At 55.3% G+C, this 57,671-nt stretch carries 49 protein-coding genes (2 of these 49 running past the window's edge); 23 read left to right on the top strand and 26 right to left on the bottom strand.

What is annotated here, in order from left to right; translation table 11 throughout:
• The 3 genes from AAF463_RS03795 to dgt form a co-directional block, all read right to left on the bottom strand.
• Positions 1–854, bottom strand: the 5' portion of a protein-coding gene (locus AAF463_RS03795) for a CdaR family transcriptional regulator (protein ID WP_110867567.1). Its footprint begins 304 nt before the window's first position; only the first 854 of its 1,158 coding nucleotides appear in the window; it begins with the start codon at positions 852–854; its stop codon lies off the left edge, out of view.
• Between the two features lie 184 nt (positions 855–1,038).
• Positions 1,039–2,481, bottom strand: coding sequence for a serine endoprotease DegP (gene degP, locus AAF463_RS03790; RefSeq protein ID WP_210080840.1), 1,443 nt, complete (start codon positions 2,479–2,481; stop codon positions 1,039–1,041).
• Between the two features lie 136 nt (positions 2,482–2,617).
• On the bottom strand, positions 2,618–4,111 hold the full coding sequence (dgt, locus tag AAF463_RS03785; protein ID WP_101762053.1) for a dGTPase: 1,494 nt from the start codon (positions 4,109–4,111) through the stop codon (positions 2,618–2,620).
• A 97-nt stretch (positions 4,112–4,208) separates the two neighbouring features.
• Between dgt and mtnN the strand changes: the two genes are divergently transcribed.
• The 3 genes from mtnN to AAF463_RS03770 all read left to right on the top strand — a co-directional run bounded on the left by mtnN (position 4,209) and on the right by AAF463_RS03770 (position 6,069).
• A complete protein-coding gene (mtnN, locus tag AAF463_RS03780) occupies positions 4,209–4,907 on the top strand; it encodes a 5'-methylthioadenosine/S-adenosylhomocysteine nucleosidase (protein WP_350261556.1) in 699 nt (232 codons plus the stop codon).
• On the top strand, positions 4,900–5,709 hold the full coding sequence (gene btuF / locus AAF463_RS03775) for a vitamin B12 ABC transporter substrate-binding protein BtuF (protein ID WP_350261555.1): 810 nt from the start codon (positions 4,900–4,902) through the stop codon (positions 5,707–5,709). The genes mtnN and btuF overlap by 8 nt, the downstream gene beginning before the upstream one ends.
• A gap of 108 nt (positions 5,710–5,817) precedes the next feature.
• The gene (locus AAF463_RS03770; RefSeq protein WP_101762055.1) at positions 5,818–6,069 is read left to right on the top strand and encodes a hypothetical protein; all 252 of its coding nucleotides are present in this window, start codon (positions 5,818–5,820) and stop codon (positions 6,067–6,069) included.
• Positions 6,070–6,104: 35 nt separating this feature from the next.
• Here the strand turns inward: AAF463_RS03770 and erpA are convergent, their stop codons facing one another.
• Positions 6,105–6,452, bottom strand: coding sequence for an iron-sulfur cluster insertion protein ErpA (erpA, locus tag AAF463_RS03765; protein ID WP_007893884.1), 348 nt, complete (start codon positions 6,450–6,452; stop codon positions 6,105–6,107).
• 200 nt (positions 6,453–6,652) lie between these two features.
• On the opposite strand from erpA, the gene hemL reads away from it, so the two are divergent.
• Positions 6,653–7,933 carry a glutamate-1-semialdehyde 2,1-aminomutase gene (gene hemL, locus AAF463_RS03760; protein WP_008108498.1) on the top strand — a complete coding sequence of 427 codons (1,281 nt, stop codon included), beginning with the start codon at positions 6,653–6,655 and terminating at the stop codon, positions 7,931–7,933.
• 59 nt (positions 7,934–7,992) lie between these two features.
• Here hemL and fhuB read toward each other — a convergent pair whose 3' ends face one another.
• The 4 genes from fhuB to fhuA are packed head-to-tail and all read right to left on the bottom strand — an operon-like array spanning position 7,993 to position 13,904.
• Positions 7,993–9,969 (bottom strand): Fe(3+)-hydroxamate ABC transporter permease FhuB, encoded by a 1,977-nt coding sequence (gene fhuB / locus AAF463_RS03755; protein WP_350261554.1) that lies wholly within the window; start codon positions 9,967–9,969, stop codon positions 7,993–7,995.
• Positions 9,969–10,847 carry a Fe(3+)-hydroxamate ABC transporter substrate-binding protein FhuD gene (gene fhuD / locus AAF463_RS03750; protein WP_350261553.1) on the bottom strand — a complete coding sequence of 293 codons (879 nt, stop codon included), beginning with the start codon at positions 10,845–10,847 and terminating at the stop codon, positions 9,969–9,971. The genes fhuB and fhuD overlap by 1 nt, the downstream gene beginning before the upstream one ends.
• Before the next feature lie 9 nt (positions 10,848–10,856).
• Positions 10,857–11,651 (bottom strand): Fe3+-hydroxamate ABC transporter ATP-binding protein FhuC, encoded by a 795-nt coding sequence (gene fhuC, locus AAF463_RS03745; protein ID WP_007888799.1) that lies wholly within the window; start codon positions 11,649–11,651, stop codon positions 10,857–10,859.
• Between the two features lie 54 nt (positions 11,652–11,705).
• Entirely contained in the window at positions 11,706–13,904 is a 2,199-nt protein-coding gene (gene fhuA, locus AAF463_RS03740; protein WP_350261552.1) for a ferrichrome porin FhuA, read from the bottom strand.
• A gap of 335 nt (positions 13,905–14,239) precedes the next feature.
• Between fhuA and AAF463_RS03735 the strand changes: the two genes are divergently transcribed.
• On the top strand, positions 14,240–16,066 hold the full coding sequence (locus tag AAF463_RS03735; RefSeq protein WP_350261551.1) for a glycosyltransferase family 25 protein: 1,827 nt from the start codon (positions 14,240–14,242) through the stop codon (positions 16,064–16,066).
• 3 nt (positions 16,067–16,069) lie between these two features.
• Entirely contained in the window at positions 16,070–17,455 is a 1,386-nt protein-coding gene (locus AAF463_RS03730) for a bifunctional cytidylyltransferase/SDR family oxidoreductase (RefSeq protein ID WP_350261550.1), read from the top strand.
• 53 nt (positions 17,456–17,508) lie between these two features.
• Here the strand turns inward: AAF463_RS03730 and mrcB are convergent, their stop codons facing one another.
• Together mrcB and hrpB are read right to left on the bottom strand one after the other, a co-directional pair.
• Positions 17,509–20,049 (bottom strand): bifunctional glycosyl transferase/transpeptidase, encoded by a 2,541-nt coding sequence (gene mrcB / locus AAF463_RS03725; RefSeq protein WP_271460747.1) that lies wholly within the window; start codon positions 20,047–20,049, stop codon positions 17,509–17,511.
• Between the two features lie 98 nt (positions 20,050–20,147).
• Positions 20,148–22,622: an ATP-dependent helicase HrpB gene (gene hrpB, locus AAF463_RS03720; protein ID WP_350261549.1), complete on the bottom strand. Its 2,475-nt coding sequence runs from the start codon at positions 22,620–22,622 to the stop codon at positions 20,148–20,150.
• Positions 22,623–22,658: 36 nt separating this feature from the next.
• Between hrpB and thpR the strand changes: the two genes are divergently transcribed.
• The 9 genes from thpR to panD all read left to right on the top strand — a co-directional run bounded on the left by thpR (position 22,659) and on the right by panD (position 29,666).
• Positions 22,659–23,198 (top strand): RNA 2',3'-cyclic phosphodiesterase, encoded by a 540-nt coding sequence (gene thpR / locus AAF463_RS03715; RefSeq protein WP_350261969.1) that lies wholly within the window; start codon positions 22,659–22,661, stop codon positions 23,196–23,198.
• On the top strand, positions 23,199–23,903 hold the full coding sequence (sfsA, locus tag AAF463_RS03710; protein WP_101762065.1) for a DNA/RNA nuclease SfsA: 705 nt from the start codon (positions 23,199–23,201) through the stop codon (positions 23,901–23,903). It begins immediately after the preceding gene.
• 245 nt (positions 23,904–24,148) lie between these two features.
• Positions 24,149–24,604, top strand: coding sequence for an RNA polymerase-binding protein DksA (dksA, locus tag AAF463_RS03705; RefSeq protein ID WP_007888770.1), 456 nt, complete (start codon positions 24,149–24,151; stop codon positions 24,602–24,604).
• Between the two features lie 70 nt (positions 24,605–24,674).
• The gene (gluQRS, locus tag AAF463_RS03700; protein WP_101762066.1) at positions 24,675–25,604 is read left to right on the top strand and encodes a tRNA glutamyl-Q(34) synthetase GluQRS; all 930 of its coding nucleotides are present in this window, start codon (positions 24,675–24,677) and stop codon (positions 25,602–25,604) included.
• A 38-nt stretch (positions 25,605–25,642) separates the two neighbouring features.
• Positions 25,643–27,055 (top strand): polynucleotide adenylyltransferase PcnB, encoded by a 1,413-nt coding sequence (gene pcnB / locus AAF463_RS03695; protein ID WP_206098210.1) that lies wholly within the window; start codon positions 25,643–25,645, stop codon positions 27,053–27,055.
• On the top strand, positions 27,052–27,537 hold the full coding sequence (folK, locus tag AAF463_RS03690; RefSeq protein WP_271460745.1) for a 2-amino-4-hydroxy-6-hydroxymethyldihydropteridine diphosphokinase: 486 nt from the start codon (positions 27,052–27,054) through the stop codon (positions 27,535–27,537). Before pcnB ends, folK begins: the two co-directional genes overlap by 4 nt.
• A 42-nt stretch (positions 27,538–27,579) precedes the next feature.
• On the top strand, positions 27,580–28,374 hold the full coding sequence (gene panB / locus AAF463_RS03685; RefSeq protein WP_350261548.1) for a 3-methyl-2-oxobutanoate hydroxymethyltransferase: 795 nt from the start codon (positions 27,580–27,582) through the stop codon (positions 28,372–28,374).
• A 15-nt stretch (positions 28,375–28,389) separates the two neighbouring features.
• Positions 28,390–29,244: a pantoate--beta-alanine ligase gene (panC, locus tag AAF463_RS03680; RefSeq protein ID WP_350261546.1), complete on the top strand. Its 855-nt coding sequence runs from the start codon at positions 28,390–28,392 to the stop codon at positions 29,242–29,244.
• Between the two features lie 41 nt (positions 29,245–29,285).
• The gene (gene panD / locus AAF463_RS03675; RefSeq protein ID WP_007888760.1) at positions 29,286–29,666 is read left to right on the top strand and encodes an aspartate 1-decarboxylase; all 381 of its coding nucleotides are present in this window, start codon (positions 29,286–29,288) and stop codon (positions 29,664–29,666) included.
• A 54-nt stretch (positions 29,667–29,720) separates the two neighbouring features.
• On the opposite strand, the gene AAF463_RS03670 is transcribed toward panD, so the two are convergent.
• The 7 genes from AAF463_RS03670 to hpt form a co-directional block, all read right to left on the bottom strand.
• On the bottom strand, positions 29,721–30,806 hold the full coding sequence (locus AAF463_RS03670; protein ID WP_217549071.1) for a CfaE/CblD family pilus tip adhesin: 1,086 nt from the start codon (positions 30,804–30,806) through the stop codon (positions 29,721–29,723).
• Positions 30,807–30,894: 88 nt separating this feature from the next.
• Positions 30,895–33,522, bottom strand: coding sequence for a TcfC E-set like domain-containing protein (locus tag AAF463_RS03665; protein ID WP_350261545.1), 2,628 nt, complete (start codon positions 33,520–33,522; stop codon positions 30,895–30,897).
• 44 nt (positions 33,523–33,566) lie between these two features.
• Positions 33,567–34,058 carry a CS1 type fimbrial major subunit gene (locus AAF463_RS03660; protein ID WP_350261544.1) on the bottom strand — a complete coding sequence of 164 codons (492 nt, stop codon included), beginning with the start codon at positions 34,056–34,058 and terminating at the stop codon, positions 33,567–33,569.
• 59 nt (positions 34,059–34,117) lie between these two features.
• Positions 34,118–34,837: a fimbrial protein gene (locus AAF463_RS03655; RefSeq protein ID WP_350261543.1), complete on the bottom strand. Its 720-nt coding sequence runs from the start codon at positions 34,835–34,837 to the stop codon at positions 34,118–34,120.
• A 347-nt stretch (positions 34,838–35,184) separates the two neighbouring features.
• Complete coding sequence (locus AAF463_RS03650) at positions 35,185–35,955, bottom strand: ABC transporter permease (protein WP_101762076.1); 771 nt, start codon at positions 35,953–35,955, stop codon at positions 35,185–35,187.
• Positions 35,952–36,878: an ABC transporter ATP-binding protein gene (locus AAF463_RS03645; protein WP_101762077.1), complete on the bottom strand. Its 927-nt coding sequence runs from the start codon at positions 36,876–36,878 to the stop codon at positions 35,952–35,954. The genes AAF463_RS03650 and AAF463_RS03645 overlap by 4 nt, the downstream gene beginning before the upstream one ends.
• A 192-nt stretch (positions 36,879–37,070) precedes the next feature.
• Positions 37,071–37,607 carry a hypoxanthine phosphoribosyltransferase gene (hpt, locus tag AAF463_RS03640; RefSeq protein WP_350261542.1) on the bottom strand — a complete coding sequence of 179 codons (537 nt, stop codon included), beginning with the start codon at positions 37,605–37,607 and terminating at the stop codon, positions 37,071–37,073.
• A 165-nt stretch (positions 37,608–37,772) separates the two neighbouring features.
• On the opposite strand from hpt, the gene AAF463_RS03635 reads away from it, so the two are divergent.
• Positions 37,773–39,062: a cystathionine gamma-synthase family protein gene (locus AAF463_RS03635; RefSeq protein ID WP_350261541.1), complete on the top strand. Its 1,290-nt coding sequence runs from the start codon at positions 37,773–37,775 to the stop codon at positions 39,060–39,062.
• Here AAF463_RS03635 and cueO read toward each other — a convergent pair.
• Positions 39,055–40,644: a multicopper oxidase CueO gene (gene cueO, locus AAF463_RS03630; protein WP_350261540.1), complete on the bottom strand. Its 1,590-nt coding sequence runs from the start codon at positions 40,642–40,644 to the stop codon at positions 39,055–39,057. The two genes, AAF463_RS03635 and cueO, sit on opposite strands and share 8 nt — an antisense overlap.
• Before the next feature lie 177 nt (positions 40,645–40,821).
• Between cueO and AAF463_RS03625 the strand changes: the two genes are divergently transcribed.
• Positions 40,822–41,169, top strand: coding sequence for a YacC family pilotin-like protein (locus tag AAF463_RS03625; protein ID WP_007888732.1), 348 nt, complete (start codon positions 40,822–40,824; stop codon positions 41,167–41,169).
• A 171-nt stretch (positions 41,170–41,340) separates the two neighbouring features.
• Here AAF463_RS03625 and AAF463_RS03620 read toward each other — a convergent pair whose 3' ends face one another.
• From AAF463_RS03620 to AAF463_RS03610, 3 genes are read right to left on the bottom strand one after another with little or no spacing between them, the layout of a single operon-like run.
• Positions 41,341–42,102, bottom strand: coding sequence for a DeoR/GlpR family DNA-binding transcription regulator (locus AAF463_RS03620; RefSeq protein ID WP_101762081.1), 762 nt, complete (start codon positions 42,100–42,102; stop codon positions 41,341–41,343).
• Between the two features lie 6 nt (positions 42,103–42,108).
• Positions 42,109–43,089 carry a D-threonate 4-phosphate dehydrogenase gene (locus tag AAF463_RS03615; protein WP_217549079.1) on the bottom strand — a complete coding sequence of 327 codons (981 nt, stop codon included), beginning with the start codon at positions 43,087–43,089 and terminating at the stop codon, positions 42,109–42,111.
• Entirely contained in the window at positions 43,082–44,353 is a 1,272-nt protein-coding gene (locus AAF463_RS03610) for a four-carbon acid sugar kinase family protein (protein ID WP_350261538.1), read from the bottom strand. The genes AAF463_RS03615 and AAF463_RS03610 overlap by 8 nt, the downstream gene beginning before the upstream one ends.
• Before the next feature lie 181 nt (positions 44,354–44,534).
• Between AAF463_RS03610 and AAF463_RS03605 the strand changes: the two genes are divergently transcribed.
• From AAF463_RS03605 to AAF463_RS03590, 4 genes are all read left to right on the top strand, one after another.
• A complete protein-coding gene (locus AAF463_RS03605) occupies positions 44,535–45,683 on the top strand; it encodes an iron-containing alcohol dehydrogenase (protein WP_350261537.1) in 1,149 nt (382 codons plus the stop codon).
• Between the two features lie 17 nt (positions 45,684–45,700).
• Entirely contained in the window at positions 45,701–46,549 is an 849-nt protein-coding gene (locus AAF463_RS03600; protein WP_350261536.1) for a dihydrodipicolinate synthase family protein, read from the top strand.
• A 122-nt stretch (positions 46,550–46,671) separates the two neighbouring features.
• Positions 46,672–47,625 (top strand): phosphoglycerate dehydrogenase, encoded by a 954-nt coding sequence (locus AAF463_RS03595; protein WP_350261535.1) that lies wholly within the window; start codon positions 46,672–46,674, stop codon positions 47,623–47,625.
• Between the two features lie 43 nt (positions 47,626–47,668).
• Entirely contained in the window at positions 47,669–48,994 is a 1,326-nt protein-coding gene (locus AAF463_RS03590) for an MFS transporter (protein ID WP_217549089.1), read from the top strand.
• Between the two features lie 38 nt (positions 48,995–49,032).
• Here AAF463_RS03590 and yacL read toward each other — a convergent pair whose 3' ends face one another.
• From yacL to AAF463_RS03575, 3 genes are all read right to left on the bottom strand, one after another.
• The gene (gene yacL, locus AAF463_RS03585; RefSeq protein ID WP_101762088.1) at positions 49,033–49,395 is read right to left on the bottom strand and encodes a protein YacL; all 363 of its coding nucleotides are present in this window, start codon (positions 49,393–49,395) and stop codon (positions 49,033–49,035) included.
• Between the two features lie 170 nt (positions 49,396–49,565).
• Complete coding sequence (gene acnB / locus AAF463_RS03580; RefSeq protein ID WP_101762089.1) at positions 49,566–52,163, bottom strand: bifunctional aconitate hydratase 2/2-methylisocitrate dehydratase; 2,598 nt, start codon at positions 52,161–52,163, stop codon at positions 49,566–49,568.
• A gap of 238 nt (positions 52,164–52,401) precedes the next feature.
• Complete coding sequence (locus AAF463_RS03575) at positions 52,402–53,397, bottom strand: aldo/keto reductase (RefSeq protein ID WP_217549091.1); 996 nt, start codon at positions 53,395–53,397, stop codon at positions 52,402–52,404.
• 98 nt (positions 53,398–53,495) lie between these two features.
• Here AAF463_RS03575 and AAF463_RS03570 point away from each other — a divergent pair, with 98 nt between their 5' ends.
• Both AAF463_RS03570 and AAF463_RS03565 read left to right on the top strand, forming a co-directional pair.
• Entirely contained in the window at positions 53,496–54,395 is a 900-nt protein-coding gene (locus AAF463_RS03570; RefSeq protein ID WP_110867541.1) for a LysR family transcriptional regulator, read from the top strand.
• Between the two features lie 283 nt (positions 54,396–54,678).
• Complete coding sequence (locus AAF463_RS03565; protein ID WP_137385164.1) at positions 54,679–54,825, top strand: Hok/Gef family protein; 147 nt, start codon at positions 54,679–54,681, stop codon at positions 54,823–54,825.
• 144 nt (positions 54,826–54,969) lie between these two features.
• Here the strand turns inward: AAF463_RS03565 and lpdA are convergent, their stop codons facing one another.
• Together lpdA and aceF are read right to left on the bottom strand one after the other, a co-directional pair.
• Entirely contained in the window at positions 54,970–56,394 is a 1,425-nt protein-coding gene (gene lpdA / locus AAF463_RS03560; RefSeq protein WP_008108560.1) for a dihydrolipoyl dehydrogenase, read from the bottom strand.
• Positions 56,395–56,567: 173 nt separating this feature from the next.
• Positions 56,568–57,671: the 3' portion of a pyruvate dehydrogenase complex dihydrolipoyllysine-residue acetyltransferase gene (gene aceF / locus AAF463_RS03555; RefSeq protein ID WP_350261534.1), read on the bottom strand. Its footprint extends 792 nt past the window's final position; only the last 1,104 of its 1,896 coding nucleotides appear in the window; the start codon falls outside the window, past its right edge; its stop codon occupies positions 56,568–56,570.

The following is a 57,671-nucleotide window of genomic DNA, read 5'->3' as shown; positions in this document are numbered from 1 at the left end:
AAATAGCTGCGCTGTTCCGGCATGCGCTGTTTGCCCACCATCATGGTGGTACGCGCGGTGCGGTACGAACGTGCGATGCTGCCGGGACCGGTAAAGTAGTTGCCGAGCGCGATGCGCATTCGCACCTGGCCGCTCTCCTTCATGCGTTGCAGCAGTTGATCCACGCGACGACGATGATCGTCCTGATCGTAGCGGCCATGTACATTCAGTGCCGGTTTCAGCACCACCATTTCGGTGAGTGAAACAATCGCAATCAGGTTGTCGCGTTCCGGCGTGGTCAGCAGCGTTTGCAGCTGTTGCAGCTCGGACATGGCGCTATCAACGCCGAGCTGGCCGCTGTCCACTTCCACCACCGCCACCACGCGCGGTTGATTGAGATCGATGCCGAGCCGCTGCGCCCATTCGCTGAGCGCTGGCGATAAGGTTTCGCTGCGCACCAGATTCAGCACCAGCTCTTCTCGCAAGCGGCTATCCTGCGCCAGCATGTGTAACAAACGCGCCTGTTCCAGCATCATTTCGGCGGTCATACACACCAATTCGCCGTAGTGACGCAGCGTTGCCGGTTGGCCGGTCAAACCGATCACGCCGACGATATCGCCATCAATGCGCAGCGGCAAATTGATGCCAGGACGCACGCCGTGCAGATGTTTTGCCACCGCTTCGTCGATGTCTACCACGCGCCCTTGTGACAGCACCAAAAGCGCGCCTTCGTGCAATTCGCCAATGCGCTCACGATCGCCACTGCCGATGATGCGACCACGCGCATCCATCACGTTGACATTGCTGTCAATAATTTGCATGGTGCGGGCAACAATATCCTGAGCCAGTCGCGCATCGAGATGATAGGTGGCCATCAAACACTCCGGAGATAAGGACGAACAGACAGAATACGCATCCGTTACGGCGCTGACATTGTGCAACTGCACATAGCCAGCGGGATTATGCGGGATTTGCGGTAAGCGTCACATTCAGTACCGGACATTTGCACAGACACAAAAAAGGCGAGCCAAAGCTCGCCTGTTATCAACAACCTGAAACTTACTGCATCAGCAGATACAGGCTGCTGTCACCGCGCTGCACGTTCAGTGCCAGCACCGAAGGTTTGGTGTCGAGCACTTTACGCAGCTCGCCAAGATTAGCTACGGCTTGCTGGTTGACACCCAGAATCACGTCACCTTTCTTCAAGCCAATTCGCGCCGCTGCGCTGCCAGGCTTGACGCTATCGACGCGCACGCCTTTCTGGCCGTTGGTTTCAATATTGCTGAGATCGGCACCTTCAATACCGGTGTAAATGGTGGCGGACTGCACTTTATCCTGCGAGCTCTGCTGCAGTTCAACGGTGACGTTCACCGGTTTGCCTTCGCGCAGCAGGCCCAGCTGCAGCTTGGTACCGACCGGCAGCGAGCCGACTTCGGCACGCAGCGCTGCAAAGCTGGTCAGCGCTTTACCGTTCATCGACACCACCACGTCACCCGCTTTCACGCCGGCTTTCGCCGCAGCAGAGTTCGGCAATACCTGGCTAACAAAAGCGCCGCGCTGCGCATCGACTTTCATCGCTTTCGCCAGCTCTGAGTTCAGCTCGGTGCCCATAATGCCCAGCTCGCCGCGTTTCACCTGACCGTACTCCACCATCTGCGCGGTAAGGTTTTTCACCATTGAGCTAGGGATCGCAAAGCCGATACCGATGTTGCCGCCGTCCGGCGCCAGAATCGCGGTGTTAATCCCGATCAGCTCGCCGTTAAGGTTTACCAATGCGCCACCGGAGTTACCACGGTTAATCGCCGCATCGGTCTGAATGAAGTTTTCGTAATTTTCAACGTTCAGACCGCTGCGGCCCAGCGCCGAAACAATCCCCGAAGTCACCGTTTCGCCAAGGCCGTACGGGTTACCAATCGCCACGGTGTAATCACCGACGCGCAGGTTGTCGGAGTCGGCAATCTTAATTGCGGTGAGGTTTTTCGCATCCTGCAGCTGAATCAGCGCGATATCTGATTGTGGATCTTTACCGATCACTTTGGCGTCGTAACGACGTCCATCGCTGAGCTGCACCTGGATTTTGGTTGCGTTATCCACCACGTGGTTGTTGGTCACCACATAGCCTTTATCCGCGTTAATTACCACGCCGGAACCCAGCGCACGGAACTGCTGTTTCTGCGCGTTAGCACCGCCATCCGCGCCGCCGTCACCACCGCCGTTTTGACACATGGGTGAGCTTTGGAACGGTGAACCGTCCTGGCAGAACGGAGAATTATCACCAAAGAATTGCTGGAACTGCTGCGGCATACGCGGCGTTTTAACCGTCGTCGAGCCTTCCACACTGATACTCACCACGGAAGGCATGACTTTTTCCAGCATGGGTGCCAGGCTTGGCAACTGCTGGCTGGAAGAAGAAGCGGTCTCTGCGGCAAATACACTCACAGGGCTCAACGTCGCCGCGCCGAAACTCAGCGCCAACGCCAGCATAATTGTGTTTTTTTTCATTTATCTGTGTCTCTCTAAGAATTACGGCCAGACCATTGCTGTGGTCGTGAAGGTGAGATTAAGTTTTTAGCGCGAAGTTCCTAATAAAGTTTTAGGTAAAGGTAAAAAATTGTTCTTCATCTTTACAATTGTGCGCTTATTCAACCGCCATTAAACGACGATATTCGTCCCAGGCATAATTGTCCGTCATCCCACTAATGTAGTCCTGAATCAGGCGCGCACGATAATAACGTTCCCACAACAAGCGCTGATATTTATGCTCAACAATTAATGAGCGCATGTGTTGTTGATAGGCCTTTCGATGTTTGCCGGAAAGCTTATGAAACAAGCGGGTTTCAATCGGATGCTTTGCCAGAAAATCCTCGTTCATCAAGGTGGTAAATTGCTCGTAATCCAGCAACAGCAGTGACTGATATATTTCGAGCAAACCTTTAATTACCCGATAACCCTGCAATTCCAGTTGTTCAACTTCCGGATGATTAAACACCTGCTGACGCGCAACCGTTTTAAATAGTTTTAGCAAGCGACCTTCTTCACCATCATCTTCCAGTAAAGCGTGATTAAAATCACCTTCGAAAATAGCCGGTAAGTTGTCGATGAAACGCTTAACCGCATGGCTAACCAGCACGTTTTGCACGTTAACCCGCAATGACATAAAGAATTGATCGCTGATACTACGGCGTTTTTTCTGATTAGCCTCTTTCCAGGCATCACCGATAGTGCGGCTGAAAACATCGCCGTTTTTTACCGCGCCCCAGGCATCCAATAAATGCTTATACAACGTTTCAACATGGAAGATGTCTTTTTCTACGGCGTCATCCAAATCGGCAATGCAATAAGAGATATCGTCGGCGGCTTCCATTATCCAGGTAAGCGGGAAACGATGGTGCTGTTTAATATTGGTCGCTTCACGCAACTCAGCCACATATTCTCGCTCAGATAAATAGAAGCCCGGCTTTTTCATTAATACGCTAAATTCAGCCGGTTTATCGCCTTGCCACCATGCGGGCGCGGTATATTTCAAAATACAGGCGACTTGCGCATAGCTGAGATTGAGTTGCAGCAGCGTATGCACCAGGCGAATCGCCTGCGCGTTACCCTCGAAATGGCATAAATCTTGACGAATCATGGCATTTAACTGGTCAAAAGCGGCGCGCTCAGCCTCATCGGCAACGCCCGCCACCAGTGGATCGACCAGCTCGGCAGGCAGATTTTCGTCGAACCAGTCATTGATCGCCGCCTCGCCAAAATGACCAAACGGCGGATTGCCGACATCGTGCAGTAAACAGGCCATCTCAATCAGGCTTTCGAAGGCACCTTCAAACTCATCCAGCCCATAATTCGCCAGCCCGCCGCCCTGGGTTTTCAGCGCTTGCAGAATCTCTTTGGTGATATATCGCCCGGTTTGCTGCACTTCCAGCGAGTGCGTTAGACGCGAACGCACCGCCGCATTGCGCTCGAGCGGGAATACCTGGGTTTTCTGTTGCAGACGACGAATGGCGGCGGAGTTAATAATACGTCCGCGATCGCTTTCAAAGTGGCGGGTAATAAAGTATTCCCCTTCGGGATCTTTGCGGCTGGTATAAGGGCGGGTGAAACTGATCTTCTTCCTGAAATTGATCGTCGCCATAATTACCCCTTATTTTTTCGTGAATTCTTCCTCAATCAGCCATGTTAGACTATGCCTCACTTTTGCGGGTTACATCCATTAAATTAGCGAGATTCTTATGAAAGTAGGCATTATTGGCGCGATGGAGCAGGAAGTTACACTGCTGCGTGACAAAATTGAAAACCGCCAGACACTGACGCTGGCCGGCTGCGAAATTTACACCGGTACGCTGAATGGTGTTGAGGTGGCGCTGCTGAAATCAGGCATCGGCAAAGTGGCCGCCGCGCTCGGTACCACCTTGCTGCTTCAGCTGTGCAAGCCGGATGTGGTGATCAACACCGGTTCTGCCGGCGGATTGGCGCCAACGCTGAAAGTGGGCGATGTCGTGGTGTCGGATGAAGTGCGCTATCACGATGCCGACGTCACCGCCTTCGGTTACGAGCCAGGCCAGATGGCCAGCTGCCCCGCCGCTTTCGTGGCGGATGACAAACTGATTGCCGCCGCCGAAAGGGTTATCAAGCAGCTCGACCTCAACGCGGTACGCGGTTTGGTAGTGAGCGGCGATGCGTTTATCAACGGCGCTGCACCGCTGGAACGCATCCGCACCACCTTCCCGCAGGCGATTGCGGTGGAGATGGAAGCAACCGCGATTGGTCACGTTTGCCATCAGTTCGAGGTGCCATTTGTGGTGGTGCGCGCCATTTCTGACGTTGCCGATCAGGAATCACACCTCAGCTTCGATGAGTTCCTCAGTGTTGCGGCAAAACAATCTTCACTGATGGTTGAAAACCTGCTGGTTCAGCTGGCGCGTGGCTAAAATCCTGCTGCTTGGGCTGTTGCTGCTGTGCAACAGCCTGTTCGCTGCCGCGCCGCGCGTCATCACTCTTTCGCCCCATCTGACGGAACTGGCCTTCGCCGCAGGCATTACGCCGCTCGCCGTCAGCGCCTTCTCCGATTATCCCGCGCAGGCCAACGCGCTGGAACAGGTGGCGAACTGGCAAGGCATTAAAGTGGAACGCATTCTGCAACTGAAGCCGGATGTGGTGCTGGCGTGGCGCGGCGGTAATCCACAGCGGCAAATTGAACAGCTGCAGCGTTTTGGGATTAAGGTTGAGTGGATCGACCCGCAAACCATTGACCAAATGATCGATGCGCTGGCGGCGTTACAGCGCTGGAGTCCGCAGCCGCAGCAAGCCATCGATGCGGCGCAGGCATTACGCGCGCAGGAAGCGGCGCTACGCAAGCAGTATCAGCAAAGTACGCCGCTGCCGCTGTTTTTGCAGTTTGGTCAGCAGCCGCTGTTTACGGCTTCGCGTAACACCATGCAAAACCAGGTCATTGAGCTGTGCGGCGGCAGGAATATTTTTGCCGATAGCAGCGTTAGCTGGCCGCAGGTGAGCCGCGAACAGGTGCTGATGCGCCATCCGCAGGCGATTGTCATCGGGGGTGATGCCGCTCGGGCCGCCAGCATCGCGCAATATTGGCAGCCGCAATTGGATGTGCCAGTGATCGCCATCAATGACGACTGGCTGAGCCGTCCGGGGCCTCGCATGCTGCTGGCAGCGAAACAGCTGTGTGCAGATTTACATCCGACGAAAAAAAGCATTAATAAAGATTAAAGATTCGGCATAAATTGTCGTAAATCATAATACAAGGCGCAGCGGCCACGTATGCTCTGTGCCCTTTTTTAGCGCTTAGCGCAATTTTGTCTTCACCAGGAACTATTTATGACCAGAGCATTGCTGCTGGCCATAGGGCTCGTGATCGCTGCACCTCTGAGTGCGGCCACGTCGACCGGCTCTATCGCCGCTACCTTAACGTTATTCTCGCGTTGCGATATCTCACGGCAGAGTGAACACTCTCTGCCCAAAGTGGATTGTGGACGTCATTTCAGCGCGCAGCCGCGCATTACCGAACGAGTATTAAAACGCGATGCTAAACGCCGCGAATCTGCGCGTTTAGTGACTATTGAATGGTAGGAATCTGGCTACCAGAACGGCAGCCAGAAGCAGCATTAGATGCTGAAGGAAGAACCACAACCGCAGGTGGTTTTGGCATTCGGGTTGGTCACGATAAAACGTGAACCTTCCAGGCCTTCGGTGTAATCCACGGAACCGCCCACCAGATATTGCAGGCTCATCGGATCCACCACCAGCGCCACGCCTTGTTTCTCGATGGTCATGTCACCGTCATTCATTTGATCGTCAAACGTGAAGCCGTACTGGAAACCGCTGCAACCGCCGCCGGTAATGTAAACGCGCAATTTCAGCTCGGGATTTTCTTCATCAGAAATCAGGTTTTTCACTTTTTTTGCTGCTGCATCAGTAAATTGCAAAGGCAGCGCTGCTAAGTCGTCACTCATCTTTTACTCCGGGTAAACGTCGAGGTCAGAAAACGACCTTAATCTCGCTATTATCTGCCAGCCGTCCAGTGCAATCAAGTCTCACGCTTGACACTGCGTGCCGCCGCATGCGCAGGAAAGTATATACCCTAAACTTTAGCGCAAGCCGTTATTCCCGTAGAATGGCGCCAGATTTTTTACCGAACAGCAGGAGCAGAACAATGAGTAAGTCAGAAAACCTGTATGCCGCAGCGCAACGCCTGATCCCCGGCGGTGTGAACTCCCCGGTACGTGCATTTACCGGTGTGGGCGGTGTGCCGCTGTTCATCGAACGCGCTGACGGTGCGTATCTGTATGACGCCGACGGCAAAGGCTATATCGATTATGTCGGTTCGTGGGGCCCGATGGTGCTGGGTCATAACAACGCCAACATCCGTAACGCGGTGATTGAAGCGGCTGCGCGCGGTCTGAGCTTCGGCGCGCCAACCGAGATGGAAGTGAAAATGGCCGAGCTGGTGTGCGAGCTGGTGCCCAGCATGGACATGGTGCGCATGGTTAACTCCGGCACCGAAGCCACCATGAGCGCCATTCGCCTGGCGCGCGGCTTCACCCATCGCGACAAAATCATCAAGTTCGAAGGCTGCTATCACGGCCACGCCGACTGCCTGCTGGTGAAAGCCGGCTCCGGCGCGCTGACGCTCGGCCAGCCAAACTCGCCGGGCGTACCGGCCGATTTCGCTAAGCACACGCTGACCTGCACCTATAACGATCTCAGCACCGTGCGTGCGGCTTTCGAGCAGTATCCTGAGGATATTGCCTGCATCATCGTTGAGCCGGTAGCGGGCAACATGAACTGCATTCCACCGCAGCCAGACTTCCTACCAGGCCTGCGTGCGCTGTGTGACGAATTCGGTGCGCTGCTGATTATCGACGAAGTGATGACCGGCTTCCGTGTCGCATTAGGCGGTGCTCAGGCCTATTACGACGTGACGCCAGACCTGACCTGTCTTGGTAAAATCATCGGCGGCGGCATGCCGGTCGGTGCCTTTGGTGGTCGTCGTGATGTGATGGATGCGCTGGCACCAACCGGTCCGGTTTATCAGGCCGGCACCTTGTCCGGTAACCCGATTGCCATGGCGGCGGGCTTCGCGTGTCTGTCGCAAATTGCGCAGCCAGGCACCCACAGCACGTTGACCGATCTGACCACGCAGTTAGCACAAGGCCTGCTGGCCGCAGCGAAAGCCGAAAATATTCCGCTGGTGATCAACCACGTGGGCGGTATGTTCGGGATTTTCTTCACTGATGCCGATGAAGTGACCTGCTATCAGGACGTCACTCAGTGTGACGTTGAGCGCTTTAAGCGTTTCTTCCACCTGATGCTGGAAGAAGGCGTTTACCTTGCGCCATCTGCTTTTGAAGCAGGCTTTATGTCGCTGGCGCACAGTAAAGAAGATATTCAACGCACCATCGATGCGGCACGCCGCAGCTTCGCGAAACTTTAAAACCGTCTGAATGGCGCACTCTACCGTCGTTGTGGAGTCGCCATTCAGGGTTACCCTGATTACGCCCGCCGCAACAGCCAGATAAAATACGGCGCACCAAAGAAGGTCGCCATCAACCCGGCTGGAATTTGATCCGGAAACGCCAGCATCCTGCCGCACCAGTCAGCGAAAATCATCAAGCCGCCGCCCAACAAACCGGCCATCAACACCTGTGGTAACGCACGGCGGAACCCGAGCATGCGCACAATATGCGGCGCCATCAGCCCGATAAAGCTCAGCGGCCCGATAGTTAACGTGGCCGTGGCAGTTAATGCCGCCGCCAGCAGCAGCAGGCTGAGGCGCGAGGTAGTGAGCGCCATGCCCGCTGAACGCGCGGTAGCGCTGCCGAGTGGCAATAGCGTCAACCAGCGACTTGCCAGCGGCGCCAGCGCCATCAGCACCACACCCACCACCGCGCTTTGCACGGCCTGCTGCATATTGATGTTGTAGGTTGAACCGGAAATCCAGCTCAACAAGCCCGCCATGCGCGGATCGCCGCTGGCCAGCAGCACCATCAAAAGTGTGACAAACGCGCTGTTAAGCGCCATGCCCGCCAGCAACATGCGTTCTGGCGAAAAGCCGCCGCGACTCGCCACCAGCATAATAATCAATAGCGTCAATGCCGCACCCAGCGCACCGGCAGGCAACAGCCACGCCACCGCATCGCCCGGCACGAAGAACATCATCACCACCACGCCGCACGCCGCACCCGAGCTAATGCCTAACACTTCCGGGCTTGCCATCGGATTGCCGGTGAGCCGCTGGATCAGCGCTCCCGCCACGCCGAGCATCATGCCCACAATCAGCGCCGCCAATACGCGCGGTGCGCGCCACGGCAGCAACTGCTGCAGCATATCGCCGCCCACCCACGCAAAGCCGTGCGCATCGCGGCCAAAGGTAATACCAACCCAGCTGAATATGCCCAGAACCAGTAATCCAATCAGACACCAGCGTAAGACGTTCTGCCGCTCAGCCGGCACGCTATCGCCCTGATTTAGCGCCGGCGGCACCGATCCGGTACGCAGGCGCGGCAGTAACCACAACAAAATCGGCACGCCGATCAGCGCGGTCGCCGTGCCGGTAGACACTTCGCGCCAGTGGCTGGTAAGCCACTGCACACACTGATCGGCCAGCCACAGCAGCAGCGCACCGATCAGCGGGGCCAAAATCATGCGGCTCATCAGACGACGTCCGCCGAGCATCTTCGCCAGCAGCGGCGCGAACAAGCCGATAAAGCCGATAATGCCCGCAACATTGACCAGCTGCGCGCTAAGCAAAATCGCCAGCGCCAGCGCGGCAATACGTGCCGCCGACAGCGCCAGACCAAGGTTTTTCGCTACGCCATCATCTAGCCCCATCAGCGTCAGTGGACGCAGCAGCGCCAGCGCCACCACAAACGCCAGCAGCAGACGCGGCCACAGCTGGGCCACGTTGTGTCCATCCAGCTGGTTGAGCGCGCCGGTGCTCCACAGGAACATGTTCTGCAGTTGATCGTGATTGAAGATCGCGAAGATTTGGTTCACCGAACCGGCGTACAAACTCAGCACCAGCCCAGCAAGAATCAGCGTCACCGGCGACAGACGTTTACCCCAGGCCACGCCGAACACCAGAATACCGACAATCACCGCGCCGCCCATCGCCGCAAACTGCTGCGTTAGCTCGCCGCCCGGCAAATGCCACAACGTCGCGACGGTAATCCCCAACTGAGCGCCCGACGACACGCCAAGCGTGGTGGGTTCCGCCAGCGGATTGCGCAGCACCTGCTGAAACAGCAAACCGGCGAGGCCAAGGCCCGCGCCAACCAGCAGCGACAGCGCCAGTCGCGACAGCAAACTGTGATGAAACACAACTTGCTGGATGTTGTTGACGTCAGGCGCAAAAAACGCCTGCGACCATTGATCGATAGGCAGCGCCTGGCGCAGATTGATCACGGTTAAGGCCAGCGCCAGCAGAAACACCGTACTCAATAGCGCGACGGGAAAAAGACGATTGCGCATCAGTGCGACTCCAGCGCGTGTTCCAGCACGCGGACAAATTTCAGCGCCGAAGAGGTCGCGCCGTAATACCATACCGCCGGCACGCGCTGGAAACGCTGCGCGCGCACAAACGGCAGCGCCTGCCACAGCGCGGTGGCCATCACCTGCTGCATATCGCGATCGTTATCGTGATCGAAGCAGATCACCTGCACATCACCCACTTCCGCCAGCCGCTCCAGCCCAACGACTGCACTGCCCCAGAAGTTGGTTTCGCCCTGCCAGGCATTGCTCAAGCCAAGGATCTCCATCACCTCAAGGAACAAACTGTTTTTACCGAAGGTAATCGCGTGGCGGCTGTCCATCAGCGACATCAGCAGCACCGGACGATCGGCCCACGGCCTGAGGCGTTCACGCGCCGCCGCCAGCTGTTCATCCACATACTGCAGATGCTGCACGGCCTGCGCTTCACGGCCAAGACGTGCGCCGAGCGCCTGCAATGAGTGACGCGCGGTGCTGAGCGGTTTGCCGTCGCCGCTGTTGAGGTCAAAACCCATGGTTGGCGCGATGCGCCGCAGCTTATCCAGAGCCGGACCATAGCCATTGGAGTGCAGAATGAGCGAGGGTTCGAGCTGCGTCATCAGCTCCAGATTGGGCTCGGTGCGTAAGCCAAGATCGATAACGCTGGACGGCAGCTGCGGATCGCCGACCCAAATGTTGTAGTTGTGCATGTCGGCCACCCCGAGTGGCGTCACGCCGAGCGCCATCAGCAGCTCCACCGGCAGCCACTCCAGCGCCAGAATGCGCTGCGCATCCGGTATGGCGGCACGCAGCGGCAACGCGGACATCAACGGGGAAAGTGCCAGCGCCGTCAGCAGGCGGCGGCGAGAAATGTCGAACATGGCGAAGCCTTAGTAAACGAAACTGACGGGCGCGCCGCCCAGCGGATGCGGCAAAATGCCCATCGGAATACCGTAAATGTTGCCCAGCACATCGGCCTGCATGATCACCTCGGGGCCACCTTCGGCTATCACTTCGCCACCGCGCAGCGCCACCAGACGATCGCAATAGCGTGCTGCCATGTTGAGATCGTGCAGCACCGCAATCACCGTCAGCCCACGTTCGCGGCTGAGACGCTGAATCAGCGCCAGCACATCAACCTGATGGGCGATATCCAGCGCCGAGGTCGGTTCATCCAGCAACAGGCAGCGACTGTTCTGCGCCACCAGCATCGCCAGCCAGGCACGCTGGCGCTCGCCGCCAGAAAGGCTATCCACCAGACGCCCGGCAAAAGGCTTTAATCCCACCAGCGTAATCGCCTCTTCCACCCGATCGCGATCTTCCTGACCATAGCGGCCCAGCGCGCCGTGCCACGGATAGCGGCCAATCGCCACCAGCTCGCGCACCGTCATGCCTTCCGCCGCGGGCAGTTGCTGCGGCAGATACGCCACCTGACGCGCAAAATCTTTGCTGCCCCAGTTATCTACCGCGTCCTCATTCAGCAACACGCGCCCTTCACTCGCCGCATGGTGACGACCGAGCATTTTCAGCAGCGTGGATTTGCCGGAACCATTATGACCAATCAGCGCGGTGACTTTGCCCGGTGCAAAGGTAAGAGACAGCGGATGCAACAGCGTGCGGCCTGGCACACGAAAACTGACGTTATCCAGCCTGAAGGTGGTTTCTGCGTGGTGCGGATGCTGCATGATAATCCCTGGTTAATCTGTAGGTCGCCATTGATGGCGACCTGCGTAACACGATTAGAAACGGAAAGTCGCAGTACCGACAATCTGACGCTCAGCGCCCCAGTAGCAGGCGTAGTCGCGGTAGCAGCTGGCGACGTATTCACGATCAAAGAGGTTATTGACGTTAACGCCGATGGTGGAGCCCGGCATGCCAAAGCGTGCGAGATCGTATTTAAGCGCGGCATCAACGGTGGTGTAACCGGCTACGTCGAAGTTTTGGTTCACATCGTCGCCGCTGGCGTACAACCCTTTGCTCTCGCCCACATAACGCACACCCGCACCCACCGTCACGCCCGACAGCGCCGTTTCATGGAAGGTGTAATCACTCCACAGCGATGCCATATGCTTCGGCACCTGCACCGGCGTTTTGCCTTTCAGGTTAGTGTCTTCGGTGTATTCCGCATCAGTGTAGGTATAAGACGCGGTCATATTGATGTTGGCATTCAGCGCGGCTTTGGCTTCCAGCTCCACGCCACGCGAGCGGATTTCACCACTCTGAATGCTGGCATTTGGGTGGTTAAGGGTATCCGGATCGGCCGTCAGGTTTTTGGTTTTGGTCAGCTGATACACCGCCGCCGTCAACACCACCGGACGATCTTTAGGAACGTATTTCACACCGGCTTCATACTGCTTCGCGCGGGAAGGATCAAAGGCTTGACCATCATAAGTTGAACCTGAGTTCGGAATGAAGGCTTCGCTGTAGCTGAAGTAAGGTGCGATACCGTTATCAAACACATAGTTCAGCCCGCCACGCCAGGTGAAAGCCTGATCGTTCTGGCGATCAACGCTACTGGCTACGCGATCATAGACCGAGTTCATCGCGTAATCATAACGACCGCCGAGGGTTAACACCCAGCGGTTCCACTCCATCTGATCCTGCGCGTATAAACCGGTTTGGCGCTGCTTATTGAGGTGCTGATAAGGATTAGGGAACGGCGTCACGCTGTCGTCGCCATATTGTGGATTAACGGCATTGAGCGGTGATGCGGTACCAAATTGCGCATCAATATCATTACGCGTGCGCTGGAAATCGACACCCAGCAACAGTGTGTGATCAATTTGACTGGTGGTGAATTTGGCCTGCGCCTGGTTATCGACTGCAAACTGGTTGAGCTTTTCATCAGAAACCGCTGAACCGCGGGTGATTTGCTGTGTTGCGGCATTAAAACCATTGCCATAAATGCTGCGATAATCCGTTCTCAGATCCGCATAGCGCAAATTCTGCCGCACCGTCCAGGTGTCGTTGAGGCTGTGCTCGAAGTTGTAGCCCACCATCCTGGTGTTGCGCGAAATCTTGTTGCTGTCTTCGCCTTCATCAAAGTTGGTCGGCAGCTTGTAGCTACTGCCGTCAGGACGCGTGATGCCCACCACGGTGCCCTGACGCGGCAACCAGCCGTAATAGCCGGTTTCCGGTTCGTTCTGGAAGTAGGTCAGCAAATCGAAACGCGTATTCTCATCCGGACGCCAGCTGAATGATGGCGCAATGGTGTAGCGCTTCTCTTTGTTCATATCCTGCTGCGCATCGGCGCTACGCGCGAGACCAGTCAGGCGATAGCTGTAAACGCCGTCATCATCCAGCGAGCCGCCGAAATCGAAACCCGTGGAGAACTGATTGTTTGTGCCCATCTGGAACTGCACTTCACGCAGCGTCTCCTGCGTCGGACGCTTACTCACCAGCGACACCACGCCGCCTGGATTGCTCTTGCCGTACAGCACCGAAACCGGACCGCGCAACAGTTCGGCGCGTTCAAGAAAATAGGGATCGATAGCAAACTCAGAGTAGTTATCACCCTGCAGTTTCAGGCCATCAAGATATTGGTTGGTGTTGGTTTCGCTGAAGCCGCGAATAGAGAGCGCATCGATGACATTGGAGCTACCGCGGTTACCGGTCAACACGCCTGGCGTGTAGTTGAAAGCCCCTTTCACGCTGGTGACGTTTTTCATCGCCATCTCTTCCTGCGTGACTACCGAGATTGACTGCGGGTTCTTCTCAATCGGCGTATCGGTTTTGGTGCCGGTGGCGCTGCGTTTGGCCGCAATGGTTGGCGACGGGCCCCACGCTTTCTCTTGCTCGACTCCGCTGCCGCCATCGGCGCTAACCACCACGGTATCTTCTGCCAACGCCTGCACGCTGAACGTACCCATAGTCAGTGAAATAAACCAAGCCAGCGAACGCGGGCGTAAGAAACAAGGATTGGTGTTTCGCGTATTCATAAGTGAGGTCTCTCGAAAAAAGTCGATGCAGGCGAATACAAACGAGAATGATTATTATGACGCACGGATTTTAGGCGAAATAGCGCCATATTCGCAACGATTAATGCCTGTAAGCGCGGCGTTTACAGCCAGATCGCGCATATTCATGATCGCAAATAATAAATCAGCAATAAAAGGAGCGGAGGCCGCCAATCGGGAAATTGCATTGCCGCACAGAGGAAGTTTATTTCATCCCGACAGAGCATCAAACCTACGATAACCATTAAAATCATAAAGTTAAAAAAATGGCCCGCTAATTGCTTATCTCCTGCATTCTCCTTCCCGCAGACACACTCATGACCGCTATAAACTGGAACATTGTTGATCGCGTTATCTTCATCAATTTGAAGAAACGCAAAGACCGATTAAGCCGCATCACTAAACAACTTAAAAAGCTGGGTTTAACCGCTGAAAAAATCGTTCGCCTGGACGCGATCAAGCATGAAAAGGGCTACATCGGCTGCACGCAATCGCATATCGCCGCGCTGGAGATGGCACGCGATAACGGCTGGGAGCGCGTGCTGATTCTGGAGGATGATTTTAGCTTCAATGAAAGCCAGAAGAACTACGACAATCTCAACCGCTACTTTGCCGCCCTGCCGCAAATCAACTGGCAAGTGGCTTTTCTGGCGGCCAATTATCGCCGAGTCACGCCGTTAAAGAGCGTGGACTATATCGTGCGCGCTAACTTCGCGTGGTGCGCATGCGCCTATATCGTAAATCACCGCTATTACACCACGCTGATTGAAAACTATCACGAGGCGCTGCAGGCGCAATTGCAAGGTGGTGCGCAGGCACAATATGCCCTTGATGTGCACTGGAATAGCCTGATGCAGCAGGATCTTTGGCTGGGCGTATTCCCCAACGCCGGTGTACAACGGCTCGATAAAAGCGATATCGAAAATCGAACGGTAGATTACCGCGCACTCTTCAGAAAACCGTTGAGTCAAATCGTTGCGCCCGCCAAATTCAAACCCTCCACTTCAGGCCCAATTAAAGTCGACTTTTACTTCCAGTGGCCACCGGGTTGGACGAACTTTGAATCGGTGATTGAGGCGATGCAGGCCAATCCCGCGTTCGATTGCCGCATCGTGGTGGTGCCTTACCTGAACTGGAAGGCGAGCGATGTTAACGGCGATATTCAGCGTGAAATTCTGCGTGAAAGAGGGCTGGATTACACAGGATTTGAAGACTATCAGTTGGAGCAGCGTCAGCCCGATGTGGTGTTCTTGCAAAACCCTTACGACGAAGCACGCCCCGAAGCCTTTCGCAGCGACTACCTGCATGAGCGCGGCGTGAAAATCGCTTACATCCCTTATGCGCTCGATACCGGAATTGGCGCAGAGAGCATGGTGTATCAATATAATTTGCTTTGTCAAAATCTGGCGACGTGGATATTTGCCCGCTCGGAAAAACATAAAACTGAGTTTGCGCTGCAGTGTCAGGCAGGAAATCGCCATGTGCACGTTACCGGCCATCCTAAATTTGACCACTATCAGCGTCGTTTCCATCTCACGGATAACCTGCCGGCTCAAACGGTAACCACCTTCCTGTGGACGCCGCATTTCGTACTGCCTGGCGACCAGAAGATGTACACCACGTTCAGCCTTTACTGCTCGGCGTTCTTAAAACTGATTGAGCGTCAGGACATTCATCTGATCATTCGCCCCCATCCGCTGCTGAGCCAATGGATAGGTGAAGCCAACCCAACGGCACAAAGTCTTTATCAGCAGTTACAGCGCGCGTCGCAGCAACACACCAATCTGGAGTGGGATCTCGGGCATGATTACACGCTGACTTTTGCGCGTTCCGATGCACTCATTGCGGACGCCGGTTCCTTCCTGCTGGAATATCTGCCGTCGAAAAAACCCATCCTCTACCTCACTCACGAAACCTGTCACGGTTTGAACCGCACTGCAGAATTCATTTATGACGCCTACGACGTTGCCTGGTGTGAAAAGGATATTTTCACCTTTGTAGACAACATTGTCGCGGGTCACGATGCAATGAAAGTGCGCCGGGAACAAGTCCTGCGTGAGGAACTGCAGATAGAGGAGAAAACAGCGGGCGAGAAAATCGCTGAAATTATTTGTTCATCACTCAGACCGCAAGCGGCGGAATAAAAAATGAAAAATGTAGCCATAATACTTTCTGGCGGTACAGGCACCCGCTTTGGCAGCGACAAGCCAAAACAATTCGCCAAGTTAGCGGGACGTGCCGTGATTGAATACACCATCGAACGTTTTGAAAAATCGGCCGACATTGATGAAATTATTATCGTCTCACAAAATGAGTACATCGATTACATGTGGGAGTTGGTGGCAAAAAATCAGTGGCACAAAGTGAGTAAAGTGGTGAACGGCGGTAAGGAACGTTTTGACTCAACATATTCCGCGCTGAAAACCCTTATCAACTATGACGGTCATTGTAAAATCTTACTGCATGATGCCGTGCGTCCATTAATTAGCGACACTATTATTCGCAAATGCGTAGATGCACTTGAATCCTTTGACGCCGTAGATGTGGTGATCCCCTCAGCAGATACTTTAGTAGAAGTTCACGATGATGGCTGCATTGCCAATATTCCTCATCGTGCCAGCATGCGCCGAGGCCAGACCCCTCAGGCATTTCGTCTGGAAAAAATTCGCCAGGCTTATGAGAAAGCAGCGGCCATGGGTAAGTTTACGTTTACCTGCGACTGCGGAGTATTGCGTAATATGCTGCCTGAAACGCGTGTTATTACCGTAGAGGGCGATGAGAACAATATTAAAATCACCCATCCACTTGATCTCTTTATCGCAGAGAAATTGCTGCAGGAGAAAAGCTCACACGCATTGAATTCTGCAAATCTCGATTTCCTGCGCGATAAGCATATGGTTATTTTTGGTGGAGGTAGCGGAATTGGTCTGGAGATGATGAAAGTTGCCACGCTGTGTGGGGCCAAAGTACATATTGCCAGTCGTTCACATAATGATATCGACATTACTCATCTCGACAGCGTAAAAAACTATTTAACTAACATTGTTGTCGAGCATGGCAATATTGATTTTATCGTCAACACTGCGGGTGTCTTGATTAAGAAACCGCTCGCCACGCTTACTCAGCAGGAAGTGATGGCGCTGATTAACATTAATTATCTGGGAGCCGTAAACGTGGCAATTGCGGCAAAAGAGCGGTTAACCTGCAACTCCGGCATGTTATTGAATTTCACATCCAGTTCTTACACTCGTGGACGGGCTTTTTACGCCCTTTACTCATCGGCAAAAGCTGCGGTAGTCAATCTGACTCAGGCGCTGGCGGAAGAGTGGATTGAGGATAAAGTCAAAGTGAACTGCATCAATCCTGAGCGTACCGCCACACCGATGAGAACCGTTAATTTTGGCGAGGAACCTGCAGATTCACTGCTACATGCACGAGACGTTGCAGTAAAAAGCCTGGAAGTTCTCGTGACGCAAGGTACTGGTATGGTTATTGATATTCGCAAAAGTAACTGTAAGAATCAGCCCAGCTAACCACCTATCCCAATAAAAAAGGGCGCCGCAGCGCCCTGTGTTTTCTCAGCAACTTATTTGCTGCCGAACATATCTTTAATCCAACCCGCCACGCCGTCAGAATCTTTCTGCTCATTCTGTGGCTGCTGTTGTTGCTGCTGTTGCTGTTGCTGCTCTTGTTGCTGCTGCAACTGCTGCTGTTGTTGCTGAACCTGCTCTTGCTGCTGCTGACACAGCGCGTTCGGATCCAGCGACCACACCGGCAACGAACGCCATGTGCTGCTGCCCGTACCGCAGATAAAGTTACCGGCAGAATCGATATTCATCTGCGTGATATCTTCCGGCGGCGTCAGCACCAGCGGCATTGGCGCCTGGTTGTCGAGATAGCGGCGATAAAGCTGCATTGCACCGCTGGCACCGTACAGCTTCGAGGTTTGGTTGTTATCGCGGCCAACCCAGGTAATCGCCACTTCTTTGCCATCAATACCGGCGAACCAGCTATCGATCAGGTCATTGGTGGTACCGGTTTTGCCAGCCAGATGCGCTTTAGGATAACGCGCACCCAGCGCACGCGCGGTACCGTGATCGGCGACCTGCTGCATGGTGTAGAGCGTCAGATACGCCGCCTGCGCCGGTTCAACACGCTGCGCCTGCGGATAGCTCTGATACAGCACCGTGCCATCTTCCGCAATCACCGAACGCACCGCCGACAGCTCAGCGCGGTTACCGCCGCTGGCAATCGACTGGAACGCCTGCGCCACTTCAATCGGCGTCAGGTTCAGCGCACCGAGCAGCATTGACGGCACCGGATGCAGCTGATCTTTCGGCACGCCGAGCTTGTTCCAGGTATCGACCACCGCATCCAGTCCCAGCGTCATACCGAGGTTGACGGTTGGCACGTTCATCGAGTTGGTCAGCGCATCCACCAGCATCACTTTGCCGCTGAAACGACGATCGTCATTCATCGGTTTCCAGATGCTGCCGTTCGGCTGTTTCAGCGCAATCGGTTCATCGGCGATCCAGCTGTTGAGGCGATAGCTGTTCGGCTGGCTCAGCGCGGTGAGATAGGTGGCCGGTTTTGCCAGCGAGCCAATCGAACGACGTGCCTGCAGCGCGCGGTTGTAACCGGCGAACTGCGGATCGGCACCGCCGACCATGGCGCGCACTTCACCGCTGAAGCGGTCCACTACCACCATCGCGGTTTCCAGATCTTTCAGGCCACGCTGTTTTTTCAGCGTTGGAATGCCTTCAATCACCGCTTTCTCTGCGGCATCCTGCGAAATCGCATCCAGCGTGGTGAAAATCTTCACGCCGGAGAGATCTTTCATTTTGTCGCCGAGCTTAGCCTGCAGCTCGTTACGCACCATCTGCATAAATGCCGGCTGAGGCGTGATCACGCCGCCTTTTGGCTGCACGCCAAGCGGACGCGCCGACAGCATGTCATACAGTTCCTGATCGATGACGTTCTGCTGCTGCAACAAACGCAGCACCAGATTACGTCGCTCCAGCGCCAGTTTCGGGTTACGCCACGGATTGTACAGCGACGCACCTTTCACCATGCCGACCAGCATCGCCTGCTGATCGAGGCTCAGCTCATCCACCGGACGACCAAAGTAGTAAAGGCTCGCCAGCGGGAAACCGCGGATCTGGTCATTACCGGTCTGGCCGAGATACACCTCGTTGAGATACAGCTCGAGGATGCGATCTTTGCTGTAGCGCGCATCCATGATCACCGCCATATAGGCTTCACGCGCTTTACGCCACAGCGAACGCTCGTTGGTGAGGAACAGGTTTTTCACCAGCTGCTGCGTCAGCGTACTACCGCCCTGCACCGCTTTACCGGCGGTGATGTTGGCGAGGAACGCACGACCAATCGAATACGGGCTAATGCCGTCGTGCTCGTAGAAGTGGCGATCTTCAGTGGCGATCAAGGTACTCACCAGCAGATCCGGGAAACCGGCGCGCGGCACGAACAGACGCTGTTCACCGTTCGGCGACTGCAACATGGTGATCAGGCGCGGATCGAGGCGGAAGAAGCCAAAATCGCGGCCGGTATCAAGGTTTTTAATCTCGCTCAGCTCATTGTTGCTAAAGGTCAGGCGCGCGTTGATCTGCCCCTCTTTGCTGTCCGGGAAATCAAACGGACGGCGCAGCAGATCAATGGTGTTGCCTTTGACGCTAAACTCGCCCGGACGGGTAATGCGCGACACTTCGCGATACTGCGTGCCTTCCAGCAGCGCAATCATCTCTTTTTTGTCGTACGACATGCCCGGTTCAAGGCTGACCATGCGGCCATAAACGGCGGCAGGCAGTTGCCACACTTTACCGTCGATGCGGCTGCGGATTTCCGAGTCGAGATAGACGCCCCAGGCGGCCATCACCACCACAAAGACCAGGAAGAGTTTAATCAACCAGCCCAACCAGCGACGTTTGCCGCGTGGCGGACGTTTTTTACTTTTTGGTGGCACCGGTCCACTCTCCTCATCTTCTTCGTCAAAATCGTCCTGATCGATATCATCATCAAGTTCCCTGCGGCGACCCCGACGCGCACTGCTGCGCGGCGGCTTTGGCGCTTTTCCTTTGCGCCCAATAGGTTCGCGATCGTTCCCAGACATGCTTTTATTCTCCAGGTATTGCTACGGCGGCGGCCGTTACTCTAACTGCTTTCTCGTGCTGCGCATGGCAGAACCCTCTGAATTCGGTCCACAGCGTTTCACGATGAAAATTTCTTGGTCCGCCTTGTGGGTAAGGCGTTGGCCGGATCGTCCGGCCACGGATGCTTTGGATAGCGCCCTTTCATCTCTTTCTGCACTTCGGGATACGCACCACGCCAGAACGCCGCGAGGTCACGGGTGATCTGCAGCGGACGGTGCGCGGGCGAGAGCAGCTCTAACACCAGCGGTACGCGGCCATCGGCCACCGCCGGATTCTGTGCTTCGCCAAACATCTCCTGAATCCGCACCGCCAGCGCGGGTGGCTTCTCTGCATCGTAGCGGATCGGCAGGCGGCTTCCGGTCGGCACAGTGTAATGAGTTGGCAGCACAGTATCCAGCCGCTGACGTTGTGACCATGTCAGCAAATGTAATAATGCGCTGACAAGGTTGATGCTCTGCAATCCTTTCAGATCGCGTACCGCGCTCATCTCCGGCAGCAGCCAGCTTTCAAGCGTATCGAGCAGGCTTTCATCGTCCAGCGCCGGCCACGCCTCTTCCGGCAGCCACTGCGCGGCACAGTGCACCCGCAAGCGTAGCTGTTCGGCGTCTTCTTTCCAGCCCAGCACCGACAATCCTTTTTCGCGGATCCAGCGCAGCATCGCCGGATGCAATATTTCCGCCTCCGGGCGTGCCTGCGGCTGCGCTTTTAGGACCAGCGCGCCGATCAGTTCGCGTTTCCACGCGCGCAAAGTGCCTTTCTCTTCGTCCCACTCCACGTCGGTACGCTGCTCAATTAAGGTGGGGCATTCGCGGCGCAGCGCGTCGATATCCACCGGCAGCGCCAGTAACATGCGCGCATCGGCGGCGCTGGCGCCCTGCAGCAGTGCCGGTGCAATTAGCCACTCATAGCGGCGCAAATCATCCTGCTCGTTAAGCATCGCGCCAATGCCGTTCGCCAGCTGATAGCGCGCGCTGTCGCCACGACGCTGCGCCAGACGATCGGCAAAACCGGCGGCCAGCAGCTGCGGGAACAGGTCGGGATTAATGGTGCCGCCGCTGGCGTTGAGGCGCTTCTGCCACTGACGCGCGCGGCGCTGCCAGTGCGACTGCGGATGATTTAGCGCATCACGCAGATCTGCGCTGCCGCTGCGTGGCGGATCCTCCAGAATCGCCACCAGCAGCGCGGCGCTGGCGATGGCATCGTTGTTTTGCCCGGCAGCCACCAGAATCGCGCTCAGGCGCGGATCGCTGCCCAACGCGGCCATTTTTCGACCGCGCGCGTTGAGCTGGTGATTCTCCAGCGCGCCTAGCTGGGTTAACCGCTCGCACGCCGCACGCAAGTTGCGCGGCGGCGGCGCGTCAAGCCACATAAGCTGCGACGCATTCTGACATCCCCATTGCAGCAGATCGATCTGCAGCGAGGTCAAATCGCTATTGAGAATTTCCGGTTCACTCTGCGCCGCCGCACGCAGCGCCTGCTCTTGTGGCAGTAAGTGCAGGCAGATGCCAGGTTCCAGACGACCAGCACGACCGGCGCGCTGCGTCATCGACGCCTGGCTGATACGCTGCGTTTGCAGCCGCGTCACGCCGCTGCGCACGTCAAACTGTGCCGAGCGCTCCAGCGCGCTATCGACCACTAAGCGGATACCTTCGATGGTCAAGCTGGTTTCGGCGATGTTGGTCGCCAGCACCACTTTGCGGCGGCCCGCCGGAGACGGCAGGATGGCGCGGCGTTGCGCCTCCAGCGACAGCGCGCCATATAAAGGAGAAAGATCCACCTCGTCACTGACCCGCGCTTCCAGCTCGCGCTTAACCCGTTCGATCTCCGCCACGCCGGGCAGGAACAGCAGCAGCGATCCTGACTCTTCGCGCAGCAATTGCGCCACCTCGCGCGCTACCGCTTCTTCAAAACGTTGCTGACTGTTGAGTGAGGCATAGCGGCGCGTGACCGGAAAGCTGCGGCCCTCAGAGACCACAAAGGGCGCATCCGGCAGCAGCTGACGCAAACGCTGATTATCGAGCGTGGCAGACATCAGCAGAATTTTCAGATCGTCGCGCAATCCTTGCTGCACATCGAGCAGCAGCGCCAGCGCGAGATCGGCCTGCAGGCTGCGTTCATGGAATTCATCGAGGATCACCAGCGAGACGCCTTCCAGCATCGCATCGCGCTGCAACATGCGCGTCAAAATGCCTTCGGTGACCACTTCGAGGCGCGTGTTGGCACCGCAGCAGTTTTCACCGCGCATGCGATAGCCAACGGTGCCGCCCGGCTGCTCGCCAAGCTGTTCTGCCAGACGCTGCGCCACGTTGCGTGCCGCCAGTCGGCGCGGCTCCAGCATGATGATGCGGCCGGGCAATGGGGTGTGTTGCAGCAGTTGTAATGGCAGCCAGGTCGATTTACCTGCGCCGGTCGGCGCCGCCAGCAACACCTGCGGCGACTGCGCCAGCGCGTCCAGCAACGCAGGCAGCACCTCGCTTACCGGTAACTCACTCAAACTCAACTCCCAAAATGCCTGTGCTAAGATGGCGCGCATTGTAGCACTCTGAGGCGCGGATTACCGGAGGCCAACCTGGCAACGCAACGTCTGTTTTTTGCTCTTGAACTGCCCGCTCCGCTCCAGCAACAGTTGGTGCAGTGGCGCGCGGATAATTTTGCTGCCGAAGCCGGGAAACCGGTGGCGGCGGCTAACCTGCACCTGACGCTGGCGTTTCTCGGCGAGGTCAGCGATGAGACGTCACGCAAGCTGCAGCTGCTGGCCTCACGCATCGAACAGCCCGGTTTTGCCCTCGATTTGGATGACGCCGGTCACTGGCCGCGTCCCGGCGTGGTGTGGCTCGGTTGTCAGCGGGCGCCGCGCGGATTACTGCAGCTCGCCAGCCTGCTGCGCGCACAAGCCGCACGTCATGGCTGCGCACAGAGCCCGCAGCCGTTTCATCCGCACGTCACGCTGTTGCGCAAAGCAGCGTCACAGATCGCGCTGCCGCCGCGCGGTTTTCACTGGCGCACCGATATCCGCCATTTTGCGCTGTTCGCTTCGAACGTGACGCGCGGCCGCACACGTTATCAGGCGCTGGCCCGCTGGCCGCTACTATCATCCACAGGAGAGTAAATGGAATTCGATCCGCCGCTTAAACCCGCCCGCTTGATTGCCCGTTACAAACGCTTTTTAGCCGATGTGGTTACGCCAGAAGGTGAAACGCTGACCATTCACTGCGCCAATACCGGTGCGATGACCGGCTGTGCCACGCCGGGCGATACCGTGTGGTATTCGACATCCAGCAGTGCCACGCGGAAATATCCGCACAGTTGGGAACTCACCGAGACCCAACAAGGCCACTGGATCTGCGTGAATACGCTGCGCGCCAATCAGCTGGTGCGCGAGGCGCTGACGCTCGACACGATTCCGGAATTATCCGCTTACAGCCGCTGCCAGCCTGAAGTGAAATACGGCACGGAAAAAAGCCGAATTGACTTCCTGCTGCAAGCGGATGGCCGATCCAACTGCTATATTGAAGTCAAGTCCGTCACCCTTTTACAAGCAGGTAAAGGCTATTTTCCGGATGCGGTGACGGCTCGTGGACAGAAACATCTGCGCGAATTGAGCACCATCGTGGCAGAAGGTCATCGAGCCGTTTTGTTGTTCGCAGTTCTGCATACGGGGATTGAGGACGTTTCCCCGGCACGCCATATCGACGTGCACTACGCAGAACTACTGGAACAGGCGCAGCGTGGTGGTGTGGAAGTTTTGGCGTATCAAGCTCAAATTTCACCGTTAAAGATATTACTTACGCAACCGATTAACGTAGCGTTGTAATATTTAAAGCAATTTGGTGTGATAGGAATGTTCTGGGCGAGGCGCTGAATACGCGATTGTTCAGAGGCTTGTCAAGTAGTGGTCAGGAATAATTGCCAACCTTGATGGCTTCTGCTATTTATAGCGGCCTGTTTTTTTCCCTTTATGGGAATCGATAAGCCCTAAATCGTTTAGGTTGCAGGCACACAGTCAACACATGCAACTTGACGTATCTAGGGAAGTGCGTGTTATCCAGGAGAAACAACATGCAAGAAGGGCAAAACCGTAAAACATCGTCCCTGAGTATCCTCGCCATCGCTGGAGTGGAGCCGTATCAGGTGAAACCGGGCGAAGAGTATATGAACGACGCCCAGCTAGGCCATTTCCGTAAGATTCTGGAAGCCTGGCGCAACCAACTTCGGGATGAAGTAGATCGCACTGTGTCACATATGCAGGACGAAGCTGCCAACTTCCCGGATCCGGTCGACCGTGCTGCGCAGGAAGAAGAGTTCAGCCTGGAATTGCGTAACCGCGATCGTGAGCGCAAACTCATTAAAAAGATTGAGAAAACGCTCAAGAAAGTGGATGACGACGATTTCGGTTACTGCGACTCCTGCGGTGTAGAAATTGGTATTCGCCGCCTTGAAGCGCGTCCGACTGCCGATCTCTGCATTGACTGCAAAACGCTGGCAGAAATCCGCGAGAAGCAGATGGCTGGCTAATGGCCGTAAGCAAATTGCTACCGCACAGCCGGGAAAATCCCTGTTTTCCCGACGTGCGGTACACTTCGTTATGAATCCTTCAAACTGCATTGGGCGTTTCGCTCCCTCCCCTTCTGGTGACCTCCATTTTGGTTCGCTGATTGCTGCGTTAGGCAGCTACCTGAGTGCGCGCGCGCAACAGGGACGCTGGCTGGTGCGCATCGAAGATATCGATCCCCCGCGTGAAGTTCCCGGTGCCGCAACGCGTATTTTGCAGCAGCTGGAACATTATGGTCTTTACTGGGATGGCGACGTTTTATGGCAGTCACAGCGCCACGATGCCTATCGCGCCGCGCTAAGCTGGCTGCAAACGCATCGACAAAGTTACTTCTGCACCTGCACGCGTAGCCGCATCCAGCAGCTGGGCGGTTTTTACGATGGTCACTGCCGCGATTTGCAGCTGCCGCCGGACAACGCCGCGCTGCGCCTGCGTCAGCATGCGCCGGTTAGCGGCTTTGACGATCGCCTGCGTGGCCATTTACAGGCTGAAGCGCAGCTGGCGCAGGAAGATTTTATTATCCATCGCCGTGATGGGCTGTTTGCCTACAATCTCGCGGTGGTGGTTGATGACCATTTTCAGGGCGTAACGGAAATCGTGCGCGGCGCGGATTTGATTGAGCCCACGGTGCGCCAGATTGCGCTGTATCAGCAGTTTGCCTGGCCAGTGCCGGATTATCTGCATTTGCCGCTGGCGGTCAATCGCGATGGCAACAAGCTTTCCAAGCAGAATCATGCGCCCGCGCTGCCCGCTGGCGATGCGCGGCCGCTGCTGGTGCAGGCTTTACGCTTTCTTGGTCAGCCGGTTTCGGCTGGCTGGCAGGATGAATCGCTGGAAAGCCTGTTGAAACAGGCCGTCGCGCAGTGGAATATCCGCCTGATTCCGTTGCAGAACGGTCTTAAAGAGGATGAAACGACATCACCATTCCTAAATGGTTCTCAACAGGCTATGATTAGCCGCTGATTTTATTAACACCCTTTTTCTCACTGTCGAGGTGTCCCATTTTTACCCGAGTCGCTAATTTTTGCCGGAGAGTCCTCAAGCGTGATGAGGAGGCGCCTGAAGAGGTGGAAGCTGAAAGTCCTGGTCAGATGACTGTCATTCCACGAGAAAGCCACAACATCTCACGCAAAGATATCAGCGAAAACGCCCTCAAAGTGCTCTATCGCCTGAACAAAGCCGGATTCGAAGCCTACCTGGTTGGCGGCGGCGTTCGCGATTTGCTGCTCGGCAGCAAGCCGAAAGACTTTGATATCACCACCAACGCCACGCCTGAACAGATGCGCAAGCTGTTCCGCAACTGCCGTTTGGTCGGTCGTCGTTTTCGTCTGGCACATGTGATGTTCGGTCCGGAAGTGATCGAAGTCGCCACCTTCCGTGGTCATCATCATGAAGAGAGCGAAGAAGATCGCAACAGCTCGCAGCGCGGCCAGAACGGCATGCTGCTGCGCGACAACATTTTCGGCAGCATTGAAGACGATGCCCAACGCCGCGATCTCACCATCAACAGCCTCTATTACAGCGTGGCCGATTTCACCGTACGTGATTACGTCGGTGGCTTGCACGATCTGCACGAAGGCATCATTCGCATGATTGGCGATCCGGAAACGCGCTACCGCGAAGATCCGGTGCGCATGCTGCGTGTGGTGCGCTTCGCCGCCAAGCTGCAGATGCGTATCGCGGCAGAAACGGCCGAGCCGATCCCGCGTCTGGCGACGCTGCTGAATGACATTCCGCCGGCGCGCATGTTTGAAGAGTCGCTCAAGCTGCTGCAGGCCGGTTACGGCTACCGCACCTATCAGATGATGCGTGAATATCAGCTGTTCCAGCCGCTGTTCCCGATGCTGACGCGCGGTTTCACCGCCGAAAGCGACAGCCTGATGGAGCGTATGCTGGCGCAGGTTCTGAAAAATACGGATACCCGCTTGCAAAATGATATGCGCGTCAATCCGGCCTTCCTGTTTGCCGCAATGTTCTGGTATCCGCAGCTGGAATCCGCCGAACGCATTGCGCAGGAAAGCGGCCTGACTTATTACGATGCTTTCGCCTTGTCGATGAACGAAACGCTGGATGAAGCCTGCCGCGCGCTGGCGATTCCCAAGCGTATCACCACGCTGATTCGTGATATCTGGCAGCTGCAGCTGCGCATGTCGCGTCGTCACGGCAAACGTGCGTGGAAGCTGATGGAGCATCCTAAGTTCCGTGCCGCTTACGATTTGATGGCGCTGCGTGCCGACGTGGAAAACAATCCTGAGCTGCAAAAGCTGACGCATTGGTGGGGCGAGTTCCAGGCGGCGGCACCGGTGCAGCAGAAAACCATGATGACCACGCTGGGCGACGATCCGGCCCCGCGCCGTAAACCGCGCCGTCCGCGTCGCCGTCCAACCGGGCCTCGCACAAACAGTCCGCAATGACCCGCGTTTACCTCGCTTTAGGCAGTAATCTGGCCGATCCGCTGCATCAGGTTGATGCAGCGTTGGCCGCGCTCGATGCCATTCCGCATACCTCGCGCATCGCCACATCTTCCCTGTATCGCACGCCGCCGTACGGCCCGCCGGATCAGCCTGATTACCTTAATGCGGTAGTGGCGCTGGAAACCGCGCTGGACGCTGAGGCGCTGCTCGATCATTCCCAGCGCATTGAGCTGCAACACGGTCGCGTGCGCAAAGCTGAACGCTGGGGACCGCGCACGCTGGATCTCGATATCATGCTGTTTGGCAACCAGACCATTAACACGCCGCGCCTGACCGTGCCGCACTACGACATGCACAATCGCGCTTTTATGCTGGTGCCGCTGCTGGAAATTGCCCCGCAATTGTCGCTGCCGAATGGACAAGCCTTATCTGTGATTCTTGCCACCCTGGATCGCAGCGCTATCCGTTTGTGGTCTGAGTAAGCCGTAGTACACTGCGCGCATCAGAAAACTCTGGAGCGTGTGATGAAACCAACAACCCTCTCCCATTTACGCCAACTTAAAACCAGCGGGCGCAAATTTGCCACGCTGACGGCGTACGACTTCAGTTTTGCCAGCCTGTTTGCCGATGAAGGCATTCAGGTAATGCTGATTGGCGATTCGCTCGGCATGACCGTGCAGGGCCATGAATCGACCTTGCCGGTCACCGTGGACGATATCGCCTATCACACCGCTGCCGTGCGCCGTGGCGCACCGCTGGCGCTGCTGATGGCCGATCTGCCGTTTATGAGTTACCCCACGCCAGAACAGACGTTTACTAACGCCGCACAGCTGATGCGCGCGGGCGCCAATATGGTGAAGCTGGAAGGCGGCGAGTGGCTGGCGGAAACCGTGCGTATGCTAACCGAGCGCGCCGTCCCGGTGTGCGGCCATTTGGGCCTGACGCCGCAGTCGGTGAACATCTTCGGTGGCTACAAAGTGCAGGGCCGCGATGAAGCCGCCGCTGAACGTCTGCTGGCCGATGCGCTGGCGCTGGAAGCCGCCGGTATGCAGCTGCTGGTGCTGGAGTGCGTACCGGTGGCGCTGGCGGAACGCGTTACGAAAGCGCTGTCGGTGCCGGTGATCGGCATCGGCGCGGGCAACGTCACTGACGGTCAGATTCTGGTGATGCACGACGCCTTTGGCATTACCGGCGGTCACATTCCCAAATTTGCCAAAAATTTCCTCGCAGAAACCGGCGACATTCGTGCAGCGATTCGCCACTATATCGCCGACGTTGAAGCGGGCCTCTATCCAGCCGCTGAACACAGTTTCCAGTAAATCAGGAGATTTGCAGTGCTGATCATTGAAACACTGCCGATGCTGCGTCGTGAGATTCGTCGCTGGCGTCAGGCAGGTAAACGTATTGCGCTGGTGCCCACCATGGGCAACCTGCACGACGGTCATCTGACGTTGGTCGATGAAGCGCGTGAGCGCGCTGACGTTGTAGTGGTCTCGATTTTCGTCAATCCGATGCAGTTTGATCGTCCCGACGATTTAGCGCGCTATCCGCGCACGCTGCAGGACGACTGCGAGAAGCTGAATCGTCATAGCGTGGATCTGGTGTTTGCGCCCGCGCCCGCCGATGTCTATCCCAAAGGCCTGGATAGCCAAACCTTTGTGGAAGTGCCGGGTTTATCATCGCTGCTGGAAGGCGCCAGCCGTCCGGGACACTTCCGCGGCGTCTCCACCATCGTCAGCAAACTGTTTAATCTGGTGCAGCCAGACATCGCCTGCTTCGGCGAGAAGGATTTCCAGCAGCTGGCGATTATCCGCAAGATGGTGGCGGATATGGGCTTCGATATCGAGATTGTGGGCGTGCCAACGGTACGCGCAAAAGATGGCCTGGCGTTGAGTTCGCGCAATGGCTATCTCACCGCCGACGAGCGTAATATTGCAGCCGGTCTTAGCCAGGTGATGAACAGCATGGCCGAACGTCTGAGCAACGGCGAGCGCCATGTTGAAGAGATTATCGAGCAAGCGGAAGTGGTGTTGCGTGAGAAGGGTTTCCGTCCGGATGGACTGGCGATTTGCGATGCCGAAACCTTACAAGCGCTGAACGTGGACAGCCAGCGCGCGGTGATTTTGATGGCCGCATGGCTCGGCAATGCGCGTCTGATTGATAATCAGCAAGTGGATCTGACGGAGTAGTTTTCCGTTGTTTATTGGCAGCTTAACAAGGTTAGACAGTTATGATTCGCACCGTACTTCAAGGCAAACTGCATCGCGTTAAAGTCACTCAGGCAGATTTGCATTACGAAGGTTCCTGCGCCATTGACCAGGATTTCCTCGACGCCTCCGGCATTCTGCAATACGAAGCCATCGACATTTACAACGTCACCAACGGCCAGCGTTTTTCCACCTACGCGATTGCCGCTGAACGTGGCTCGAAGATCATCTCAGTCAACGGTGCCGCCGCACGCTGCGCCTGCGCTGGTGACATCATGATCATCTGCTCTTACGTGCAGGTCGAAGATGAAGTCGCACGCAGCTGGCAGCCGAAAGTTGCCTACTTCGAAGGCGATAACGAAATGAAGCGCCTCGCTAAGGCGTTGCCGGTTCAGGTGGCCTAAATTCAGGGGCGCCCAAAGCGGCGCCCTTTTTTGATTCCCACAACCCGCAGCCTGCTACGGAATGCCGGTTTCGACTTTGAATTCCAGCCTCAGCGTGCCTGAGTACTGACCCGCCGCCTTAGTCGCGTGATCAAAGGCCGGCGTCGATAAGCGTAATCGTCCCAGCGTACAGGCCACCGGAACATTGATTCCCGGCAACATCACTAAGCGGTAGTCACCGTAGTCGTTACGGGGAATGATCAGCGCGGACTGGTTAGTGAATTGACGCGTCATGCCATTCCACTCCACGAATGCCTGAAAATCGATACGCTGGCTTTTATCCGTGTTCAAAGCGCCTTGTTTAATAATCGTGAAATCGGTACTGCTGCGATCGGGCAACATTACGCCATCAGAGAGCGTTAATTGCAGAGATTGACTGTTGGCGCCATAACCATCGTACATGCACATATCCAGATAGCTGTGGCCTGCGCCCGCCATATTTTTTCCCGTATCACGCAAGTTAAGCGCCATACGCGGCGTAGCGGTATGAAACGCGGGAAAATAGAGTTGCGCCGCATTGTCATCGATATTCAATTGGATATTTACGCGCCATTCCGCGGCTTTTTGAAACGGCTCTCCCTGCATCACATTTATTTTTAAATCGGCTTCCCATATGCCGCCGCTGGGCAACAGCGCGAGCTGATCTGCACTGATATAGACGCTCAGGCCCGATCCCTGGCGCAGATAGCCGCCACAGTTGGGCGAGAACTTATCGTTAATGGCATAGTGTTCATGGGTAAAATAGCCTCCGGTGCAGCGTGCAGCCTCGCCACGCCCATAAGGCTGCCGGTAAGCGATCAATTTCAGATTGACGCTATTTTTCGTTTTACGCTCAGTGAAAGTTAATACGATTTCAGATTCCGCTTCGCCGCCAGAATATTTCGCGCTCGTTTCACATGCCCCGTGCTGCGGATCAGTTGATGAGTCGCACAAATAGGTGCCATAGCCCCAGCGCCGGGCATCATCCACCTTCCAGCCAGCAATTTCGCGTACAAAAATATCAATTTTGCTCGGTAGTTTTTGTTTGGATACAGCGGCGGTGACAATTTTATTAATATCACTCGCTTCCTGATCGGCATGGGCCACCGGCGTGATTAACATCGTGCCGCATATTATTATGCCTACCCACTTATATATGCGTGAGCTCAGGGTTAAAAAGTGCATTGTTTGTCACTCGCTTTTGAAGCCATTAAGGGTTATTAAACGCAGCGAGGCTTATATTGTTGCGCATCGCGTCTGGTAGCGCCGCCACATCTATAAGCGGACACATCACTTCACCAACAAACTGCACAGCATTTTTACGCTGCTTCACACGTAGCGCGCAGGCGTATATCTGCATCGACTCCTGCAGATAAAGCGTGGTGATGCGCTGTGCGCTATCAAATAACATGCCGCCGTCGCTATCTAATTGCGCCGGTGTATTTATCACCCTGGCGTCGCGCAATGGCATACCATTTTCTTTGAGCGCCCGTCCGACATAGGTTAAATTCAGCCGCGCTTTTACCTTGCGCTGCACAATTTTACCCGGCAGCAAAAACAATGATTGTTCACTGCCACCGGTACTGAGCGTGGCGGCCTGCTGATTATCACTCGATGTGCTCTCACGAATGCGGTGCGTGCCCGATTGATATCCCACCGCCGGAAGAAAAGCACTGTCGCCAAAATTGAGCGCATAAGTATGGCCATTGGCCATGACTTCTGCCGCTGGACCCGATAACGCGCTGTCAGCATCCACGCTTACCACCACACCCGCCGGAGAATCCGTGCTGCCTGCGCTGCTGCCCGACCAAAATCCCTGAGACGTGGCGGCGAAGGCCGAGTTATAGCTTCCGGTTAAACTGGTTCCACCCTGGTTATGGGATAAGGTTCCATAGACGTTGCCATGCATCCCATCACGTCGCCCCGAGAGCTGAGAATACATTTCGCCTCCCTGGCTGCCCGTCGCGGTCACGCTTAATTCACGATATTCCGGAGCAAACCATGAAACCGCATGTGAAGCCTGCCACCCCATTTCAGCCCCCTGGCTGTGTTGGAGGCGATACTCGCCTCCAATCTGCGAAGTGTGACGCCGATCCGAAGCGGCTTCCTCGCGCGGCACATAGGACAGGGAAATACCGATGTATCCACCGCGATCGGGTTCCTGACCGCTATTTATGCTACGAAAGATGCCCGCACGCGCCGACACTAATAGCGTGTTAAGTGTGAAACTGCGGCTGATATCCAGCTGCCAGCGCGTCTGTTTACTGGCCTGCTGATCTGCATAGCGCGGATATGAAGGCGCGGGATCAACCCTAACGTCAGGCGTTACTGAGGCGCGGCTCTTGCTGTATCCCAGCGACACCGCGTTACCCGCAAGTTGACCAGAAAGCGTTGCATTCAGACTCTGTGAACAACGATATTGACCTGCGTGCGTGGCCGATATGCAGGTTTTACCTTGCTGCTGATAACGATATAAGGAAAGCGTTGCGCCTTTAGTCATTGTAAGCTGCTGAATATTGCCAGCCAGCCCATGTTTGCTCGCCATTGCCCCGATTCCCAAATTGACTATTCCGAGGGATGAGACGTTTTGCCAATCCAGACGGGTTTCATTAAAGCTTTCTCCTGCCAGCACTGAAACGGCGCTGGTGATCGTCAGCGGTTCGGCAAGGCGCGTTCTGAAGCCACTCTGCAATGCAAAAGGGGGAGGATTTTTAACGTCTGGCACCGAATTAACGGCCTCAGCCACCTTCCCCAGCTGTGTGAACCATTGAAAATCTGCCGGACCCTGCTGCAGCGTCGTTTTGCTAAACGGGTATTGTTGTACGCGGCTTAATGCGCCCTCTTCATAGAATTTCAACGTTAAAAGATAACGTCCCTGGGGAAATGCCTGACTATTTAGTTTCACCACGCCTGCGGGCAGGTATTGCGTACCCAACAGTTCATCATCGCGATAAACATCCACCCGCGTGGTTCGCGATAATAATAAGGTGATAGGTGTTGTTGTTTCGCTCTCTTCACTGTTATTAACGTAACTTTGGGTGGTGCCCAGCCGTACTCCATAAAATTTAGGCAGCGGTAATAACGATAAATTAAAATTTCCGCCGAGCGCGCCATAGAGATTGCGCTTATCCATTTCGCCAACCTGAACATAGCGGCGTGTGCCAATATCATGACGAACATACAGATCATCATGGCGAAATGTTTTTTCCGTGTAATGTGATTGTTGATTGAACAATGCTTGCCAGCTACCGGAGAGATAACTTTTTTCGCCCAATCCCAATGCACCATTTCCTATAATGCTGATATTTTTAGTTGTGTCAGACGTAGCGATATTGATTTGCTGCTGATGGATAAGTGCATTGTGCGCGTTCAGCGCAGGTGCGTAATAGCCAGTACCCACAGGGGCTAGTGGCAGCCATGTGACGTTAATAAACAGATCAACATCATTGCGGCTTTCATTATAAATTAGCGCAGCACTTTCGGTATCCAATTGCCCACAACGTATTGAGGAAACATCATTTAAACAGGCTTTATGCCCATTACGGGCGAGTGGCTGACGCAAAGCCGTTGTTAGCTTTTTTTCGTGTTCCTCACTTAAACCATAAATTTCTTTGATCCGCTGAACCAATTTTTCTGGTTGCGAAAACTGGATTTCATCAGGTTTTACCAGCGCATCATAAAGCCCTAAGTCATGGCTGGCTAAACGCACAGACAGTAATTCATGCTGACCCAGTAATAACTCTTCGAAACCTAATGGCACGTTCTCCTGGCTCTGCGCCAGGCAGGGATAAATCGCTGCACCGACCAAAAATAGAATTAACCAGGAGAACGTCTTCACAATTAAAATCTCAAGCCAGAAATATTACGATTGTCACAACAGCATTAAGGTGCCTGCACCACTGCCAGTCTTACCAGACCGGTATAAAAACCTGCTGCAGGCGTAACATTGCCGCTGGAGATTTCCAGAGGAATGGAACGCGACGCACCGGCACCTTTTGCCGTTGAAAACAGGCTGGTCGCGGTAAAAGTAGTGTTAGCCGTCGTCAATGCTTTCCCATCAAATTTCACCGTCAGCGGAATGGTGTTTGCAGGCGTCAGGGTGTGCGTCAATTGCGCTGCGTTATACAGTTTGATGTTGAGGTCTTTTTCAACATCATTGGTATGCACGCGGGTGTTAATTATTTTTGGCGCCAATTTATTCATATCGGCCAGATACTTCATTTCAATCGCTGAGGGTAGATTTGAGCCATCTTCCATCATTAATGTCATCATGGGATCAATGGATGCCGTGACGGTAATATCCTGATCAACCGCATAGGCATTGAAGGCCATGCCTCCCATTAAAGCCATTGCCGCGAGTACTTTCACTTTCATTTCCTATTCCTTTATTCACTTTTATTGAATTGGCTAATGTTAGCCGTTACGCAGGACAATCAAGGGAAGACTCTTATTTTCTCTTGATCCTCTCCTTGTAATTTAAATACCAGCCTTAAAGCGCCATGCTTAGGCTGATTTTTCAGCGTGTAACGTTCACCGGGATAGACACTGCGTTGATCCTGGATCCATTGACATGCATTCTCTTTCATCTCTTTTTTGCAATAACTATAACGTTGCAGAATCACGCGAACATTACCGCGATTATGCAACTGCTGTTTATGTCGATCATATTCCACGGCAGGCTGAGCGATTAATGGTTGCTGGCGCACCAGCACACCCCAAATTAAGCTCATGCCAATCGAAGCATTGATTTTATTGGTCACAGCCGGTGCATCACTGTCTAAAGCGGCGACCGGCTCAAAGTAAATACGGTAAACATGCTCATGACTCACCGGCTGCAGCGCTATAATCCGCACGAGTTTATTCGCTCCGGCAGGCAAAGCGAACTTAACCGGGGATACCACAATATTTTTACCCTGCCAGCTTTTTACTTCGCGTTCTTGTTCCTCTGGCGTTGCAGGATGAATAACCTCTTTAACCACCACACGTACATATTGGGTATTCTCGCTTTTAGAGGTGATTTGAATGGGCGTGTTTTCATTACGCTTTTCATCCAGGTTTATTACCATGGGATAAACGCTCATATTGGCCATCGCGGCATGAATCCCCATTAAGCCCAAAAGAATGGCGCTCAATACTGCTGTTAACTGCTTCATAATGCCTAAACGTCTTATGCTGTTCCGATAGCCTTTTATGACGACAATCTATTGTGGAAATTAAGTCACATCAGGGAAGACGTTTCGGGATAAGGCAGCGAGGAGAAAAGCGGATGCGGTTAAAATTTTAATAAGACCAGTTTCTTCAATATTTTAAGTCCAACCTTTAGAAGGTATTGGCTGTTAGCATCAGTCTTAAGCGCCAAAACAGGGCAGCGTTTGAGACATATCTCAATCTCAACCTGACCCGTTAAGAAGGTGTTAATGCCACAGGCGACAAACTCAGGACGAAAAAAAAGGCCATAAAATGGCCTTTACAAAGGAGGGGACAGAGGTGCTATGCCAGGTTAGGTCCGCAGCCCGCGCCCACGCTGAATCAGCGAATACACCAGCACATAAAACACCACGATAAAGGCGATCAGCACAGATAGCGTGAACACCAGCGGCACATCGTTGATGCCGAGGAAACCGTAACGGAAGCCGCTGATCATATACACCACCGGATTCAGCTTCGACACCGCTTGCCAGAACGGCGGCAGCAGCGTCAGCGAGTAGAATACGCCGCCGAGATAGGTTAACGGCGTCAGCACGAAGGTGGGAATCAGGCTGATATCGTCAAAAGTGCGCGCGAATACCGCATTCAGCAGGCCCGCCAGTGAGAACAGAATCGCCGTCAGCAACAGCGTCAGCGCCACCATCGACCACGAATGCACGTGGAACGGCACGAAGAACAACGAAATCGCGGTAACCAAAATCCCCACGCACACGCCGCGCGCCACGCCGCCGCCGACATAACCGGCGATAATGATGTGCGTTGGCACCGGCGCCACCAGCAGCTCTTCAATGTTGCGCTGGAACTTGGCGCTAAAGAACGACGATGCCACGTTGGCGTAAGCGTTAGTAATCACCGCCATCATGATCAGGCCCGGCACGATAAACTGCATGTAGCTGAAACCGTGCATATCGCCGATGCGTGAGCCGATCAGATTGCCGAAGATAATGAAGTAGAGCGTCATGGTGATCACCGGCGGCACCAGCGTCTGAATCCAGATGCGGGCGAAGCGGTTGATCTCTTTGCTCCAGATGCTCTTGAGCGCCACCCAATACAAGTGCGTCATGCTTTCACTCCTGTTTTTCCCTGTGTCAGGCTGACGAACAGCTCCTCAAGGCGGTTAGCTTTGTTACGCATACTCAGCACCTGCACGCCCTGCGTGCTCAGCTGGCTGAACACGCTGTTCAGACCTTGCTCACGCATCACTTCCACTTCCAGCGTCGAGGTATCGACCAGTCGATACTGGAAGCCCTCCAGCTGCGGCAGCGGGCTACGCGGCGCCAGATCGAGGATAAAGGTTTCGGATTGCAGCTTGGAGAGCAACCCTTTCATCGAGGTGTTCTCCACCAGCTCGCCGCTCTGAATAATACCGATATTGCGGCACAGCATTTCCGCCTCTTCCAAATAGTGCGTGGTGAGGATGATGGTGGTGCCTTTAATGTTCAGCTCTTTCAGGAAACTCCACATCGAACGGCGCAGTTCGATATCTACGCCGGCGGTCGGTTCATCGAGGATCAGCAGCTTCGGCTCATGCATCAGCGCACGCGCGATCATCAGGCGGCGCTTCATACCGCCCGAAAGCATGCGCGCACGTTCGTTGCGTTTGCCCCACAGATCGAGCTGATTGAGGTATTTTTCCGCGCGTTTATTAGCTTCAGCGCGTTCAACACCGTAATAACCAGCCTGATTGACCACAATCTGCATTACGGTTTCAAACGGGTTGAAGTTGAACTCCTGCGGCACCAGCCCAAGCTGGCGCTTGGCGTTGACCACATCTTTTTGCAGGTCATAGCCAAACACGCGCACGCTGCCGCCGGTTTTATTCACTAACGAGCTGATAATACCGATGGTGGTGGATTTACCGGCGCCGTTTGGCCCCAGCAGGGCGTAAAAGTCGCCCGCTTCCACGTTGAGATCGAGTCCTTTCAGCGCCTGTACGCCGCCGGGATAGGTTTTGGTCAGCCCGGAAATTTCCAGTGCATATGTCATTGCGAATCCATACCTTGTTGTAGAGACATCAAAGGCCTATGAAAATGGTAATGCGCACGAGCGATGTCGCGGTCATTAACATTAAGAAATCAATGGAGTTTAGCAGAGAGTCGAGCCAGCCCATAAACCGTTGGCTTACGGGCTGCGCAGTGTATCGCAGGCGGGGAAGTTTAGCCTTGGACGATTGTGCGGTTATTCACCGGTCGGGATAACTTTGCCGATATACGGCAGATGGCGATAGCGCTGGGCGTAATCGATACCAAAGCCGACCACGAACTCATCGGGAATGGTAAAGCCAACAAATTCGACGGTGACGTCCACTTCACGACGCTCTGGCTTATCCAGCAAGGTACAAATCGCCAGTGACGTTGGCTCGCGCAGGCGCAGGATTTCACGCACTTTGCTCAGCGTATTGCCGGAATCGATGATGTCTTCCACGATCAGCACATCCTTGCCGCGAATATCTTCATCGAGATCTTTGAGGATTTTCACATCGCGGCTGCTCGACATGCCGCTGCCGTAGCTTGACGCCGTCATAAAGTCGACTTCATGCGGCACGTCGATGGCGCGGCACAGATCGGCCATAAACATAAAGGAGCCGCGCAGCAAACCCACCAGCACCATTTCGCTGCCGCTGTTGCGGTAGTGCTCGTTGATCTGCTTGCCCAGTTCGGCAATTCGGGTTGCGATCTCTTGCTCGGAGATCATCACGTCGACGGTATGTTTCATTGCATGCGTCCAGTTACGGTTTTTGGAAAGCCACGAAGTCTATCATAGACGAGCCAGCGTCTAACGCCGCGCACAGAACGCAAACGATTCCGTGGCGAAATTTATCACGCTGGCGTTAACTGTAGGAACACGTCCGCCCCTTTACCGCCGAGTTCTGGAGTTCCTATGACCGCTTCATCCAGTAAAAAAACCAAAATTGGTACGCGCGAGCTGCACCCGGAAACGCAGATGCTGAATTACGGTTACGATCCGCAGTTATCGGAAGGCGCGGTGAAACCGCCGGTGTTTCTCACCTCCACCTTCGTGTTTAACAGCGCCGAAGAGGGGCAGGACTTTTTCGATTTCGTCGCCGGGCGCAAGCAGCCGCCGGAAGGCAAAACTGGTGGGCTGGTCTATTCACGCTTCAACCATCCCAACAGCGAAATCGTAGAAGATCGGCTGGCGGTGTATGAAGGCGCGGAAAGCGCGGCGCTGTTCTCTTCCGGGATGTCGGCGATTGCCACCACGCTGCTGACGTTTGCGCGTCCGGGTGAAGTGATTCTGCATTCCCAGCCGCTGTACGGCGGCACCGAAACGCTGCTGAGCAAAACGCTGCACGATTTGGAGATCAAAGCGGTGGGTTTCAGCGATGGCACCGATGAAGATAAGGTGCATGAAGCGGCGAAGCTGGCGTGGCAGCGCGGACGCGTAGCGTTGATCCTGATTGAGACGCCCGCCAATCCCACCAACAGCCTGGTAGACATTCAGTTGATGCAGCAGGTGGCAGATGTGATTGCGCAGCAGCAAGGTTCGCGGCCGATTCTCGCCTGCGATAACACGCTGCTTGGGCCGGTGTTCCAACAGCCGTTGCAGCATGGCGCAGATTTGTCGCTCTATTCACTGACCAAATATGTCGGCGGCCACTCGGACCTGATTGCCGGTGCGGTGCTGGGTAGCAAAGCGCTGGTCGGCAAGGTGCGTTCGCTGCGCAGCGCCATCGGCACGCAGCTGGATCCGCACTCCAGCTGGATGATTGGCCGCTCGCTGGAAACGCTGTCGCTGCGTATGGAGAAAGCCACCAGCAATGCCGAAAACGTGGCGGCGTTTTTACGCGATCATCCGCAGGTGGAAAAACTGCATTGGCTGCCGTATCTGGCGGCAGAAAGTCCGGCGGGCAAAACGTATCAGCGCCAGTGTAGCGGCGCGGGTTCAACCTTCTCGTTTGATATTCGTGGCGGGCAAGCGGCGGCGTTCCGTTTCCTTAATACGCTGGAACTGTTCAAGCTGGCGGTGAGCCTCGGCGGCACCGAATCGCTTGCCAGCCATCCTGCCAGCACCACCCATTCGGGCGTGCCGCAGGATGTGCGACAGCGTATTGGCATCACCGATGCGACCGTGCGCTTGTCGATTGGTATCGAACATCCTGACGACCTGATCGAGGATATTCGCCTGGCGCTGGAGGCTTCGGTTAACTGACGCTAAAACCGAGCATCATGCCGGTATCTTCATGCTCCAGCAGATGGCAATGCGCCATGTACGCATTGTCGGCGTTAGCGACATAGTTGAAGCGCACCAGCACTTCGCTGCGCCAGCCGTTAACGTTGACCATGTCTTTCCAGCCTGCGCGATGCGGCGCAGGCGGCTTGCCATTTTCTGACAGGATGCGGAACTGCGTGCCGTGAATGTGGAACGGATGCAGCATGTGATCGCCTTCACCGGAAATCGTCCACTTCTCCACTTTGCCCAATTCCACGTTGAACATCGGCTTGGTCATGTTAAATGCCTGACCGTTAATCTTGTTGCCATTATGGAAATCATAGGCGGCAGTTTTGCCTTGGCTGCCGTGATCCATCGCCATATCGCCATGATCCATCGGCTTCGCGCTATCACTCATCGCCATGTTGCCATGATCCATTTTCATGCCGCCCATGGCTTTATCGCCATAACGCTCCATCAGCGCCTGCATACCTTGCTGATCAAGCTGCGGATCCATCATCAGCTGCAGCCAGCGGCTTTGCAGGCCTTCGGTGGCTGGAATGGGCGGCAGATCCACCAGCTTGTCTGGCAGCGTACCGCTGGCCATCACGCGCAGCGGCAGAATATTGACCAGCGGCAGCGGTTGGTCAAACGGCGCCAGCGTCATGCCCATCTGCGTCACCGGCAGCGTCACCACGTCGAAGGCTTTGCCATCTGACGTATCCACCAGCACTTCAAAACGCTCGCCCGGCAGCAGCGGCAAGCTATCCACTTTCACCGGCTCGGCCAGCAACCCACCGTCGCTGCCAATTACGTACAGCGGACGTTGATCGCTGGTGGCGATATGCAGCGAACGCGCGTTACAGCCGTTAAGCAAACGCAGACGCAGCCAGCCGCGTGGCACCGCATGCTGCGGATATTGCACGCCGTTGGTGAGCATCATGTCGCCAAACCAGCCGACGGCGGCGCGCATGATATCGAGCTGATAATCGATTTGCGTTCCCGCTTTATTTAGCTGCTTATCCTGGAAAATCAGCGGCACATCGTCTTCGCCCCACTGCATCGGCAGACGCAACTTGCCGGACGCTTCATCCTCCAGCAGCACCAAACCCGCCAGACCTTGCGCCACCTGATAACCGGTTTTGCCGTGGTGATGCGGATGGAACCAGCAGGTCGCGGCGGGTTGATCGGGGGTGAAACTGACCTGACGCGTCGCGCCGGGCGCAATAATCCCTTGCGGGCCGCCATCAACATCGCCGGGGATCTCCAGCCCGTGCCAGTGCAAGGTGGTGGCTTCCGGCAGTTGATTATGGATATTCACCGTGACGGCTTTTTCGCGTTGCAGACGCAGCGCGGGTCCGAGCAATCCACCGTTGTATCCCCAGGTAGGCACCGCTTTGCCATTCCATTGGCTGCTACCGGTCATGGCGGTCAAGGTGTATTGCCCGCGGGCATCAGGCTGCAAAATGGAGGGAATCGGTAATAATGGGCGCGTGGCGGCCATTAGTGAGCGGCTCCACAGCGGCAGCGCACCGGCGGCGCTGAGTGCGGCAGTCAACTTTAGAAAATGACGACGTTGCATATTCTTATCCTTGTCGTGAATAAGGGCACAGCGTAAACCTTTACCCTGCGGGAGGGTCAAGCCCTGAAACAGATTGCACTGATAAAAAGGGTGGGAATGGCCCGAAAGGGCAAATTTAGCGGAATAGCGGCAATAACTGTGCTAACGTCAATAAATTGTCCCTTGTTGAGAATGATTATGACGAAAAGCATCAAGATCCTGCTGCTGGCGGGACTCCTTGGCTTCTCCTCCACCAGTTTTGCCCTGAGCGAATCCGAAGCAGAAGATCTGGCCGACCTCACCGCCGTGTTCGTTTATCTCAAGAACGATTGTGGCTATCAGGATTTGCCGGACGCACAGATTCGTAAAGCACTGGTGTTTTTTGCCCAACAGAACCGTTGGGATTTAAGCAACTACAGCAATTACAACATGAAGTCGCTGGGCGAAGAGAGCTACAAGGATTTGAGCGGTATCGCCATTACCAACGACAAGAAGTGTAAGTCGCTGGCGCGCGATTCGTTGAGTTTGCTGGCTTACGTTAAGTAATCATTGCCCGCAGGTTGGTGCTTGCTGTCCCCCTCCTCGGTCCTCCCCCACAAGTGGGGGAGGAAGATGCTGCAATATGTCAGTTCGAGAGTTGCATGTGGCAGCGTCTCCTTCCCCCGCTGGCGGGGGAAGGCCGGGATGGGGGGCAGCCAGCACAATCTCAATCTAAATCTAAACCGTCAACTCCAATCCAATACCCCGCTCGCGCAGGTCGCGGCACACCGCTTCATCCAGACGTGCATCCGTCACCACATCGGTCAGGCTATCAATCGGCGCGGCGCAATACAGCGACCATGAACCGTATTTACTGCTGTCAGCCAGCAGAACGCGGCGGCGCGCGTTGGCCAGCAGATCCATCTTCAATCCGGCTTTCTCTTCGGTTGGCGTGGTAATCCCGCGTTCGATGCTCCACGAGTTGCAGCTGACAAAGGCAATATCAGGATTGATGCTGCGCAGCAAACGGCGACCGTGTTCGCCAATGCACGACTGGCTGGAATCGTCGATGCGTCCACCAATAATGGTGGTTTCGATTTGCTTAAACTCCGACAGAAATAGCGCGATATGCAGATCGGCGGTGATGACCCGCAGCTTGAGGTGCGTCAGCTGGCGCGCCAGCTCCAGCATGGTGGTGCCGGCATCCAGCACCACCGCATCACCCGACTGCACGTAGCTGGCGGCAAACTGCGCGATGGCCTGCTTCTCGGCGAGATTACGCTGCATCTTCTCCAGCGTGGTCGGCTGATTGGGGATAAAGCGATTCAGCGTAACGCCGCCGTGGCTGCGGCTGATAACGCCCTCTTTATCCAGCTTGATCAGATCGCGGCGGATCGTCGCTGGCGAGGCAGAAATCGCGCTCACCAGTTGTTCAACAGTGACCAAATTATGGCTCTTCAGATAATCCATAATCTGGTCGAGACGGCTTTGTCCCTTCATATTTCCCTATGCAAGCTGCATCGCGAGTTTAATGGAGATCGCCATGCTCGCAGAGTTCGCTTTACCTGTCCAGGCGATATCAAACGCGGTGCCGTGGTCCGCCGAGGTGCGGATAAACGGCAGGCCCGCAGTGATGTTAACACCATCGTAAAAGCCTAGTAATTTCAGCGGGATATGGCCTTGATCGTGGTACATCGCTACCACCATATCGTACTGTCCTTCCTGACACTGCAGGAACACGGTATCGGGCGGACACGGGCCACTGACATCAATGCCCTGCGCTTTCATGGCGTTAATGGCAGGCGCGACGATGGTGATCTCTTCATCACCAAACAGACCGTTTTCACCGGCATGCGGATTAACGCCTGCCACCGCGATGCGCGGCTGGTCGAAACCGACGCGGCGCAGGAAGCTGTCGGCCATGCCGATCACCGTTTGAATGCGCTCGCCGTTTAAGGTATCGAGGAACTTACGCAGCGCAATATGCGTGGTGACGTGAATCACTTTCAGCTTATCGGTGTAGAGCACCATGGCGTAATTTTTGGTGTTGGTCAGTTGCGCCAGCAGTTCGGTGTGGCCGGGATAGATATGACCCGCCGAGTGCAGCGCCTCTTTATTTAACGGTGCGGTGGCGATCGCCTGCACGTCGCCAGCCAGCGCCAGTTCGGTGGCGCGTTTGACGCAACGCCAGGCCAAATCACCTGCTGCTTTTTGCACCACGCCAGGCTGCAGCGCGGCGGCATCCGCCAGCGGCTCATCAATTACGTTGATCATGCCGGGCGCGAAATGCGCATCCTTGACCTGGTCGAGCACGCGCAGTTCAGCCTGCGGCGTGACATGTAATCCCATCACCCGACGCAGCGTGTTAGCGCAACCGACCACGACGGCAGGCGCGCCCGCTAACTCACCTTCTGCCAGCGCTTTAATGATGATCTCCGGGCCGATGCCCGCCGGATCGCCCATGGTAATCGCAATAATTTTACTCACTCGACTTCTCCTCAATAAAACGAATGGCTTCTACCAGGGTGTTTTCATCACCAAAGCCACCTGCTTTGGTCATCACCGGCAGGTGTAATTCACTGTTAAGCAAAACCCCGTGCGGCACGCAGCCCGCCACAAGGCCCTGAATCTGAAAACCGCGGGCACCTGATGCCTGTGCCACGGCAATCGCCACATCGCCGCCAGAGAGATAAAGCCCAGCAGGCTGCACCTCGCGGCACACGCGACGGGTTAACTGCGCGAGAAACTGGCAGATGCGTTCGCCCAATAGCTGACGAGAAACCTGATGCTGTTGGCACAACTGCGCAATCTCATGACGCTGCCCGGCATGTTGGGTAGTGCGTACCACGCAATGCGCGCCGTCGTGCAGCGCCTGCTGCATCTCTTGCTGCCACCGTTCAGCCTGCGGCCAGGCCGGTTGGGCAAACAGCTGACGGATATCAATGTCGACAATGCGGATGTCACGCTGGCTAGCGAGGCGTGTAATCTGCTGCTGCGCAATGGCGCTCATCGAACCGATCACCGCCAGCACCGGACGCGACTGACGTGCCGCCAGCAACGCGCCGAGCGCATCGCTGAGCCCGGACGCTCCGGCCAACAACGGACGCGTCTCCAGCGTGGCTGCCGCGGCCATCAACAAGGCAATGTCGGCGTCCTGCTCGATATCCACCACCAGCAAACCTTGCTTGCTGGCCAGCACCTGCGCCAGTTGATCGCTGCGCAGCGTGGCGAGATCGAGGGTTTCACCCGGCAATGTGCTCTGCATCTGCAGACACGTCAGCACATGGCCGCTGGTGACCGGCGTTTTGGGATCGCTGGCGAATTCGCTGTCGATCAAACGCTGCTGATGGATCCACACGTCACCCGCACGCGTGGTGCGTCCGAGCTTCGGCACCGCCGGCACCACTAAGGCTAATGTTTTACCGCTGGCCTGCATCGCGGCTTCGATCTCCGCGCCGGGATTGCCGCGCAGCGTGGAATCGATCTTCTTAAATAACCAACCGTCGTTAGCGATGGCCTGATGTTGCTCAATGGCAGCTCGCGTGCGTTGGGCCGCTTCTTGTGCGCTGGTTGCACGGCTATCGGTGCTGATCACCAGCACATCGGCAGCACCAGCGTCGTGTGGCGTGCTGCTCTCAAACAGCACATGCACACGCGCCCCGGCTTGTGCCAGCCCGCTGCCCGCGTCATTGGCGCCGGTAAAGTCATCGGCAATCACTAAGACTGGCGTTTTCCATGGCTGTGAAGTCATGCTCTCTCCTCTTCCGGCCGCTGCCGGGTCGCAATGATTATATTCAATCATGATTGATTATATGTGAGCAAGATCAAATTAATCGAAATCAATTTGCCCTATAAAATTAGGCACTGCAGTGATGGAACTCGCGCCGACTGAGCAAAATCAATCATTCCGCGCAAAAACGTAAGGGTAAGAGATGAATATCAACAGCACCGTGATCAGTGGCTTTCAGGCGCTTAATGACCTCAGCTATTTACTGCAAGGTAAAGACAAAGCGCTGCTGGTGACCGATAAGAATATTGAAGGCATTCCGGCGGTACAAAAGCTGATCGCCCAGCTCACGCAGCAGATTGCCAGCCTGAGCATCGTCAACACGGTGCCGCCAGAGCCTAGCCAGCACGATGTGGCGGCCATTGTCGCCGCGCTGCCGAGCACCGATGTGGATCTGGTGATTGGCATCGGCGGTGGCAGCGTACTGGATGTCGCTAAGCTGCTGTCGATTCTGTGTGTCGAAGATGCGCCGACACTGGAGGCGTTACTGGCTGGTGAGAAGCCGCACACGCGCACCACTTCGCTACTGATTCCGACCACCGCAGGTACTGGCTCGGAAGCCACGCCCAACGCGATTCTGGCGATCCCCGAGAAAGAGACCAAAGTCGGCATTATCACGCCAGTGATGCTGCCAGATTATGTCGCGCTGGTGCCAGAACTCACCACCAGCATGCCACCGCACATCGCCTCTTCCACCGGTATCGATGCGCTGTGCCATTTGATTGAGTGCTTTACCGCGACCGTGGCGAACCCGGTGAGCGATAACTATGCGCTGATCGGCATGAAAAAGCTGTTTGCCAGCCTCGAAACCACTATCGCCGAACCCGACAATCTCGAAGCGCGCCTGAATATGCTGTGGGCATCTTATTATGGTGGCGCGTCCATTGCGCATGCCGGTACGCATCTGGTGCACGCCATGTCTTATCCGCTGGGCGGCAAATATCACCTGCCGCACGGTGTCGCCAACGCCATTCTCCTTGCGCCCTGCATGCGCTTTGTACGACCGGCGGCGGTGAGCAAATTCGCTCAGGTTTACGATCTGCTGCCGGATGCCGATATCACGCTGGACGACGAAGCCAAATCCCACGCGCTGGTGGCGTATTTTGCCGCACTGGTGAAGCGCCTGAAGCTGCCCGCCAGCCTGGAAGAGCTGGGTATCGGCCCGGATCATCTGCCGTATCTGGTGGAAGCCGCGCTCGACGTGCAGCGCCTGATGAAGAATGTACCGATGAAAGTGGGCGCCGATGACGTACGAAACGTCTATCTGACGCTGTTTCCGGCTTTGAATTACTAAGGATTATTGAGGACACCATGAGTAAGAAAATTCAGGGCGTATTAACCGCCATCGTCACCACCTTCGATCGCGACGGCGCATTCAACCCAGCCGCCCAGCGCGAGCAGGTACAACGCCAGTTAAGCGCCGGCAACGGTATCTTCTGCGGCGGCACCAACGGCGAATTCTTCGTGCTGAACGAACAGGAGAAGCTGGCGGTAACGCAGACCTGCGTTGATGAAGTGAACGGCAGCGCACCGGTGGTGGCGCACATTGGCGAGATCTCCACGCGTGAAACCATTCGCCTTGGGAAACAAGTGGCGAAGCTGGGCGTGGATGCGGTTTCGGTCATCACACCCTATTTCGTGCCGCTAAAGCAGGAAGAGCTGATTGCCCACTATCGCGCGGTGGCTGACGCCATCGACGTGCCGCTGTTCCTTTACAACATTCCGGCGCGCACCGGCAACACGCTGCAACCGGAAACCGTACGCACGCTGGCCGCACACCCAAACATCATCGGTATCAAAGACAGCGCCGGCAGCTATGAGAGCCTGAGCGGCTTTCTGCAAGCGGCTGCAGGCATCAACAGTTTTGATGTGCTGAACGGCCCGGATTCGCTGATCCATCAGGGCTTTGTCGACGGCTGTTCGGCATGTATTTCTGGCCTTGCTAACGTGGCGCCTAAAGAGATCAACGCGATTTGGGCGCGCTTCCATGCCGGCGATATCGAAGGTTCGCGCCTGGCGCAAGAGAATGTGACCGGTCTGCGCACCGATCTGTATAGCGTCGGCTTCTCTCCCGCCGCAGTGAAAAAAGCGGTGACGCTGCTTGGTTTTGAGGTTGGTGACAGCCGCTACGCGGTGAGTTTCTCTGCCGAAGAAGAGTAGAAAATCCGCCAGATTGTGAATCAGTATTTGCAGTAATTTTCAGGTGAGCAGCCAGCCAGATCGCCATCAATGGCGACCCTGGCATCGGCTGTTATCTGTTTTTTTCAACATCGGGAAGAATTATGAAAGTCATCTGTACCTCACCGTCGTTTGCAAAATATGACGCGACGCCGATAACCACGCTGCAACAGCACGGTTTTGAGCTGATCACGCTGCCCGCCGATGCGCCGCTGAGCGCACTCCAGCCGCATCTGGCTGACACCGTGGCGCTGATCGTGGCTTTTACCGACATCAACGAAGAGCTGCTGGCGTTAGCACCGCAACTGAAAATCGTCTGTAAGCACGGCGTTGGCGTCGACAACATCAATCTGGATGCCACGCGTGCACGCGGGATTTACGTCACCAACGTGCCGGATGCCAATAAACATGCTGTCGCTGATTTCGCCTTTGCTTTGATCCTTAACAGCGCGCGTCAGATCACCCAAGCCGCCATCGAAACCCGAGCGGGCAGCTGGCCGCGAATTTTTGCCACCGACGTGTACGGTAAAACGCTGGGCATCATCGGGCTGGGTAATATTGGCAAGCAGGTCGCGCTGCGCGCCAGAGGTTTCAACATGCGGGTGATCGCGTTTGATTTTTATCCTGATGAGCCGTTTGCTGCTGAACACGGCATCGACTTCGTCACGCTGGATCAGCTGACCGAAACCAGCGATTTCATCACTCTGCACATGCCGCTTACCGACAAAACGCAGAATCTGTTTGATGCCGCGCGCCTCAAACGCATGAAGAAAAATGCCTTCCTGATTAATGCCTCACGCGGCGGCGTAGTGAATGAGCAGGATCTTTATCAGGCGCTGCTGGATAACGTGATCGCCGGAGCAGCGGCTGACGTGTTTGTGCAGGAACCGCTGACCGAGCATCCGCTGTTTACGCTCAGCAACTTCATTCCCACTTCGCACATTGCCGGTTACACCGACGGTGCGATCAGCGCGATTGGTGAACGCTGCGTGACGCAAATTGTGCAGTGCATACAACGGGGCGAACGCCCAATCAACGTGATGAACGGGCTGGAATAACACGCCACCTTTCTCTGTAACCTTTTTCGAGTGGATAATTACTATGACTAACTCTGCGCGCTCGAGTCGTATCCGTTGGTGGATTGCTGGCCTGATGTGGCTGGCCATCGCCATTAACTACATTGACCGCACCGTTCTCTCGGCAGCGGCTCCGCATCTGATCAAAGAACTCGATATCAATCCTGAAATGATGGGCTTCATCATGGCGGCGTTCTTCTGGTCTTATGCGCTGTTGCAGATCCCGGCGGGCTGGTTTGCCGATCGCTTCGGCCAGAAAAAAGGGCTTGGTATCGCCGTCGGGTGGTGGTCGATCGCCACCATGGCGATGGGACTGGCGACCGGCTTTAAATCGCTGCTGGCGCTGCGTTTAGCACTCGGCGTCGGCGAAGCCGCCGCCTATCCCAGCAACGCGGGCATTACCGCGCGCTGGTTCCCGGATCGCGAACGCGCCACGGTTTCTGGCCTGTTCGACAGTGCCTCCAAATTTGGTGGTGCGGTGGCCATGCCGCTGATCGTCTTTATGATCGCCCTGTTCGACTGGCGTCTGACCTTCCTCGCTATAGGCGCGCTGGGCTTGTTCTGGGTGATTGCCTGGTACTTTATCTACGCCGAGAATCCGGAAGATCATAAGTCGATAAGCCAGCAAGAAGTGCGCTTCATCCGTAATGGTCAGACGCAAAAGCACGGCGACAAAAGCGTGCGTCCGATGAAGTGGTACAAGCTGCTGCGCTATCGCAATATCTGGGCAATGTGCATTGGCTTTTTCACCATCAACTACACCTCCTATTTCTTTATTACCTGGTTGCCGACCTATCTGGTGAAAGATAAAGGCATGGATTTCCTCAAAATGGGGATGGTGGCTGCGCTGCCGCTGATCTGTGGCATGGTGATTGAAGTGCTGGCGGGTTGGGCATCGGATCGGATGGTGCATAACAAAGTGCTGTCGCTGACCGCTACACGCAAACTGTTTCTCACCATCGGCCTGCTGATGGCGCTGTGTATCGGATTTGCCCCGTTCACCGATTCGGTGTTTATGACCGTGCTGCTGCTGTGTATCGCCAAATCCGGCACCACCGTGGCGGCATCACAAGTGTGGGCCTTGCCGGGCGATGTGGCACCGCAAAACAGCGTGTCGATTGTGGCGGGGCTGCAGAATACCGTTTCAAACATGGGCGGCGCGGTGGGTCCAATCATAACCGGCGCGATTGTTGGCGCAACCGGTCACTTTACCTGGGCGCTGGTGTTCTCGGCGGTGCTGGTGGTAATTGGCATTCTTAACTATCTGTTCCTGATGGGTAAAGTTGAACCTATCGTCGATGAGGAACAGGTGACGCATGCGCATTCCGTGGCAAGTGGCGCGACGCGGTAATCGGCTGGGTCGCCATCAATGGCGACCTTACTGTTTAGCTATTTACCGGCAATAAACAGCCGATAAGCGGCAATCACTGCGAGAAAATCGTCGACGCCACAGAAAGAGAGGCTCTCTTCGTCGTAATAAGTCATGCCCTCTTCCATGCCGTCATCTTCCAGCGCCAGCTGGTTGGCACGAATCATCACCTCTTCATCATCCAGCCACAGCGTGTATTCATGCCCGACACGCTGCCACTGATTGATGGTGCCTTTCACCTGTTGGGCGGCGGCCTCAACCTCATCCAGCAACGGCAGATTGTCTTTGACCTCTTCGTTGAACCAGTGCCCTACCGCTTCGTGGTCCATCGACATACGCACTTTGACCTGACCGGTCAAATCACGCAGAAATTCATATTCCATGATTGCCTCATACTGATGACGCGCTGTGCAGCACAGTGTTAGTGCATTTTGTGCGCAGCACGCTGAATAAAGTGGGATCGCGCTCGCATTATGCCTGGAGATGTCAGCGGAAAAAAGGGCATAAAAAAAGGGACGATTTTCATCGTCCCCTTGTTCATCCCGATAACCGATTAAACGGCAGTCTGGAAGATCACTGTGTCGGCTTTGTCAGTGTATTGTCCCAGCTGATCAAAGTTGAGGTAGCGATACGTGTCAGCCGCGGTCTTATCAACCTGCAGCATGAACTGCTGATACTCGTCCGGCGTTGGCAGCTTGCCAAGCAGCGAAGCGACCGCCGCCAGCTCTGCTGACGCCAGGAAGACGTTCGCGCCGGTACCCAGACGGTTCGGGAAGTTACGGGTTGAGGTGGAAACCACCGTCGCGCCGTCAGCCACACGCGCCTGGTTACCCATGCACAGTGAACAGCCCGGAATCTCGATACGCGCACCGCTCTTACCAAAGACGCTGTAATAGCCCTCTTCGGTCAGCTGGGCGGCGTCCATTTTGGTTGGCGGCGCAACCCACAGACGGGTTGGCAGCTGGCCTTTATGGGCATCCAGCAGCTTACCGGCCGCGCGGAAGTGACCGATGTTGGTCATGCACGAACCGATGAACACTTCGTCAATCTTCTCGCCCTGCACGTCAGACAACCAACGCGCGTCGTCTGGATCGTTCGGTGCGCACAGAATTGGCTCTTTGATCTCGGCCAGATCGATATCGATCACCGCCGCGTACTCAGCATCCGCATCGCCTTCCAGCAGTTGCGGATCGGCCAGCCATTTCTGCATGCCTTCAATGCGGCGCTCCAGCGTACGACGATCGCCGTAGCCTTCCGAGATCATCCACTTCAGCAGCACGATGTTCGAGTTGAGATACTCGATGATCGGCTCTTTATCCAGCTTGATGGTACAGCCGGCAGCAGAACGCTCAGCCGAGGCATCGGTCAGCTCAAATGCCTGCTCAACTTTCAGTTTCGGTAGACCTTCGATTTCCAGCACGCGGCCAGAGAAGATGTTTTTCTTCCCTTTCTTCTCAACGGTCAGCAAGCCAGCTTTGATCGCATACAGCGGAATGGCGTGTACCAGATCGCGCAGGGTGATACCCGGCTGCATTTCGCCTTTGAAGCGCACCAGCACCGATTCCGGCATATCCAGCGGCATCACGCCCGTCGCAGCAGCAAACGCCACCAGACCAGAACCTGCCGGGAAGGAAATACCGATTGGGAAACGGGTGTGTGAGTCACCGCCGGTACCAACGGTATCTGGCAGCAGCATACGGTTCAGCCAGCTGTGGATAACGCCATCGCCCGGACGCAGCGACACGCCGCCACGGTTCATGATGAAGTCTGGCAGCGTATGGTGCGTGGTCACGTCAACCGGCTTCGGATAGGCGGCGGTGTGGCAGAATGACTGCATCACCAGGTCAGCGGAGAAGCCGAGGCACGCCAGGTCTTTCAGTTCATCACGGGTCATTGGACCGGTGGTGTCCTGTGAACCCACTGAGGTCATTTTTGGTTCGCAGTATGAGCCCGGGCGGACCCCCTCTACGCCGCACGCGCGGCCGACCATTTTCTGCGCCAGCGAGTAACCGCGGGTGCTAACAGCCACATCTTTGGCTTGCACGAACACATCGCTATGCGGCAGACCCAGCGATTCGCGCGCTTTGGTGGTCAGGCCGCGACCGATGATCAGCGGAATACGACCGCCAGCACGGACTTCGTCCAGCAGCACGTCGGTTTTCAGCTCAAAGGTCGCCAACAATTCGTCGGTTTCGTGATTGCGCACTTCGCCTTTGTACGGGTAAACGTCAATGACATCGCCCATGTTCAGACGATCAACGTCGAGCTCGATCGGCAAGGCGCCCGCATCTTCCATGGTGTTGAAGAAGATAGGAGCGATTTTACCGCCGAGGCACAGACCGCCGCCCTTTTTGTTCGGCACGTAAGGGATATCATCGCCCATAAACCACAGCACCGAGTTGGTGGCGGATTTACGCGAAGAACCGGTACCGACCACGTCACCGACGTAGGTTAGCGGGAAGCCTTTAGTCTGCAGTGCTTCGATCTGTTTGATCGGGCCAATGTTACCCGCATCGTCGGGTTCGATGCCTTCACGGGCGTTCTTCAGCATTGCCAGCGCGTGCAGTGGAATATCCGGACGTGACCATGCATCCGGCGCCGGAGAGAGGTCGTCGGTGTTGGTTTCGCCGGTCACTTTGAACACGGTGGTGGTGATTTTTTCAGCCAGTTTTGGACGCTTCAGGAACCATTCGGCATCGGCCCAGGACTGGATAATTTTTTTCGCGTGTGGGTTACCCGCTTTGGCTTTCTCTTCGACATCGTAGAAGTTATCGAACATCAGCAGCGTGTGAGACAGGGCTTCGGCAGCAATCGGCGCTAAGGCTTCATCTTCTAACGCTTCAATCAGCGCATGGATGTTATAACCGCCCTGCATGGTGCCCAGCAGCTCAACGGCTTTTTCGCGAGTAACCAGAGGAGAGTGGGCTTCGCCCTTAGTGACAGCTGCCAGGAAACCGGCTTTTACGTACGCCGCTTCATCAACACCTGGTGGGACACGGTTGACCAACAGGTCGGTCAGGAATTCTTCTTCACCCGCTGGCGGGTTTTTCAGCAGTTCAACCAGCGCGGCCATTTGGGAAGCATCTAACGGCTTAGGTACGATTCCCTGGGCAGCACGCTCGGCAACGTGCTTACGGTATTCTTCTAGCACGACGTTCTCCTCGCTCTCATTGTATAGCTTTCCGGTGCACCCCTTGATGCTGTCGAACAGTAGGGTGAGGTGCCCGGTTCCGCGTGGGGCAGCATAGCAGCATTTCGCCTGATTGTTAATCTGTTTACAAAAAAGCAACATTCGTGCGTTTTTTAGCAGCTTCATCTGCAAATTGAGCGGGATCACATAAAAAAGCAGGCTATGAAAGCCTGCTTGTTCTCATGTACGGAGATGAGTGTTAACGATCAACCAGCACAAATTCGCTGTGGTTATAGCGTTCGCCCAGAATATTTTTCTCGCTAAACCACTCGTCCAGCGTGGCGACATCCGCATGACGTAATGCTAAATCGGCGGCGGCACAGTTCTGTTCCAGATGGGCGATTTTGCTGGCACCGGGAATCGGCACAATAAACTCGCCTTTTGCCAGCACCCACGCTAACGCTAGCTGGGCAGCCGTCGCGTCATAACTTGTAGCCATCTCGGTAAGTTGATTTACTAACTTCTGGTTATGAGCCTGCGCACCCTGCTGAAAGCGCGGTAGCGAACGACGGAAATCATCTTCCGCTAAGGTGGCGGCAGCCGGGAATTTGCCGGTCAGAAAGCCGCGTCCCAGCGGGCTGTAAGGCACAAAACCGACGTTCAGTTCACTACATGTGGCGAGGACATCTTGCTCCGGATCGCGTGACCACAGCGAATATTCACTTTGCAGCGCCGAAATCGGATGCACCGCATGCGCGCGCCGCAAGGTGGCGGATGATACCTCAGACAAGCCGAGATATTTCACCTTCCCTTCCCGCACCAGATCGGCCATCACGCCCACCACGTCCTCGATTGGCACCGCCGGATCGAGACGATGCTGATAGAGCAGTTCGATAGTTTCCACACCAAGACGCTGCAAGGAACCTTCGACCGCATGACGAATATGCGCCGGATCGCTATTCACCCCGGTAATCCGCTGCCAGCCTTCGCCCTGATCGGTAATGCGAAAACCAAACTTGGTGGCGACTTTGATATCGCTGCGCCCTTTTATTGCTTTTGCCAATAAGCTCTCGTTGGTGAATGGACCATATACTTCGGCGCTATCGAGAAAATCGACCCCCAGCTCAAATGCCCGCGCCAGCGTGTTCAGCGCCTGTTTCTCATCATTTTGCCCATAGGCGAAGCTCATGCCCATGCAGCCTAATCCCAGCGCCGACACCACTAGTCCCTGATTGCCTAATTGACGTTGTTGCATTGTTTAATCCTCTTCGCTGTTGGTGTTAATGTTATAAACCTCAGCAATCACGGCAACAATTGAGGCATTCTTGCCGATTTAGTGAGTAAAACTCAGCAATGAATAAATACCGTGCGTCTATGCAGGAACTGGAGATGTTTGCTGCCATCGCGCAGCATCTGAGCTTTCGCAAAGCAGCGGAGGAGCGCAACGTCACGCCTTCCAGCCTGAGCCACGCGATGCGCCATTTCGAAGCGCGTTTAGGGGTGCGGCTGCTCAATCGCACTACGCGCAAAGTGGCGCTGACTGAAGCCGGTGAACGCTTTTTACAGCGCATTCAGCCTGCGCTTGCCGATTTGTCGCAAGCGGTGGATGAGCTCAACGACTGGCGCAACGATCCACGCGGCGTATTGCGCATTAGCATGCCGCGCTCGGCGGAAGCGCTGTTCTTCGATACGCTCATTTTGCCTTTCTTGCTGCGCTATCCCGAGATCACACTGGAGATCGACAGCAACGATTCACTGCTGGATATCGTAGAGGCCGGATTTGATGCCGGCGTACGCTACGGCGATGTGCTGGCCCAGGATATGGTGGCGGTGCCATTTGGCGCACCAATGAGGGCGCTGGCGGTGGCAAGCCCGGCTTTTATTGCACAGCATGGCGTACCGCATCAGCCTGCTGAACTGTTGCAATATCCCTGCATTGAAAGACGCTTTCCCAGTGGACGACGTTATCGCTGGGAATTCTGGCAGGATGGCCGCAAACAGGAAGTGGCGGTGAAAGGGTCGCTGGTGCTGGATAACAATGAGCGGATATTACACGCAGCCCGTGCGGGCGTAGGCATTGCCTTTCTGCATCAAGGTACGGTGCGGGAAGATTTAATTCGCGGTGACTTAGTAGAAATACTGGCGGACTTCACTCAGGTAGAAGAAGGATTCTGGCTCTACTATCCGAGCCGTAAATATCTTTCTGCTCCGCTAAGGCATTTTATTGATTGGCTTAAAGAAATTAATAGATAATTAAAAACACCCATTACTCGATCTATTTAAATGGTTAAGTAATATATGAATCCATCAATCATAAATAATTTTATAATTAAGGTGAAATATAAAAAGTTTGGCGTACACTGCCTGCGGGCGCTTGAGGCAACTTGCTTCAAGCTGAAAAGATTGGGGTAGGTTGTGGAGAGTGAACCCGTGAGATTAATTTTCATTAACCACACGGGTGAGCGACTTAACACCCTAACACCTAGACAATGTCAGGGTAGTCGCTTGCTCGTGCTAAATCAAGAGGAACGTGACTATGAAGTCTATATTCAGCAAGCTGATTATCAGCGGACTCATTCTATTAGGATTGTGTCTGGTTAATCGCAGTTCACTCTGTGAATTACGATTACGGATATTCACTGCTGAATTATCGGCTGTTATGGCTTACGAAGCACAACAGTAAAACTTCACTAGCGGGAGTTCGCTCCCGCTATTCCGGCATTGCGCATGTGTTAGCTCTCGCGCCTTTTTTATTTGTTTATGTAAATAGAACCACTAATAAAAAACGGCTCCTTAAAGGAGCCGTTAATTTATTCAAAGCGCAAACTTATTTCTTTTTCGCTTTAGGGTTCGGCAGGTCCGTGATGCTACCTTCGAACACTTCGGCAGCCAGGCCGACAGACTCATGCAGCGTTGGGTGCGCGTGAATGGTCAGAGCGATATCTTCGGCATCACAGCCCATTTCAATCGCCAGACCGATTTCACCCAGCAGCTCGCCGCCGTTGGTACCGACAATCGCACCACCGATAACACGGTGAGTCTCTTTGTCGAAGATCAGTTTAGTCATGCCGTCTGCACAATCAGACGCGATAGCACGGCCTGAAGCTGCCCACGGGAAGGTGGACACTTCGTAGCTGATGCCTTTCTCTTTGGCTTCTTTCTCGGTCAGACCCACCCAGGCAACTTCTGGCTCGGTGTAAGCAATGGATGGGATCACTTTCGGGTCGAAGTAGTGCTTCAGACCCGAGATCACTTCCGCCGCTACGTGGCCTTCGTGCACACCTTTGTGCGCCAGCATTGGCTGACCCACGATGTCACCGATAGCGTAGATGTGCGGTACGTTGGTGCGCATCTGCTTGTCGACGCGGATAAAGCCGCGATCGTCCACTTCCACGCCTGCTTTACCCGCATCAAGGCCTTTACCGTTCGGTACGCGACCAATCGCCACCAGCACCGCATCATAACGCTGTGCGTCAGCTGGCGCTTTTTTGCCTTCCATTGATACGTAGATACCATCGTCTTTCGCTTCAACAGCGGTCACTTTGGTTTCCAGCATCAGGTTGAATTTCTTGCTGATACGCTTGGTAAAGACTTTCACTACGTCTTTATCGGCAGCCGGGATCACCTGGTCGAACATCTCAACCACGTCGATCTCTGAACCCAGCGCTTTATAAACGGTGGCCATTTCCAGACCGATGATGCCGCCGCCCATAACCAGCAGACGCTTCGGCACTTCTTTCAGTTCCAGCGCATCGGTTGAGTCCCACACGCGCGGATCGTTGTGCGGAATGAATGGCAGTTCGATTGGACGAGAACCGGCCGCGATGATCGCGTTATCGAAATTAATGGTGGTTGCGCCACCTTCACCTTCGACCACCAGCGTGTTAGCACCGGTGAATTTGCCGAGGCCAGTCACCACTTTCACTTTACGACCTTTCGCCATACCCGCGAGGCCGCCAGTGAGCTGGTTGATCACCTTCTCTTTCCACGAACGAATTTTGTCGATGTCAGTTTGCGGCTGGCCAAACACGATACCGTGCTCTTCCAGGGCTTTTGCTTCGTCGATCACTTTGGCGACGTGCAGCAGCGCTTTTGACGGGATACAGCCTACGTTCAGACAAACACCGCCGAGGGTGCTGTAACGCTCAACGATTACGGTTTCCAGACCTAAATCAGCGCAACGGAAGGCTGCAGAGTAACCTGCAGGACCTGCCCCAAGTACCACGACTTGAGTTTTAATCTCTGTACTCATCATGACCTCTTGTTTGATTACCGGCAGTCAGGAAAAAGCCTTTCCCAAGCTCTAATGCCCTATATCCGCCGGGACATTTCACCGCGAGAGTTTACAGAATTGTTAACAAACTGCCAACCGCGGCAACATTGAATGCTTACAACAAGGCCGGCTTTCGCCGGCCTTGATTAACTTCACATCACCAGACGGCGAATGTCGGACAGTGTGTTGTTGATGATGGTGATAAAGCGCGCACCATCAGCACCGTCGATCACGCGGTGGTCGAAGGAGAGTGAGATCGGCATCATCAGACGCGGCTCAAACTCTTTACCGTTCCACACCGGTTCCATCGCTGACTTGGAAACACCGAGGATAGCCACTTCCGGCGCGTTGACGATTGGCGCGAAGTGCGTGGTGCCCAGGCCGCCAAGGCTGGAGATGGTGAAGCAACCGCCCTGCATGTCGCCGGCAGTCAGTTTGCCATCACGCGCTTTCTTGGAAATCGCCATCAGCTCGCGGGACAGTTCAGTGATGCCTTTCTTGTTCACATCTTTGAACACTGGAACCACCAGACCGTTTGGCGTATCAACCGCCACACCGATGTTGATGTATTTCTTCAGCGTCAGTTTCTGTGCATCTTCAGACAGTGAACTGTTGAAGCGTGGCATCTGCTCAAGAGCAGCGGCAACGGCTTTCATGATGAACACCACTGGCGTGAATTTCACATCCAGTTTGCGTTTCTCTGCTTCGGCATTCTGCTGTTTGCGGAACGCTTCAAGATCGGTGATATCGGTTTTGTCGAAGTGTGTAACGTGCGGGATCACCACCCAGTTACGGCTCAGGTTGGCACCGGAGATTTTCTGGATGCGACCCAGTTCAACTTCTTCGATTTCGCCAAACTTGCTGAAGTCCACTTTCGGCCAAGGCAACAGACCTGGCAGGCTTCCGCCACTGGCTGCTGCAGCCGGAGCCGCTTCAGCGCGTTTCACCGCGTCTTTGACGTAAGTCTGCACGTCTTCTTTCAGGATGCGACCTTTACGGCCAGTGCCTTTGACTTTCGCCAGGTTGACACCGAACTCGCGCGCCAGACGACGAATCACCGGCGTCGCGTGTACGTAAGCATCGTTCTCAGCGAACTCGCCTTTCGCATCCGCTTTCGCTGCTGCTGGGGCCGCTGCCGGTTTCGCGGCTTCTGCCGCTGGAGCCGCTTCCTGCTTAGCCGCAGGCGCCGCAGCCGGTGCCGCGCCTTCCACTTCGAACACCATGATCAGTTTACCGGTGCTGACTTTATCGCCAGT

This window comes from Pantoea sp. BJ2 (assembly GCF_040255075.1).
GTDB lineage: Bacteria > Pseudomonadota > Gammaproteobacteria > Enterobacterales > Enterobacteriaceae > Pantoea > Pantoea leporis.
Note: the sequence above shows the minus strand (reverse complement) of the source record. Positions and strands in the feature narration are given on the sequence as shown.

Bases quoted from the DNA above. Each gene is read 5' to 3' on its own strand.
- mrcB (WP_271460747.1), bottom strand. From the start codon at position 20,049: ATGTCTGGGAACGATCGCGAACCTATTGGGCGCAAAGGAAAAGCGCCA.
- AAF463_RS03575 (WP_217549091.1), bottom strand. From the start codon at position 53,397: ATGCAACAACGTCAATTAGGCAATCAGGGACTAGTGGTGTCGGCGCTG.
- AAF463_RS03590 (WP_217549089.1), top strand. From the start codon at position 47,669: ATGACTAACTCTGCGCGCTCGAGTCGTATCCGTTGGTGGATTGCTGGC.
- AAF463_RS03655 (WP_350261543.1), bottom strand. From the start codon at position 34,837: ATGAAGCAGTTAACAGCAGTATTGAGCGCCATTCTTTTGGGCTTAATG.
- fhuC (WP_007888799.1), bottom strand. From the start codon at position 11,651: ATGCAGCATCCGCACCACGCAGAAACCACCTTCAGGCTGGATAACGTC.
- erpA (WP_007893884.1), bottom strand. From the start codon at position 6,452: ATGAGTGACGACTTAGCAGCGCTGCCTTTGCAATTTACTGATGCAGCA.
- AAF463_RS03605 (WP_350261537.1), top strand. From the start codon at position 44,535: ATGAATATCAACAGCACCGTGATCAGTGGCTTTCAGGCGCTTAATGAC.
- panD (WP_007888760.1), top strand. From the start codon at position 29,286: ATGATTCGCACCGTACTTCAAGGCAAACTGCATCGCGTTAAAGTCACT.
- AAF463_RS03650 (WP_101762076.1), bottom strand. From the start codon at position 35,955: ATGACGCACTTGTATTGGGTGGCGCTCAAGAGCATCTGGAGCAAAGAG.
- gluQRS (WP_101762066.1), top strand. From the start codon at position 24,675: ATGAATCCTTCAAACTGCATTGGGCGTTTCGCTCCCTCCCCTTCTGGT.
- cueO (WP_350261540.1), bottom strand. From the start codon at position 40,644: ATGCAACGTCGTCATTTTCTAAAGTTGACTGCCGCACTCAGCGCCGCC.
- panB (WP_350261548.1), top strand. From the start codon at position 27,580: ATGAAACCAACAACCCTCTCCCATTTACGCCAACTTAAAACCAGCGGG.
- AAF463_RS03770 (WP_101762055.1), top strand. From the start codon at position 5,818: ATGACCAGAGCATTGCTGCTGGCCATAGGGCTCGTGATCGCTGCACCT.
- AAF463_RS03565 (WP_137385164.1), top strand. From the start codon at position 54,679: ATGAAGTCTATATTCAGCAAGCTGATTATCAGCGGACTCATTCTATTA.
- hemL (WP_008108498.1), top strand. From the start codon at position 6,653: ATGAGTAAGTCAGAAAACCTGTATGCCGCAGCGCAACGCCTGATCCCC.
- fhuA (WP_350261552.1), bottom strand. From the start codon at position 13,904: ATGAATACGCGAAACACCAATCCTTGTTTCTTACGCCCGCGTTCGCTG.
- AAF463_RS03660 (WP_350261544.1), bottom strand. From the start codon at position 34,058: ATGAAAGTGAAAGTACTCGCGGCAATGGCTTTAATGGGAGGCATGGCC.
- AAF463_RS03670 (WP_217549071.1), bottom strand. From the start codon at position 30,806: ATGTTAATCACGCCGGTGGCCCATGCCGATCAGGAAGCGAGTGATATT.
- hpt (WP_350261542.1), bottom strand. From the start codon at position 37,607: ATGAAACATACCGTCGACGTGATGATCTCCGAGCAAGAGATCGCAACC.
- dksA (WP_007888770.1), top strand. From the start codon at position 24,149: ATGCAAGAAGGGCAAAACCGTAAAACATCGTCCCTGAGTATCCTCGCC.
- AAF463_RS03625 (WP_007888732.1), top strand. From the start codon at position 40,822: ATGACGAAAAGCATCAAGATCCTGCTGCTGGCGGGACTCCTTGGCTTC.
- dgt (WP_101762053.1), bottom strand. From the start codon at position 4,111: ATGGCGACGATCAATTTCAGGAAGAAGATCAGTTTCACCCGCCCTTAT.
- folK (WP_271460745.1), top strand. From the start codon at position 27,052: ATGACCCGCGTTTACCTCGCTTTAGGCAGTAATCTGGCCGATCCGCTG.
- hrpB (WP_350261549.1), bottom strand. From the start codon at position 22,622: ATGCGCGCCATCTTAGCACAGGCATTTTGGGAGTTGAGTTTGAGTGAG.
- lpdA (WP_008108560.1), bottom strand. From the start codon at position 56,394: ATGAGTACAGAGATTAAAACTCAAGTCGTGGTACTTGGGGCAGGTCCT.
- AAF463_RS03735 (WP_350261551.1), top strand. From the start codon at position 14,240: ATGACCGCTATAAACTGGAACATTGTTGATCGCGTTATCTTCATCAAT.
- fhuB (WP_350261554.1), bottom strand. From the start codon at position 9,969: ATGCGCAATCGTCTTTTTCCCGTCGCGCTATTGAGTACGGTGTTTCTG.
- AAF463_RS03635 (WP_350261541.1), top strand. From the start codon at position 37,773: ATGACCGCTTCATCCAGTAAAAAAACCAAAATTGGTACGCGCGAGCTG.
- mtnN (WP_350261556.1), top strand. From the start codon at position 4,209: ATGAAAGTAGGCATTATTGGCGCGATGGAGCAGGAAGTTACACTGCTG.
- AAF463_RS03620 (WP_101762081.1), bottom strand. From the start codon at position 42,102: ATGAAGGGACAAAGCCGTCTCGACCAGATTATGGATTATCTGAAGAGC.
- yacL (WP_101762088.1), bottom strand. From the start codon at position 49,395: ATGGAATATGAATTTCTGCGTGATTTGACCGGTCAGGTCAAAGTGCGT.
- AAF463_RS03595 (WP_350261535.1), top strand. From the start codon at position 46,672: ATGAAAGTCATCTGTACCTCACCGTCGTTTGCAAAATATGACGCGACG.
- AAF463_RS03645 (WP_101762077.1), bottom strand. From the start codon at position 36,878: ATGACATATGCACTGGAAATTTCCGGGCTGACCAAAACCTATCCCGGC.
- sfsA (WP_101762065.1), top strand. From the start codon at position 23,199: ATGGAATTCGATCCGCCGCTTAAACCCGCCCGCTTGATTGCCCGTTAC.
- AAF463_RS03610 (WP_350261538.1), bottom strand. From the start codon at position 44,353: ATGACTTCACAGCCATGGAAAACGCCAGTCTTAGTGATTGCCGATGAC.
- fhuD (WP_350261553.1), bottom strand. From the start codon at position 10,847: ATGTTCGACATTTCTCGCCGCCGCCTGCTGACGGCGCTGGCACTTTCC.
- AAF463_RS03570 (WP_110867541.1), top strand. From the start codon at position 53,496: ATGAATAAATACCGTGCGTCTATGCAGGAACTGGAGATGTTTGCTGCC.
- degP (WP_210080840.1), bottom strand. From the start codon at position 2,481: ATGAAAAAAAACACAATTATGCTGGCGTTGGCGCTGAGTTTCGGCGCG.
- AAF463_RS03730 (WP_350261550.1), top strand. From the start codon at position 16,070: ATGAAAAATGTAGCCATAATACTTTCTGGCGGTACAGGCACCCGCTTT.
- AAF463_RS03600 (WP_350261536.1), top strand. From the start codon at position 45,701: ATGAGTAAGAAAATTCAGGGCGTATTAACCGCCATCGTCACCACCTTC.